General features: G+C 42.3%; 45 protein-coding genes and 1 tRNA gene (1 of these 46 only partly in view). 22 read left to right on the top strand and 24 right to left on the bottom strand.

Annotation, left to right across the window (positions count from 1 at the left end; translation table 11 throughout):
• The first annotated feature begins 122 nt into the window (after positions 1-122).
• On the top strand, positions 123-839 hold the full coding sequence (locus GPM24_RS10490) for a J domain-containing protein (RefSeq protein WP_158826708.1): 717 nt from the start codon (positions 123-125) through the stop codon (positions 837-839).
• Between the two features lie 147 nt (positions 840-986).
• Here GPM24_RS10490 and GPM24_RS10485 read toward each other — a convergent pair whose 3' ends face one another.
• From GPM24_RS10485 to pyrE, 4 genes are all read right to left on the bottom strand, one after another.
• On the bottom strand, positions 987-1940 hold the full coding sequence (locus GPM24_RS10485) for a phage/plasmid replication domain-containing protein (protein WP_158826707.1): 954 nt from the start codon (positions 1938-1940) through the stop codon (positions 987-989).
• Between the two features lie 304 nt (positions 1941-2244).
• Positions 2245-2317, bottom strand: a tRNA-Lys gene (locus GPM24_RS10480).
• Positions 2318-2372: 55 nt separating this feature from the next.
• Positions 2373-4001: an ABC-F family ATP-binding cassette domain-containing protein gene (locus tag GPM24_RS10475; RefSeq protein ID WP_158826706.1), complete on the bottom strand. Its 1629-nt coding sequence runs from the start codon at positions 3999-4001 to the stop codon at positions 2373-2375.
• Positions 4002-4485: 484 nt separating this feature from the next.
• Positions 4486-5127, bottom strand: a complete 642-nt coding sequence (gene pyrE, locus GPM24_RS10470) for an orotate phosphoribosyltransferase (protein WP_158826705.1) — start codon at positions 5125-5127, stop codon at positions 4486-4488.
• Here pyrE and GPM24_RS10465 point away from each other — a divergent pair.
• Positions 5126-5770 carry an NUDIX hydrolase gene (locus GPM24_RS10465; RefSeq protein ID WP_158826704.1) on the top strand — a complete coding sequence of 215 codons (645 nt, stop codon included), beginning with the start codon at positions 5126-5128 and terminating at the stop codon, positions 5768-5770. The genes pyrE and GPM24_RS10465 overlap by 2 nt on opposite strands.
• On the opposite strand, the gene coaD is transcribed toward GPM24_RS10465, so the two are convergent.
• The 4 genes from coaD to GPM24_RS10445 all read right to left on the bottom strand — a co-directional run bounded on the left by coaD (position 5739) and on the right by GPM24_RS10445 (position 9040).
• Positions 5739-6200, bottom strand: a complete 462-nt coding sequence (gene coaD / locus GPM24_RS10460) for a pantetheine-phosphate adenylyltransferase (protein ID WP_158826703.1) — start codon at positions 6198-6200, stop codon at positions 5739-5741. The genes GPM24_RS10465 and coaD overlap by 32 nt on opposite strands.
• 71 nt (positions 6201-6271) lie before the next feature.
• Entirely contained in the window at positions 6272-6715 is a 444-nt protein-coding gene (locus tag GPM24_RS10455) for a DUF983 domain-containing protein (RefSeq protein ID WP_158826702.1), read from the bottom strand.
• A 3-nt stretch (positions 6716-6718) separates the two neighbouring features.
• Positions 6719-7594, bottom strand: coding sequence for an AraC family transcriptional regulator (locus GPM24_RS10450; RefSeq protein WP_158826701.1), 876 nt, complete (start codon positions 7592-7594; stop codon positions 6719-6721).
• A gap of 93 nt (positions 7595-7687) precedes the next feature.
• The gene (locus GPM24_RS10445; RefSeq protein WP_158826700.1) at positions 7688-9040 is read right to left on the bottom strand and encodes a sensor histidine kinase; all 1353 of its coding nucleotides are present in this window, start codon (positions 9038-9040) and stop codon (positions 7688-7690) included.
• Between the two features lie 470 nt (positions 9041-9510).
• On the opposite strand from GPM24_RS10445, the gene clpB reads away from it, so the two are divergent.
• From clpB to GPM24_RS10415, 6 genes are all read left to right on the top strand, one after another.
• Complete coding sequence (gene clpB, locus GPM24_RS10440) at positions 9511-12102, top strand: ATP-dependent chaperone ClpB (RefSeq protein ID WP_158826699.1); 2592 nt, start codon at positions 9511-9513, stop codon at positions 12100-12102.
• Positions 12103-12224: 122 nt separating this feature from the next.
• Positions 12225-12788, top strand: coding sequence for a DUF4269 domain-containing protein (locus GPM24_RS10435; protein ID WP_158826698.1), 564 nt, complete (start codon positions 12225-12227; stop codon positions 12786-12788).
• Between the two features lie 30 nt (positions 12789-12818).
• Positions 12819-13220, top strand: a complete 402-nt coding sequence (locus GPM24_RS10430) for a DUF551 domain-containing protein (RefSeq protein ID WP_158826697.1) — start codon at positions 12819-12821, stop codon at positions 13218-13220.
• 83 nt (positions 13221-13303) lie between these two features.
• The gene (locus GPM24_RS10425; RefSeq protein WP_158826696.1) at positions 13304-13669 is read left to right on the top strand and encodes a hypothetical protein; all 366 of its coding nucleotides are present in this window, start codon (positions 13304-13306) and stop codon (positions 13667-13669) included.
• 140 nt (positions 13670-13809) lie between these two features.
• Positions 13810-14349 (top strand): ferritin, encoded by a 540-nt coding sequence (locus tag GPM24_RS10420; RefSeq protein WP_158826695.1) that lies wholly within the window; start codon positions 13810-13812, stop codon positions 14347-14349.
• 190 nt (positions 14350-14539) lie between these two features.
• Complete coding sequence (locus GPM24_RS10415; protein WP_158826694.1) at positions 14540-14893, top strand: phosphoribosylpyrophosphate synthetase; 354 nt, start codon at positions 14540-14542, stop codon at positions 14891-14893.
• Positions 14894-14895: 2 nt separating this feature from the next.
• Here GPM24_RS10415 and GPM24_RS10410 read toward each other — a convergent pair whose 3' ends face one another.
• Positions 14896-15459: a HEAT-like fold family protein gene (locus GPM24_RS10410; protein WP_158826693.1), complete on the bottom strand. Its 564-nt coding sequence runs from the start codon at positions 15457-15459 to the stop codon at positions 14896-14898.
• Between the two features lie 155 nt (positions 15460-15614).
• Here GPM24_RS10410 and GPM24_RS10405 point away from each other — a divergent pair, with 155 nt between their 5' ends.
• Together GPM24_RS10405 and GPM24_RS10400 are read left to right on the top strand one after the other, a co-directional pair.
• Positions 15615-16853, top strand: coding sequence for a M16 family metallopeptidase (locus GPM24_RS10405; protein WP_158826692.1), 1239 nt, complete (start codon positions 15615-15617; stop codon positions 16851-16853).
• A gap of 6 nt (positions 16854-16859) precedes the next feature.
• Positions 16860-18137, top strand: a complete 1278-nt coding sequence (locus GPM24_RS10400; protein ID WP_158826691.1) for a M16 family metallopeptidase — start codon at positions 16860-16862, stop codon at positions 18135-18137.
• A 48-nt stretch (positions 18138-18185) separates the two neighbouring features.
• On the opposite strand, the gene GPM24_RS10395 is transcribed toward GPM24_RS10400, so the two are convergent.
• Positions 18186-18713 carry a hypothetical protein gene (locus tag GPM24_RS10395; RefSeq protein WP_158826690.1) on the bottom strand — a complete coding sequence of 176 codons (528 nt, stop codon included), beginning with the start codon at positions 18711-18713 and terminating at the stop codon, positions 18186-18188.
• 295 nt (positions 18714-19008) lie between these two features.
• Between GPM24_RS10395 and guaB the strand changes: the two genes are divergently transcribed.
• Both guaB and GPM24_RS10385 read left to right on the top strand, forming a co-directional pair.
• Positions 19009-20478 (top strand): IMP dehydrogenase, encoded by a 1470-nt coding sequence (gene guaB / locus GPM24_RS10390; protein WP_158826689.1) that lies wholly within the window; start codon positions 19009-19011, stop codon positions 20476-20478.
• 84 nt (positions 20479-20562) lie between these two features.
• Positions 20563-21147 carry an LOG family protein gene (locus tag GPM24_RS10385; protein ID WP_158826688.1) on the top strand — a complete coding sequence of 195 codons (585 nt, stop codon included), beginning with the start codon at positions 20563-20565 and terminating at the stop codon, positions 21145-21147.
• Positions 21148-21190: 43 nt separating this feature from the next.
• Here the strand turns inward: GPM24_RS10385 and GPM24_RS10380 are convergent, their stop codons facing one another.
• Positions 21191-21427: a hypothetical protein gene (locus tag GPM24_RS10380; protein ID WP_158826687.1), complete on the bottom strand. Its 237-nt coding sequence runs from the start codon at positions 21425-21427 to the stop codon at positions 21191-21193.
• Between the two features lie 418 nt (positions 21428-21845).
• On the opposite strand from GPM24_RS10380, the gene GPM24_RS10375 reads away from it, so the two are divergent.
• The 4 genes from GPM24_RS10375 (at position 21846) to GPM24_RS10360 (ending at position 27009) form a co-directional block, all read left to right on the top strand.
• On the top strand, positions 21846-22238 hold the full coding sequence (locus GPM24_RS10375; protein WP_158826686.1) for a helix-turn-helix domain-containing protein: 393 nt from the start codon (positions 21846-21848) through the stop codon (positions 22236-22238).
• Positions 22239-22556: 318 nt separating this feature from the next.
• Positions 22557-23522 (top strand): thioredoxin-disulfide reductase, encoded by a 966-nt coding sequence (gene trxB / locus GPM24_RS10370; protein ID WP_158826685.1) that lies wholly within the window; start codon positions 22557-22559, stop codon positions 23520-23522.
• A gap of 221 nt (positions 23523-23743) precedes the next feature.
• Positions 23744-26050, top strand: coding sequence for a family 20 glycosylhydrolase (locus tag GPM24_RS10365; protein WP_158826684.1), 2307 nt, complete (start codon positions 23744-23746; stop codon positions 26048-26050).
• Positions 26051-26178: 128 nt separating this feature from the next.
• Positions 26179-27009: a hypothetical protein gene (locus GPM24_RS10360; RefSeq protein ID WP_158826683.1), complete on the top strand. Its 831-nt coding sequence runs from the start codon at positions 26179-26181 to the stop codon at positions 27007-27009.
• Positions 27010-27204: 195 nt separating this feature from the next.
• Here GPM24_RS10360 and GPM24_RS10355 read toward each other — a convergent pair whose 3' ends face one another.
• Complete coding sequence (locus GPM24_RS10355) at positions 27205-28197, bottom strand: aldo/keto reductase (protein ID WP_158826682.1); 993 nt, start codon at positions 28195-28197, stop codon at positions 27205-27207.
• A gap of 166 nt (positions 28198-28363) precedes the next feature.
• Here GPM24_RS10355 and GPM24_RS10350 point away from each other — a divergent pair, with 166 nt between their 5' ends.
• The 4 genes from GPM24_RS10350 to GPM24_RS10335 are packed head-to-tail and all read left to right on the top strand — an operon-like array spanning position 28364 to position 32984.
• Complete coding sequence (locus GPM24_RS10350) at positions 28364-30418, top strand: BatA domain-containing protein (RefSeq protein WP_158826681.1); 2055 nt, start codon at positions 28364-28366, stop codon at positions 30416-30418.
• Between the two features lie 34 nt (positions 30419-30452).
• Complete coding sequence (locus tag GPM24_RS10345; RefSeq protein WP_158826680.1) at positions 30453-31709, top strand: dihydroorotase; 1257 nt, start codon at positions 30453-30455, stop codon at positions 31707-31709.
• A gap of 10 nt (positions 31710-31719) precedes the next feature.
• Entirely contained in the window at positions 31720-32394 is a 675-nt protein-coding gene (locus tag GPM24_RS10340) for a hypothetical protein (protein WP_233268785.1), read from the top strand.
• 11 nt (positions 32395-32405) lie between these two features.
• On the top strand, positions 32406-32984 hold the full coding sequence (locus tag GPM24_RS10335) for a DUF4199 family protein (protein WP_158826679.1): 579 nt from the start codon (positions 32406-32408) through the stop codon (positions 32982-32984).
• 50 nt (positions 32985-33034) lie between these two features.
• Here the strand turns inward: GPM24_RS10335 and GPM24_RS10330 are convergent, their stop codons facing one another.
• The 10 genes from GPM24_RS10330 to GPM24_RS10285 form a co-directional block, all read right to left on the bottom strand.
• The gene (locus GPM24_RS10330; RefSeq protein ID WP_158826678.1) at positions 33035-33424 is read right to left on the bottom strand and encodes a hypothetical protein; all 390 of its coding nucleotides are present in this window, start codon (positions 33422-33424) and stop codon (positions 33035-33037) included.
• 85 nt (positions 33425-33509) lie between these two features.
• The gene (locus GPM24_RS10325; protein ID WP_158826677.1) at positions 33510-34151 is read right to left on the bottom strand and encodes a response regulator transcription factor; all 642 of its coding nucleotides are present in this window, start codon (positions 34149-34151) and stop codon (positions 33510-33512) included.
• A 4-nt stretch (positions 34152-34155) separates the two neighbouring features.
• Positions 34156-37002: a sensor histidine kinase gene (locus GPM24_RS10320; RefSeq protein WP_158826676.1), complete on the bottom strand. Its 2847-nt coding sequence runs from the start codon at positions 37000-37002 to the stop codon at positions 34156-34158.
• A 403-nt stretch (positions 37003-37405) separates the two neighbouring features.
• On the bottom strand, positions 37406-38737 hold the full coding sequence (gene rseP, locus GPM24_RS10315; protein ID WP_158826675.1) for an RIP metalloprotease RseP: 1332 nt from the start codon (positions 38735-38737) through the stop codon (positions 37406-37408).
• 14 nt (positions 38738-38751) lie between these two features.
• Positions 38752-39951 (bottom strand): 1-deoxy-D-xylulose-5-phosphate reductoisomerase, encoded by a 1200-nt coding sequence (locus GPM24_RS10310; RefSeq protein ID WP_158826674.1) that lies wholly within the window; start codon positions 39949-39951, stop codon positions 38752-38754.
• 73 nt (positions 39952-40024) lie between these two features.
• A complete protein-coding gene (locus GPM24_RS10305; protein WP_158826673.1) occupies positions 40025-41530 on the bottom strand; it encodes a GH3 auxin-responsive promoter family protein in 1506 nt (501 codons plus the stop codon).
• 2 nt (positions 41531-41532) lie between these two features.
• On the bottom strand, positions 41533-42309 hold the full coding sequence (locus tag GPM24_RS10300) for a glycerophosphoryl diester phosphodiesterase membrane domain-containing protein (RefSeq protein ID WP_158826672.1): 777 nt from the start codon (positions 42307-42309) through the stop codon (positions 41533-41535).
• 6 nt (positions 42310-42315) lie between these two features.
• Positions 42316-43284 (bottom strand): glycosyltransferase family 2 protein, encoded by a 969-nt coding sequence (locus GPM24_RS10295; RefSeq protein ID WP_158826671.1) that lies wholly within the window; start codon positions 43282-43284, stop codon positions 42316-42318.
• Positions 43285-43503: 219 nt separating this feature from the next.
• Positions 43504-44454, bottom strand: coding sequence for a glycosyltransferase family 2 protein (locus tag GPM24_RS10290; protein ID WP_158826670.1), 951 nt, complete (start codon positions 44452-44454; stop codon positions 43504-43506).
• 122 nt (positions 44455-44576) lie between these two features.
• Positions 44577-45632: an NAD-dependent epimerase gene (locus tag GPM24_RS10285; protein ID WP_158826669.1), complete on the bottom strand. Its 1056-nt coding sequence runs from the start codon at positions 45630-45632 to the stop codon at positions 44577-44579.
• 175 nt (positions 45633-45807) lie between these two features.
• Between GPM24_RS10285 and GPM24_RS10280 the strand changes: the two genes are divergently transcribed.
• Complete coding sequence (locus tag GPM24_RS10280) at positions 45808-47286, top strand: M28 family metallopeptidase (protein ID WP_158826668.1); 1479 nt, start codon at positions 45808-45810, stop codon at positions 47284-47286.
• Positions 47287-47842: 556 nt separating this feature from the next.
• Here the strand turns inward: GPM24_RS10280 and pbpC are convergent.
• Both pbpC and GPM24_RS10270 read right to left on the bottom strand, forming a co-directional pair.
• Positions 47843-50221, bottom strand: coding sequence for a penicillin-binding protein 1C (pbpC, locus tag GPM24_RS10275; protein ID WP_158826667.1), 2379 nt, complete (start codon positions 50219-50221; stop codon positions 47843-47845).
• A 26-nt stretch (positions 50222-50247) separates the two neighbouring features.
• A complete protein-coding gene (locus GPM24_RS10270; protein ID WP_158826666.1) occupies positions 50248-55836 on the bottom strand; it encodes an alpha-2-macroglobulin family protein in 5589 nt (1862 codons plus the stop codon).
• A gap of 590 nt (positions 55837-56426) precedes the next feature.
• Between GPM24_RS10270 and GPM24_RS10265 the strand changes: the two genes are divergently transcribed.
• Positions 56427-57671 carry the 5' portion of a glycoside hydrolase family 13 protein gene (locus tag GPM24_RS10265; protein ID WP_158826665.1) on the top strand. Its footprint extends 606 nt past the window's final position, so 1245 of the gene's 1851 nt are visible here — the first part of the coding sequence; it begins with the start codon at positions 56427-56429; the stop codon falls past the right edge of the window.

Genomic DNA, 57671 nt, shown 5'->3' with positions numbered 1-57671 from the left:
CGTACAGTCTGCAATAGTTGTGCTAAAGAGATGGACTTCAGCCGCAATCTCAAAGTCGTATTCTGGCAAATTTTAATAATCCTGTTTCTACTTTACGTCTACTTGCATTGATCAAACCTATCATGAAAAACCATTACGAAGTTTTGGGCATTGACACTTTAGCCAGTGCCGAAGATATCAAAAAGGCTTACCGCAAACTTTCACTCAAGTTTCACCCGGATAAGAACCCCAACGACGAATACTTTGCCGCGATGTTTCGGCAAGTTAACGAGGCTTATTCGGTGCTTTCAGATGTCGAGAAGCGAAGATCGTATGACGCAGCAAGGCAAAGGTCAGAAGAGGCGCAATCACTTGCTGAGGCACTTAAAAACAAAGAGCGCGAGTTGCACTTTCGTGAGCAGCAGCTTCGGCAGCAACAAGCTAGTTGGAAAAGTTCAGTTGAAGAGAGCTATATACCTAAACCTACGTACCCGCCGAAGCCAAGAACGAACCAAGCGAACAATATTAAAAACAAATCTGAGCCTGTGTTTACAATTCGCGAGTTTAAAATTACACTTTATTTTGTTATAGGTGCCCTAGTCTTTCTAATTGCCTTAAAGCCGAAGCCGGAGCAGGCAACTAATGATACATCTATTCGTTACGGTGAGGTTGAACCGGTGCGTCATTCTAAAAAGCACAAACGCAAAATAAGGCACTACTCAACAGCTGCCAAGCAAAAAAGTACCCCCTCAAAAGTTCAGGAAATACCAACGGATAAAGATGTGGTCGTTACCGACACCATTACAAATCCAATTCCTGCTCCAGTTATCGGCCCAAAGCCAGATAGCTTAAATGAGTAAGGATAAGTTTAATAGGCCTAATTTAACCTCGCTTCGATTTCTTAAAAGAAGCGAGGTTTTTATTTGCGTTTTAACGGCCTTTTCTTGTCCGAGGGCAACGAACTGCATAGGTGCCAATATTCTACTCGTTTAAACCCATTTATTGCTTTAAACAAAGATAAACTGCGCCATATCATTCGACCCATAAATAAGGCTGTCTAATTCTTCAACTAAGGGCGATGGCTGGGTGAATCTATCATCTAGGTAAAGGGTTTTATAGCCCCTTTTTAGTCTTGAGGCAGAATTAGCTGTCCACTTATTTGCTTTCTTATAGATATCGATTTCTTTAAAGACCTGTTGCAAACTTCCTTTGTTTTGCAGACCATCAAACTCCGTGTACGCTTTGTGCATTTTAGCTGAGGCCATATCAGGTATATAGGAAATTGGTTTTTTAATAACAGCCTCATAATAGTTATACCACAGCACCGCAAGCTTTTGTAAAAACAGTGAGGAATGCAGCCAAAGAACTCGTAAATCATCCTGACCGACTAAATTGTGTAGTTTGCTACTCAAAGTCAACTCATAACGCAAAAGGTTTCCCGTATCTTCAAATCGTCGGTAAACAGCTGGATCTTTCTTTTTTAATTCAGCTTTTTTATCGTAAAATGTTAAGCTTTCCCTGCTGCGCTTAAATGTCTTTGTCCCTTTCCAAGGCAGTATACTGGCGTTCTGCATACTTTCAAGACATTCAAGATAAATTTCTGGCAAATATTTAACAGTTAGGTTAGTTGATATGTCAATACGGGATAGAGTAGCTTGGCGAACGGGAAAACCCATTTGTTGAGTAAGTTTTTTTAGCGCAGCATCAATCTGATCTTTTGAAAGTGTCGATACATTCTCGCCCAAAAGGTATTTGCAAAGGCTGCCGTTGAATTTAAGCACATTCCCCTTAATAAAAACGTGAAAGTTTTCAAGTTTACCAGTGAGGAAAGGTTGATTGAGGTGTGAGCTTATGCCTTCATCTATTATCTCAGTTAAGCCATCACGAATAGCATTATAAATATAGTTATAAGGTTTTTTCTGAGTGTCAATATTTGCCTTTGAATAAATTGAGTCTATCATTACCGTTTTTTGTTAGTTTTTCTTCTTGTTATTTCGATGTAGCCGCCCAATAGCTTTATTGGCGGTTTATACTTTGTATAACTTCCCTGAAGATGAAAAAAATGGATTTTCCTCAAATTTTTTTGGAATCGGTGGTACCAATAACTGGATAACAAAAGATGCTATTCAAGAAGTTTAGTGGAAGTGAAAGTGATTAGGTTCAAAAGAGTTCATTTTGGGTCTTAGACATTCATTCGAATTTTACCTATAGCTTTACCCATCAAACAAAAAACGCAGCTTTCGTGTAAGAAAACTGCGTTTCGGGTGACCCCGCTGAGGCTCGAACTCAGGACCCACAGATTAAGAGTCTGTTGCTCTACCAACTGAGCTACGGAGTCGTGGTTTGTTTATTTGCCGTGTTGAAAAAGTGAACACTGGCAAATAAACAAATTTTTAAGCTAATTGATACATCTCTTCGCGTTGTTTTTGTACGGCTCCGCTGTTGATGTAATCATCGTACGACATCATTTTGTCAATCATGCCCGCTGGTGTTAATTCAATAATCCGGTTAGCAACAGTTTGGGTCAGCTCGTGGTCACGTGAGGTGAACAGAATAGTGCCTTTGAAGTCGCGCATACCGTTGTTTAACGCTGTGATGGATTCTAAGTCCAAGTGATTGGTGGGCTCGTCAAACAGCAAAACGTTTGGCTGCTGTAACATCATGCGGCTAAACATACAGCGCATTTTTTCACCGCCTGATAGTACGGTGCTTTTTTTCAACACTTCCTCACCAGAAAACAACATACGGCCTAAGAAGCTACGGATGAATTGCTCGTCTTTTTCGCCGGGCGCATATTCACGCAGCCAGTCAACCAAATTTAAGTCCTTACCTTTAAAATAATCAGCATTATCCATCGGAATATCAGCTGGGTTAATGGTAACGCCCCATTTAAAGCTGCCGGTAAAATCTGTATCACGTCCGGTCAGGATATCATAAAAAGCTGATGTAGCTAAGCTGTTTTGTGATAAAACGGCAATCTTGTCGCCTTTATTCACCATCAAATTGATGTCGTTAAATAACACATCGCCGCTTAACGTTTTACCTAACTTTTCAATCTGCAAAATCTGGTCGCCCGCCTCACGGCTTTGCTGATTAAACATAATAGCCGGATACTTACGGTTAGATGGTTTAATCTCTTCCAGGTTAATTTTATCCAACGCCTTTTTACGGCTGGTAGCCTGTTTAGATTTCGATGCGTTGGCACTAAAGCGGCTTATGAACTCTTGCAACTCCTTAACTTTGTCTTCCAACTTTTTATTCTGGTCAGCGCGTTGTTTTAATGCCAATTGGCTTGACTGATACCAGAAAGTATAATTACCGGTATAGATGGTCATCTTAGAGAAATCAATATCTACCACGTGTGTACATACTGTATCCAAAAAGTGTCTGTCGTGCGATACCACCAGTACAATGGCTTCATAGCCCGCTAAAAAATCTTCCAACCAGGCAATGGTATGAATGTCCAAATCGTTGGTAGGCTCATCCAGTAGCAAAATATCGGGTTTACCAAAAAGTGCCTGGGCTAATAACACACGTACTTTCTGCGTACCGTCCAGCTCTTTTAATAATTTATAGTGCAGGTCTTCTTTGATGCCTAAGTTGCTCAGTAGGGTAGCGGCATTGCTTTCAGCGTTCCAGCCATCCATTTCAGCAAAAAGGTTTTCCAGTTCGCCGGCGCGTTCGCCGTCAGCATCAGTAAAATCCTCTTTCAGATATATAGCATCTTTTTCTTTCATGGTGGCATACAAATCTTTATGCCCCATCAATACGGTTTCAATTACCGGATACTCGTCAAACTCATAGTGGTTCTGCTTTAGTACAGCCATGCGTTCACCGGGTGTAAAGCTTACGGAACCTGTGGTCGGGTCAATTTCACCCGAAAGTATTTTTAAGAAGGTTGATTTACCGGCACCATTGGCACCGATGATGCCATAGCAGTTACCTTGTGTAAACTTTAAGTTTACATCTTCAAACAAGGTACGCTTGCCATAGCGTAAGGATAAATTAGAAACATTAATCATGCTGTGTCTCAGAAATTTTAATGCAAAAATACGGTAAAATTGAGGCAAATTAGTTCCAGTAGTGTAAATAAATCTACATGCTTGGTTTACAAATTGATTTGATTAAAAAAAACGCCGATTCGTAACTTTTAAAATGTCAACAAATTGATTTAATTGTTGCAATTTTTATGATCGACTAAATTGTTTAATATTAATAATATAAAAGTGATTTAGAGTTAATATTACCTCGAACTTTGGAAAGGATTTTGACGTTTAAATAAGAAAAAGTATAATTACTATTATGATTTCGTTAATTGTGGGATTGGTAGTTGTTAATGTGGTTGTGGCGCTTTATAACGCCGAACGAAATAAAAATATTTACAAGCATTAGCAGTGCAAAGCAACGGGTTGCTTTGGCCTAGGTATAACTTAAAGTAGATAGATTAAACAAAAAAGCCTGTAAGTATTTCTTACAGGCTTTTTATATTTTATATAGTGCAAAATTTTATCGTCCCCACTCGGCAGGGTTAGCACGCCATTGGCGCAGTAACTCGATGCTGTCACGATTAATGTATTGCTTTTCTTCTGCAAATTGCAGCAGAGCGTTATAGTTAGACAAAGTTACAAAACGGCATTTGGCCTTTTTAAAATTTTCATCAGCCACATCAAATCCATAGCTGAATATAGCAGCCAAACCTGCAACTTCATATCCCGCTTCGCGCAACGCGTCAACGGCTTGTAAGCTGCTTTTTCCGGTAGAAATTAAATCTTCAATAACCGCTACACGTTGTCCCGGCATTATTTCGCCTTCAATCAAATTGCCGGTGCCATGATCTTTGGGTTTAGACCGAACGTATACAAATGGCAGGCCCAGTTCCTGAGCTACCAGTGCACCTTGCGGAATGCCGGCTGTTGCCACACCTGCGATGCAGCTTACGGAACCAAATTCTTCCTGAATTATCAGGCTCAATTTTTGCCGGATGTAAGTGCGAATAGCTGGGTAAGAAAGTGTTACACGATTGTCGCAATAAATGGGCGATTTCCAGCCCGATGCCCATGTAAAAGGATTGTTGGGTTGTAATTTTATTGCTTTAATTTGCAGCAGAAATTCAGCCACTTGCTGTTCAATCTCATTTTTATTAAACATGGCTCAAAAATACAGAATTTATATTAACCAAAAGGTTATTCTACTTACAGAATCGGCTCCAAAGTTAGCAGAAATGTACGAACAGCTTGAGCAGCAATCGTTTGACCTGAAAAGCTTTTATTTAAAAATAGCGGCCGCTAACAACAATCAGTTGTATTACTACATTTTGTGTGATGATGCCAAAGCTTTTTTAAAAAAAATAATTAAAAGCGTAACGCTTATTGAAGCGGCTGGTGGGTTGGTGAAAAACAGCAAAGGCGATTTCTTATTCATTTACCGAAACGACAAATGGGATATTCCTAAAGGTAAATTAGAAAAAGGCGAAAAGCCTAAAGAAGGAGCAGTGCGTGAAGTAGAAGAGGAGTGTGGTATCAAGATTGATGAATGCGGTAAAAAAATCATCAATACCTATCATGTGTATACATCAAAAGGCGAGCTGGTTGTCAAAAAAACTTACTGGTATAAAATGAAGTATAAAGGTAAAGGTAAGCTGAAGCCGCAGTTAGAAGAAGGTATTACCGATGTGCAATGGTTTGATAAAAATCATATTGCTACAGTGCTCGACAATACCTTCCCATCTATAGTTGACGTATTATGGAAGCGCGATTTGCTTAAAGATATTCCAGTGCCTCTCTTGGCATAAATTGGCTCACATCACCATGGTGCCTGATAATATCGCGTACAATAGTTGAGCTGATAGAGGAGTAACCGGGCTTGCTTACAATAAAAATACTTTCTATGTCGGGGGCCAGCGCGTGGTTCATCTGCGCAATGGCCTTCTCATATTCAAAATCTGATACGGTTCTAATGCCGCGTATCATATACATGGCATTAATGCTGCGACAAAATTCAACAGTAAGCCCCTCATAGGCAATGATGTGTATTTTAGGCTCGTCGGCAAATACTGCCCGCAGCATTTGTTCGCGTTGTCCAACAGTTAGCAGGCCCTGCTTTGAACTGTTTACACCTATACCGATATAAAACTTATCAAACAAACTAACCGAACGTTTTACAATATCAACGTGGGCTTTAGTAACCGGATCAAACGAGCCGGGAAACAGGGCAACTTTCATATATGCTGATGTGACGTATGCAGCAAAGGTAGTTTTTGATTTTAAATTATCTGTTGCCCTGTTTTAACAAATTATGCTTTATTGGCCTGGCCTGCACGTTTAGGATCAAAGTGTACGCCGGGTGTTAACCAGTATAATAATATTACTCTAGAATACCTGAAGTTTACCGGTGATAAAATAAAAGCCGAAATTAAAAGTATAGGAGTGTAAATCCAGGGGTTTTCGCTATGGGTTAAAATGTAAGTGCCTACACCTAGTGTTACCAGTAAAGCCACATTAAGGGCATAGCTTACAAACATGGCAACATAAAAATAGCCAAGTTCAACTTCGAACTGAAAGTTGCAGTGCGGACAGTTTTTGTGCATTTTTTGTCCGCTTATACTGTACAAGCCATTGGCAAACATATTACCGGTTTGGCATTTCGGGCATTTGGCATGTAGCGCTGCATTGAATTGTGAGGGGATATATTGATGGTTGGTATCCATAGCGCTTTTATCTAAAGTCAACGTTTTCATGATTTATCCGTTTTTAATTTGTCTTCTGAATTCTTCGGGACCAATGCCTTCCTGCTTTTTGAAAAACTTGCTGAAGTAAGAGTTGTCGGCGAAATTGAGCCGGTAGGCAATTTCACTGATTGTAAGGTCAAAATTTACTAACAGCCGTTTGGCTTCCAAGGTTATCCGGGTGCGGATTACCTCGCCTGCAGACATGCCCAGTACGTCGTTACACAAAGCGTTTAAATGATTAGGTGTGATGTAAAGCAACTCGGCGTACGCTTTGGGTAATTTAAGGGAAGTAAAATTCTGTTCAATCAGCTTATGAAAGTTTTTGAGCAAGGTGTAATTGTAAGTATTGATGTGCTGTGCTTGTTGCGTAAACCGAAGTCGGCCTATGGTAATGAATAACTGTAGCATCAATACTTTTACCATGTCTAAACTAAGGCGATTATTGGTTTCACTTTCGCGAATGATTTGCTCAAACAAATTTTGAATATCCGAATGAACATTATCAGGTAAGTCAACAACGGCGTCGTTTAATGAGCCGTTAAAAAATGGAAACTGCTCCAGGTAATCAGACTTTAACAAAAACGATTGGAAAAACGGCACCGAAAAGTTAATTACATAGCCATCTACCTGGCCTTCAAAACTCCAGCTATGCACCTGGCCGGGTATCATAAAATATATTTGATAAGGCTTTACCGGGAACGATTTAAAATCTATCGCATGTGTGCCGCCACCCTCAGTAAATAACACCAGGTGATAAAAAGTATGTTTGTGCGGCAGGTGCAGGTTTTTGTGTACTTCCAGATAAGGCGCAAACCGGCTAATCAATACATCTTCCTGTTTAAAGTCAGAAAGTGTACAAATATCATATACCGGAAATTCTGTTTTCATAACAACACAAAGATACGGTTGCCAGTACCGCTATGTATGGTGCTATTTATAGTATTTGTGGTGCTATTTACTTTTTAAGGTAAAAGTAAAAGTTTACCCATTGAACGTTTCGAGCACTTGTGGTAGCTGTATTCTAAATGTAGACCCTTGATTTTCCTCACTGTCTACATATAATTCCCCGGCATGATTCTGTACAATTTGGCGGGCTATACTAAGGCCTAAACCTGTAGATTGCTCACCATGTAATCCCGTACGGCCTGCTTTAGTAAAGCGCTCAAAAACGTGGGGCAACATATCTTTGGGTATACCCACGCCGTGGTCTTTTACTTCAATAAATACCTTGTTGCTCTTGTGACGCAGGTGCACTTCAACTGTGCTATCATCTTTTGAAAATTTTAGTGCATTGCTAATCAAGTTATCAATTACACGATGAAATCTTTGGGTATTGATACGGGCATACAGTGGGTAGTTAGGTGTTACTAATGTAATTTCGTTGGTATAATCAGCATTTTCACGCCATTCATCTACAAAAGCTTCCAGCAGTGCATTTACTTCAACTACTGTTGCGGTAGCTAATGTTTCACTATCCATATCGTTACGTGCTACGTCCAGCAAATCGTTTATAATGGTACGGGCTTTTATACATGATGCTTTTATCATGTTAATATTATCCTGCATGTCATCGTCTAAATCGTCCAACTCCATAATCATAGATAATGATTCAATTGCGGCTATCGGATTGCGCAAGTCATGCGCTACCATGCCTAATACCTCTGTTTTAAACAGGCTGGCCTTTTCTATCTCTGCATTTTTAATTTGAATTTCGGTAAGCTGAGAGTAATGGCTCGATTTGTAATCAAAAATAAATCGGGTAATAAAGTAATAACCTGTTAATAATATGATGCAAACCAGTATGTTGCCCACCTGTTCGGCCGGGTTAGGTATGATGTAAATAGTTGCCGCTACAAATATGATAGCAATAGTAAACGTCACAAAAAGTGCTTCTGCAAACTCGAGCACAAAAATAATACTCATGGTAAGCAACGCAATTAAAAACAAGGTAAGCGTATTGCGTAAATTATGCATTGCTATAAAGCTACCGGTTATACCACATAAAATGATGTACACTGCAAATGCTATGGTAAGCGCACTTACTATATTAGTTGGGGCTTTGCGCTTTTTGTACAAGGCGGAAAGCTGTTTGCTTACCAAAAAGAATAGGGGTGTAATAGCCAGATATATCCAATTGCTTACATCATATTCAATGATATGTTTAGATAAATTCAGGCTGTCAGGGAAAAAGCAGTAGTAAATGCGAAAACTAAAATTAAGTACAAAAAATATAATACTAGCGTTTTTAACGGCCAGCAAGTTTTGCAGGCTGTAATACTTCCTGAAATCAGTTTGAGAGGGTGTAGAGGCCTTTTTGAAAAAGAAAGTTCTCAATAGTATTAACTTGGAGAACCAAATCTAATAAATTTTAAGATATTGAAAAATGTAAAGTGTTGATAAATAGCCTTTGGGCCTAACTTTAAGAGCTCTTAGTTATTTATTAGTTAATTAAATCATAAAAACAGCCTTAAATTAATGTTTAAATTGATTAAAAGCATTAATTAAAGCTGTTTATCTGTTAACTGTGCTTTATTAATTGGCCGAATCTGTTGAAAATACATACGTCAGTATAAAAAATATAAGCACAAATAGTGATACAATAGAGGTGAATACTTTTTTCATAGTTTGGTAGATTTAGATGTACAACCAAATTACGCTTAAATGGGTGTATTGTTTTATTGAGCAGCAGGAGTTGCCAATTTGTCGGCCGAAATTATTTTTAAATGACAAATTTGCATTTTATGGGTTGTGGCAAATGATTTGAATAGTATTGAACAGATTGTTTTGAACAATAATTTATAACCATGAATTTTAACAACTTTACCATAAAAGCGCAGGAAGCCGTACAAAAAGCTTCCGAAATTGCAACCGGTAATCAGCAACAGGCTATTGAAAATGCCCACTTGCTAAAAGGTTTGTTACTGGTTGATGAAAACGTAATTAGCTATTTATTAAAAAAGCTGAACGTTAACATTGCCCGCTTAAACGATACTTTAGACCAGCAGATTGCTGCTTTTCCAAAAGTAAGCGGTAGCGAGCTATATTTATCATCAAACACCAATAGTGCTTTACAAAAAGCACAAGGTTACTTAAAAGAATTTAAAGACGAGTTTGTATCGGTAGAGCATTTGCTGCTGGGCATCTTGTCTGTAAACGATAAAGCCAGCGCCGCATTAAAAGATTACGGCGTTAACGAAAAAGATTTAAAAGCAGCTATTGTTAGTTTGCGGGGCGACAGTAAAGTAACCGGCCAAAATGCCGAAGCTACTTATAACGCGCTTAATAAATATGCCCGTAACTTAAATGACTATGCCGCGTCAGGTAAATTGGATCCGGTAATTGGCCGTGATGAAGAGATTCGTCGAGTGATTCAGATCTTATCACGCCGTACAAAAAACAATCCGGTACTGGTAGGCGAACCTGGGGTTGGTAAAACTGCTATTGCCGAAGGTATCGCTTTCCGTATCATTAAAGGCGATGCTCCCGAGAACTTAAAAACTAAAACCGTGTACTCGTTAGATATGGGCGCACTGGTGGCCGGTGCCAAGTACAAAGGTGAGTTTGAAGAGCGCCTGAAAGCCGTAATTGGCGAAGTAATTAAAAGTGATGGCGAAATTATCCTCTTCATCGACGAAATACATACGCTGGTAGGTGCCGGTGGGGGCGAGGGCGCTATGGATGCGGCCAATATATTGAAACCTGCTTTGGCTCGTGGCGAGCTGCGTGCTATAGGTGCCACTACACTGAACGAGTACCAGAAATATATAGAAAAAGATAAAGCCCTTGAACGCCGCTTTCAACGCGTAATGGTTGACGAGCCGGATGCTGCCGATGCCATCTCCATTTTGCGTGGCTTAAAGGAACGTTACGAGGCACACCATAAAGTGCGTATTAAAGACGAGGCTATAATTGCTTCTGTTGAAATGTCGCAACGGTACATTGCCGACCGCTTTTTACCCGATAAGGCTATCGATTTGATGGACGAGGCGGCGTCTAAACTGCGCCTGGAAATGAACTCGGTACCTGAAGCGGTTGATGAACTGGAACGCCGCATTATGCAGCTCGAAATTGAGCGCGAGGCCATAAAACGCGAGAACGATGATCGCAAGGTAAAAGACTTGAGCGAAGAGATTGCCAACCTGTCTGCAGAGCGCGATTCATTGCGTGCCAAATGGCAGAGCGAAAAAGATTTGGTAGATGGCATCAACTTAAAAATTGAAGCTATTGAGGCTTATAAATTGGAAGCTGAACAGGCCGAACGTGCCGGTGATTACGGTAAGGTAGCTGAACTGCGCTACGGCCGTATTCGCGAAGCTGAGGCTGAAGTGGAAAAACTGAAAGCTGCTTTACTGGAAAATCAGGCCGATCACCGTATGCTGAAAGAAGAAGTTACCGCTGATGACATTGCCGGCGTAGTATCAAGGTGGACGGGCATACCTATCACCAAGATGATACAAAGCGAGCGCGAAAAGCTGCTTAACCTGGAAGAAGAGTTGCACAAACGTGTAGCCGGTCAGGAAGAAGCTATCGAAGCTATCAGTGATGCTATTCGCCGCAGTCGTGCCGGTTTGCAGGATAAACGCAGACCTATCGGTTCGTTCATCTTTTTAGGCACAACCGGTGTTGGTAAAACCGAGCTGGCTAAAGCCCTGGCCGAATTCCTGTTTGATGACGAGCAATCGATGGTTCGTATCGATATGTCGGAGTATCAGGAACGCCATGCCGTTAGCCGTTTAATTGGTGCGCCTCCGGGCTACGTGGGGTATGATGAAGGTGGTCAGTTAACTGAGGCAGTTCGTCGTAAACCATACAGCGTGATTCTGCTGGATGAGATTGAGAAAGCGCACCCAGATGTATTCAATATCTTGTTGCAGGTGTTGGATGATGGCCGCTTAACCGACAACAAAGGCCGCGTGGTGAACTTTAAAAATACCATCGTAATCATGACCTCTAACATCGGGTCGCATATTATTCAGCAGAACTTCGAAAGCTATGATGAGTTGCAAAAAGACGAGGTAATTGCCAAAACCAAAAGTCAGCTGTTTGATCTTTTGCGCCAAACCATCCGGCCAGAGTTTTTGAACCGTATTGATGAGATCATCATGTTTACACCACTGGGTCGTGATGAAATTAGTGATATTGTAAAACTACAGTTTAAAGGCTTGCAGCAAACACTGGCTGAAATGGGTATCCACATGGATGCTTCGGCAGAGGCTTTAGACTGGCTGGCGCAATTGGGTTACGATCCGCAATTCGGTGCCCGTCCGCTGAAAAGGGTTATCCAAAAGAAAATCCTGAACGAGTTATCTAAACAGATACTCGCTGGTAAGGTGGACAAAGATAGCCGCATTAAGCTGGATATGTTTGATAACCAGTTTGTGTTTTTGAACGAGTAAGCATTAGATTCGAGAATAAGGAATTATAAATCAATAAAAATAACAAAGGGAGGTGCCGTAGGGTAACTCCCTTTGTTGTTTAAAAATGTTACTATTGTAGTGTTAAAAGCTTTCAGAAAGTGATGTTTAACGCGGTTAAATACAACAGAATAGATTATTTGCACGATGGCAATGCCGACCAGCAGGAGGTATATCATCTGCTTAAAAGGCAGTGCATCATGGAAAAATTAGCTGCTTATCATCCATTGCTGGTAGGAACGGTTCCACTGGTGATAAATATATCCGGAAGCGATTTAGATATCATTTGTGATTTTGAGCGGAAAGAAGAATTTAAAGCCGACGTTTTGCGGTGCTTTTCAACTTATGATAATTTTGAACTTGCGGAGACTGTAGTGAATGGCGAGCCAACCATAATAGCCTCTATGGTAATAGATGGGTGGCCGGTTGAGCTGTTTGGTCAGTACGTGTCAGTGAAGCAGCAGGCAGCTTACCGGCACATGTTGGTAGGGGATTTTTTGTTGCGCCAGCATGGTGATGCGTTTAAAAAGCAAGTTATTTCGCTGAAGCAACAAGGTGTTAAAACTGAGCCGGCTTTTGCCTATCTGCTTAATCTGGAAGGCAATGCTTATGAGTTGTTGCTGCATATTTATGATAGCAATATTAATGAGCCCGATAAAAGATATTAGTATGTTTTACACAAAGTATTTTGATTAACAATGACTTGGATATCCATAAAAGAAAAGTTACCGGCCGAAAATCAGCCGGTGTTGTTATATAATATCAATTCCGATCCTGACACTGTATATGGACTTTTAGACAATTATCTGGTATCGGCTTTAACTACCAAAAATGGCCAGCCTGAATGGGAGGATCATCTCGCAGCGCCACAAAGTTTAACTAATTATACCCACTGGATGCCGCTGCCCGAACCGCCGCGTTCTGAAGATGAGCACGCCAGGGCCATTCAAATGGTTGCGGATAGTATTGTAAGTCATCACATTCCTAACGATAGCCGCTTAAACGAATTTTCTTTTAGAATTATAGTTGAGGGACAGGCTTACGAAGTAAGCTATAAAAAAGATGCCGATGGTTATTGGGCGTTTACTCGGTACAAGTAAACTACTGCGCTATGTATTATAGCAGGCAAAAAAACTTTTAATATTATTTGGACTATTTCTAAATAGCTTTAAATTTGCATACGATGACTACCGTTAAAGTTGAACGTGCTGTAAATTTTCAAGAGGTTTTTGCCACTAAAGCCGGGGCTGTTTACCAATGCGACCGCGAAGGTTGCTGGTACATAGATTTTGCCGATAAGCTGGTAAAATTCGATTACCGCAATTTGCTAAAGCTAAAGTCGTCTATCTATCGGGTTGATATAGAGATGTTGTTACTCGACAATAGTAAATCGCCCGAAATTGAAATGGTGTTTATTTGCGCCTGCAATACTTGTTACATTCTCAATCTATTGCAAATCATTTCCCTAAAAGAACTCCTTGAAGGAACCTTTGTCATGCTTGAATTGAATAAAATCATTCATGATCGGTTGAACAGAATTGTTATTTGATTATTGCGGGTCAATCAACGGCTTAAACTTCAGTATTTTCTAATTTAGACTTATTTCATATTGTTATAAAATTCTGCCAATAAAAAGTATAGCACTATTATTGTATTACATTCTTTACACAGTAATTAACTGTAATTGTTATGAAAGATATTATGCGTATAAAGTGCTTGTTATCTGAAGATATTGAAGCACTCTTAAATCAACAGATAAAAAAAGAAGCCCATTCATCAGCTATTTATTTAGCTATGGCCTCATGGTGTAACCGCAATGGTTTCGATTACTCAGCCGACTACTTTTTCAAACAATCAGAAGAAGAACGCCACCACCAATTAAAACTGTTTAAATATGTTTTAGACATGGGTGGCAATGCCATTACACCTGATGTAACCGGTATTAAACAAGAGTATGCAACCTTCCGAGAAGTGTTTGAAGACGCTTTAGAACAAGAGGTGGCCATTACCCAATCATTCAAAAACATTGCAGCCAACTGCATGAAAGAGCAGGATTTTGTAACCTTTGAGTTTTTGAACTGGTTTATGAAAGAACAGCGCGAAGAAGAGTACAAAGCCCGTCGTGCGCTGGAACTGTTTGAAGTGATTGGCGAAGAAGGTACCGGCCGCTGGGAAATTGACAAGCATGTCAATAAAATTAAATACGATAGCGAAACTGGCGCTGAATAAAATATAAAAGCAAATTGTAAAGCCGACACATCCGTGTCGGCTTTTTTTTATGCCAGTTACTTAATTAATAATGCTTTTTAGTTGCACTTAATTGTACAAAACTATTCACACCGCAAACAACAGCCTGCACATAACGGTTAATCTATAAACACACTGCAAATACCACAAGTAACTTAAACTAGATACTACCATGAGAAATTACGAAACTTTAGTGGATGCCACTAACGACTTAATGAAAAGAGGATATACTGCCAATTTAAGCTTTGACGACGATGCCGACAACATCCAGGACAAAGATCAAAATATACATTTAACTGCTGATGATTTTGAAGTAGATGAGTTTTATCGTTTTGAAGGCGCAAGTAACCCAGACGATATGTCTATCGTTTATGCTATTTCATCCATGAAGCACAATTTAAAAGGTGTACTGGTTGATGCTTACGGTACTTATGCCAACAATAGCTCATCAGCAATTGAGGCCAAGCTGCACCATCATCAGGTAAGTGACAACCTGCGCGGTGCAGACCGTCCAAAGGCAGACTAAGCTTAGCTGCTACTTTGCAGCATATTTAACAAACGGCGGCCTTTTGCCTGTATGGCAGGGCTGCCGTTTTTCATTAAATATTGTAATTGGCTAATCAACTCCTCCGCCACCCAATCGTACCGGCGGTGCAGGTTAAAAAGTATTTCAGCTGCAAAGGCTTTAACCGCTACTTTTACTTTAGGCGCAATCAGCCAGTCAAAGCACTGTTCAACAACCGGCTCCATGTCTGTCTCAGCAACAACTTGTTTCACATTATCTGGAGCCTCATTTGAAGTAAAATACATCAATATACGGGCATACTGCCTGTGGCAACTGTGGTTTTGTGTTTTGCAGCTATAGGCTATCAGTAAGGGCAGGTGCAATGCGTAGTTACCAATGTTTGGTGTAATCAGCGTATCTAACAACCATGCTGCCCGAAAAGCAAGTTGGTCATCGGAATGCAGGGTTAAATCAAGCAAGTCCGTTAATACAAATCCATCGCGCACCAGTTGTTCACTTATCGGTTGTACCCACTGGTTGCTTGTGCGCCTTTTCAGTAGGTTTTGTAGGGCTAAGCTGTCAATCATACAATCTTGATAATTGTAAACCGCAACGCTATAGTATGCGTTAGTGTCACTATATTATAAACTTGCGGCAGTTTAAGGTTGCTCAATATTAGGCATTAGCCGGATAATTTAAAAACCTTACATTTGCTGCCACTTAAAAATTGTTCTGAAATTACATGGTTAAATTCAACCGTTTCACATTGGACAATGGCCTGCGGGTAATTGTTCACGAAGATCATACAACACCCATGGCAGTAGTTAACATTTTATATGATGTTGGCGCACGCGATGAAAATCCCGAACAAACTGGTTTTGCTCACTTATTTGAGCACCTGATGTTTGGCGGTTCTGTGAATATTCCGGTATACGACGAGCCCCTGCAACGTGTTGGCGGCGAAAACAATGCTTTTACCAGCAACGATATTACCAACTATTATATCACCCTGCCGGCTGTAAACCTCGAAACTGCTTTCTGGCTGGAGAGCGACCGTATGTTGAGCCTAGCCTTTAGCGAAAAAAGTTTAGAAGTGCAGCGTAACGTGGTGATGGAAGAGTTTAAGCAACGTTATTTGAACCAGCCTTATGGCGATGTGTGGTTGCGTTTACGCCCTTTAGTATACAAAACACATGCTTACCAATGGGCAACCATAGGTAAAGAATTGTCGCATATCGAGCACGCTAAGATTGAAGATGTAAAAGCTTTTTTTAAAAAACACTACAATCCGCAAAATGCTATTATGGTAGTTGGCGGCGACGTGTCATTAGAACAGGTCAAAGAACTTTCAGAAAAATGGTTTGCCCCAATCCCCGCCGGCGACAAATACCACCGTAACCTGCCGCAGGAGCCAGAACAGCATGAAGAACGCAGGGAAACGGTTACCGCCAAAGTGCCTTTAAACGATGTGTATATTGCCTTTCAGGTTCCTGGACGTACGGATGAGAATTACTACGCCATTGATTTAATCTCAGATATTCTGTCGCGCGGGCAATCATCACGCCTGTACCGTTCGTTGGTAAAGGATACGCCGATGTTTAGCGAGATACACGCCTATTTAACCGGCAGCCTTGATAAAGGCATGATGGTGGTTGAAGGCAAACCGCTCGAAAATATCAGCATTGAAGAAGCCGAAGCTGCTATTTGGAAGGAATTGGAAAAGATGTGTACCGAGCCTATCCCTACCGATGAATTGACCAAGGTGCAAAATAAAACCGAGTCGACCATGGTGTTTTCTGAAATGGCTTTGCTGGATAAGGCCATGAACCTGGCTTATTTTGAACTGCTGGGTGATGCCGATGAATTTAATTACGAAACAGAAAAATATCTGGCTGTGACGGCGCAGCAAATTCAGGAACAGGCAAAAGCCATTTTCCGCAAGGATAATTCATCTACCCTTATTTACCTGGCCGAAAAATAAACCGTTATGTTGAACAGAACTTTAGCGCCCGAATCAAAGGCGATTGAAAATATTAAACTGATTGAACCCGGCCATACCGTATTGGACAATGGTTGCCAGGTATACTGGTTCAATTCCGGTGATCAGGAGCTGGTGCGTATTGAGTGGATTTTCGGTAACCTGCGTTTCAACCCGGCCAAACCGTTGTTAAATCTGGCAGTAAACGCTATGCTTACCGAGGGTACGTCTACCATGTCCGGATCACAAATTGCTGACCAGATTGATTACTATGGTGCCTTTTTACAGGCCGATTATGGTTATGACCAATCGCAATTAACGATGTATAGCTTAAATCGCCATTTGGATCATACCTTACCGGTTATCAAAAGTATTCTTACTGACAGCCAGTTTCCGGCAAAAGAGTTAGAAACCTTCACCCGCAACCAGCAGCAAAAGCTGCAGGTAAGTTTGCAAAAAAACGATATCCTGGCCCGTCGTGCTTTCAACAAAGCACTGTATGGAGATACCATTTATGGACTTACCTCTATGCCAGCCGATTTTGAAAGCTTACAGCGCGAGGATATGCTGAGCCATTTTAAACAAATGTATCAGCCATCCAACTGTACGCTGGTTATTTCCGGCAAGGTAGATGAGGCTACGCTTCAACAAATTACCGGTGCATTTAATACAGGTTGGGATAATGCAGCTCAACCGGCTGAAACTGCACAGCCGGAATTACAACCGGCAGCAGAGCGCTTTTACTTTATCGAAAAGCCGCAGGCACTGCAATCGGCCATACGCATGGGTACTGAGATGGTTAATCGTTCTCATCCCGATTTTCCAGCCTTGCAGGTGTTAAACACTGTGCTGGGCGGGTACTTTGGCTCACGCCTGATGGCTAATATTCGTGAGGATAAGGGATATACTTATGGCATAGGTTCGGGTATTTCTTCACTAAAAGATGCTGGTGCATTTTTTATCGCAACCGAAGTAGGAGCCGATGTATGCCGTAGTGCAGTTAACGAAATTGAGAAAGAAATCAACCTGCTCAAAACGGAATTAATTACCGAAGACGAGTTATCGTTAGTACGCAATTACATGCTAGGTTCTTTACTGGGTGGATTGGAAAATGTGTTTTCGCACGCTGACAAGTTCAAGAATACATATTTTTCGGGCTTGGATTTAGCGTATTACAACCGATATACCGAAATCGTGAAAACGGTTACCGCCGAGCAATTGCAACAACTGGCCAACCAGTACTTAAACTTTGAAAGCTTTTATAAAGTGATTGTGGGTAAGTACTAGTAGCTTTATAAACAAAAGAGGCGGGATCACCATTCCCGCCTCTTTTGTTTATGGTACCTTGGTTAAGTACTCTTCCTCATGCTCGTCATACAAATCCTTAGGCTGACTGGCAAAAACGGTTTTGTTTAAGTCGCGATCGGCAAAAACAACCGTGGTGCCATTATTTGTAGTGGCATTGAAGCGCAACATTACGTGGCTGCTTTTCCAATGATATCTTTTAATTTTGGGGGTAGGGCGCAAACCGCTGCCATAGTCATTTTTTAAAGCTGCCAGTAAATTGTCTCCGTTTTGCTCATCCAGGTACAAATGGATGTAGGCAATTTTCTGATTATATACACCCAATAATATCTTATTGATTTTAACTTCTTTGCCTAGTTTTAACAATGCGGTATCAGTTACCTGAAAATATTTTATTCCTTGTAAAGTTTCGTGGCCGTTTTGTGCCGGTTCAATTTTATTACTCAAAACAGTGATATCGCTGCCTACAGTAATTTCTTTAAAACCATGATTTTTCTCTAAAACTTTAATCGAGGCGTGTGCTGGTTGCCCTTTTGTAAAAAAAGGCAAAATCATCATGGAGCATCCTAAAAGCAGTTTACGGCAATTGAAGTAACTGGTATGCGGAATTGATATTGATGATTAGGTTGTTATGTGCAAAAGTAATAAACTTAGCTCCATTTTAACTAATTATAAATTAATGGGTTAAATAACGGTTATGTAACTAATATACTGTAACATAAATTGGTTAATTGTATGAATATAACTTTTCGTATTATCATTTTAAACTCACAAACCTGTTTTAAAGTTTATACCGTTTGCACATCTGTATAATTAGCTTTATCTTTGCCCGGCAAATAACAATTTATTTGCCATGCAGCTCGACCCCTCCAAATTTGTTGCCGAAGGTTTAACGTACGACGATGTTTTACTTATCCCGGCTTACTCCGAAGTTTTACCGCGCGAAGTGGATACCCGCTCTTATCTGACCAAAAAAATCAGGTTGAATATTCCGCTTGTATCAGCAGCTATGGACACTGTTACTGAATCGCAATTGGCTATTGCTATTGCACAGGCCGGTGGCTTAGGCATGTTGCACAAAAACATGAGCATACAGCGTCAGGCCGACGAAGTGCGCAAAGTAAAACGTTCAGAAAGCGGCATGATACAAGATCCGGTTACCTTAGATGAAAATGCTATTGTAGCGGATGCCTTCAAAATTATGCGCGAGTATCGCATTGGCGGTATTCCGGTAATTGATGGCGACCATAAGTTAAAGGGCATCATTACCAATCGCGATTTGCGTTTCCAAAAGGAAATGAACAGACCTATCCGCGAAGTAATGACTACTGAAAATCTTATCACCGCACCACAGGGTACTACCTTGATGCAAGCAGAAGAAATTTTGCAGGATCAAAAAATTGAAAAGCTGCCAGTGGTAGATGCCGAAGGGCGTTTGTGTGGTTTAATTACCTTTAAAGATATCCAGAAATTTAAAAATTACCCTATTGCTTGTAAAGACGAGCATGGCCGTTTACGTGTGGGTGCAGCGGTAGGCGTAACGCACGATACTATGGAAAGGGTAGATGCCTTGGTAAAAGCCGGTGTAGATGTGATTGCCATTGATACAGCGCACGGCCACTCCAGAGGGGTAATCAACCAGTTGAAAGAAGTTAAAGCTAAATATCCCGATTTGCAGGTAATTGCCGGTAATATCGCTACTGCCGATGCGGCCCGCGCACTGGCCGAGGCTGGTGCTGATGCTGTTAAAGTTGGTATTGGTCCGGGTTCTATCTGTACAACCCGTATTATTGCCGGCGTTGGGGTGCCGCAGCTATATGCGGTTTATGAATGTGCCAAAGCGTTACAAGGTACCGGCGTTCCGGTAATTGCTGATGGTGGTATAAAACACACTGGCGATATTGCCAAAGCCATAGCAGCTGGTGCAAGTTCTATCATGGCAGGTTCGCTGTTTGCCGGTGTTGAAGAGTCGCCAGGTGAAACCATTATTTATGAAGGTCGCCGCTTTAAATCATACCGCGGTATGGGTTCTATCGAAGCGATGGAATCTGGCTCAAAAGACCGTTACTTTCAAGATGTAGAAGACGATATTAAAAAGCTGGTTCCAGAAGGTATCGTTGGCCGCGTTCCATACAAAGGCACTTTAGCCGAAGTTGCTTACCAGTTTGTAGGTGGCTTAAAAGCCAGCATGGGGTATTGCGGTGCTAAGGATATTGAAACCTTGCAAAAAGCGCAGTTTGTACGTATCACTTCGGCCGGTATCCGCGAATCACATCCGCACGATATTACTATTACGAAAGAAGCGCCAAATTACACACGATAAGCGTTTAATTTTTATAGTACCGAATTAAATTCAATAATTTTACCAGCTCCGGATACATCATGTATTCGGAGCTATTTTTTTAGTATGAAATCAATCTGTGTATTCTGCGGCGCTAATTTTAACGGTGATCCGGTATTGAAAGAAGCAATAGATCAGCTGGCCCGAGTAATGGTTAGCAAAAATATAACGCTGATATTTGGCGGCGGTCGTGTAGGCGTTATGGGTCTGCTTGCCGATGCCGTACTGCAGCAAGGTGGTAAAGCCATTGGTGTAATACCTCAGTTTTTGATGGATAAAGAGGTTGGACATACCGGTTTAACCGAGTTACACATTGTAGAAAATATGCACCAGCGCAAGCAAATGATGAATGATTTGTGCGACGGTATTATTATGCTGCCCGGTGGGTTTGGTACACTTGAAGAGTTTTTTGAAGTGCTTACATGGTTACAGTTAGGCTTGCACCATAAGCCCATTGGTATATTAAATGTAAATGGCTTTTACGATTTTCTGTTAAAGCAGATGGATGTAATGGTAGAGCAGCGCTTCCTGAAACCGGTTAACCGGCAGTTGGTGCTTACTTCTGCTGATGCAGACGAACTGGTAAATACCATGGCAAGCTTTAAAGTGCAACCCGATGAAGTATGGTTTAAAGACCGAAATTTAACTTAACCTCAAACATATTATTTTTTTAAGATGCAACAATGGCCACTGACTATTCCAGTATCTGGTCTAGATTCAGTTCAACGGCATCTGCCCACATTTCCAGCAATAAGTTGATTTGGGTAAGGCGGCCGGCTAAAAATTTCATGTATTCCCGCCGCTGTTTCTTTGCAACAGCAAATTCAGATTTGTCCGAAAGTTCAAGCTGTATTTGTTCGTCAAATGCTGCTTTCTTAATGGTTTGCTCTTTTAGCAGAGCTATCAAATACTGGTCGTTCACGTTAGGCATGGTAATGTATAATAAGATTTTTCCCGGCTTTTGGTTTTAATTGATGTTTACAAGTGCATCGGTGCTCTGTGTTAAACTTTTAAGTCCGCTTAAATATAAACCAACAAAGGTTCTTAATAGGTTTGTTTTTTTATGAGAAAGATAGTTCCTATAGTGCATTTAAACGTTCTGATAGTTGGTAAACAATCTGTCGCTAATACCCAACTGTTTGGGATAGTGCGTAAAGATTTACGATATTCAGTAACAGAAAGCTTGCACATAAGTTCACTAATTGCGTATTTATATATACGATCAGACATATTTTTATTTAATTCGGCAAAGTTTTTCTAAGCTTTGTAATTCTTACTACTACTAAACTAAAATAAAGTTTAGTAAGCCGCAATTAAAAGCTCAACTATTTTGCATTAAACTTACACAAATGTCTGATAAACAAGAGAATATTTTTTTTGCGAATCTAGAGGCCAACATCAGGCAGCAGGCAAAACAGATGGGGGTAACCCTTTCGGATTTAGCCAAAAATATTGAAATGACCGAAGCTGGTTTTTACAAAATGCTTTCAACAGATAGCATCAAACTAAAAACGCTCAAAAAGATAGCAGAGGTGCTAAAAAAGCCGGTATCTTTTTTTATAGACCATACGGCAAAAAAAGGCGTAATTTATTCATCTGATGACTCAGAAATGTCCGTGGCTGCTGAACCGCATACCATTTACCAGGTAGAAAAGGACGGCTTAGTAAAACAGATAAAACTACTGGAGAGCCAGTTAAAGGATAAAGAAAAGATAATAGAATTGCTTAGCAAAAACCATTGATTAACGAACTAAACTGCTGCAGGCTTTTTCTTAAACCAAGTTACTACGTTATAGCGTTTGCACAAATAAATAATCGTCATAATCAGCATGGCTTTCGTTTTTTACATTGTTACTGTGTAACACGATTATTTGTTGCGTGTTTCGTTGAATTTATTGAAATTAATTTCAATAAAACAGTTCTGAATGTAATTTCTTTTCAATTTCAAAGACAATGTAAATTGTCAAAATGCTCTCAATAAACAATGGCGCAGCGCTGACGCGCCGGTGTTTGTGGTATGGGCATTAAAATCGTAACTTTGCTGCATAATTACTACGCTGATGTCTCAAGAGTTAGAACACGTTAAATGCCTGATCATTGGTTCGGGCCCTGCTGGTTATACTGCCGCTATATATGCCGCCCGCGCCGATCTGAAACCCGTTTTATATACCGGTATGCTGGCCGGCGGGCAGCTTACCCAAACTACTGATGTTGAAAATTTTCCGGGCTATCCCAATGGAATTATGGGCCCCGAAATGATGGAGGATTTCCGTAAGCAGGCCGAGCGTTTTGGAACCGATATTCGCTTTGGTTACATCAGTTCAGTCGATTTTTCGAGTGCGCCGCATAAAGTGGTGGTGGATGAAGCGACTACCATACTAGCCGATACGGTTATTATATCAACTGGTGCATCAGCTAAATGGTTGGGGTTGGAATCTGAGCAAAAATATAATGGCTTTGGTGTATCTGCCTGTGCGGTGTGTGATGGTTTCTTTTTCCGTGGACAGGACGTAGCTATTGTAGGCGCCGGTGATACCGCTGCCGAAGAAGCTACTTATCTGGCTAAGCTTTGCCGTAAAGTATATATGCTGGTTCGCAGAGATGAGTTCCGTGCATCAAGAGCTATGGTAAGCCGTGTGCTTAATACACCAAACATCGAAGTAATTTACAACTCCGAAGCGCAAGAAATTGTTGGCGATGGTCAGGTAGTAACCGGCGTTAGGGTATTAAACAATAAAACCCAAGAGGAAAATACACTTGATGTAACTGGCTTTTTTGTGGCTATCGGTCATCACCCTAATACAGATATTTTTAAAGGCTGGATTGATATGGACGAAACCGGTTACATTTTAACCAAGCCAGGTACTACGCAAACCAATATCGAAGGTGTATTTTGCTGCGGCGATGCTCAAGACAATGTTTACCGCCAGGCAATTACAGCCGCCGGCACCGGTTGTATGGCCGCTTTAGATGCAGAACGATATTTAGCTGCTAAGGAAGCTGCTGAGTTAGAACTACATTCATAATATTAAATTAAAAAATAAACAAAGGGCTACCCGCAAAAGGTAGCCCTTTGTTGTTTACAAACAATTTTGTTCATTTTTGTCAAGACGACAAACGTTGTTAATAATGGCTGATGTTTTTCAAGTGTTTGAACATATTTTTTACAATTCAATAAGCGCTAAGCCTTAAAAATCTGCTAACTTTCGCTTTTGTTAATTTTATAACGCCTACTATTAAATACTTTATGCCTAATAAGCTGCGTTTACTGGTTTTTCTGTTTGTAATAATATTTACCCAGGCTGCAAAAGCACAATCTACCGACCCTAATATGGGTATTATACCGGCACCTGTATCTGTTCAAAAGGCGGCTGGTGCATTTACTTTAAGCCAGGAAACGGTAATTCAGGCCGACTCTATCGATAGCAAGGCCGTTGAATTCTTGAAAATTTACCTGCGTGATAAGCTAAGGCTTAACGTTAAAGTAATTGGTGGTACTAATCCCGCGCCGGCTAATGCAATTATATTTACAAGCCGTGGTGCCGAAACATTACCCGCCGAGGGATACCGCTTAACAGTGGCTGCTAATCAAGTAACTATTACCGCCCGTGGTGCTGGAAGATTTTATGGCGTTCAAACCTTAGTTCAATTGCTACCGACCGAGCATGGTGCTACAGCAAAAATAGCTTGTGCCACAATTGACGATTATCCGCGTTTTAACTACCGGGGTATGCACCTGGACGTGTGCCGCCATTTTTTTACGGTTGAATTTATTAAGAAGTACATCGACCTGATGGCCGCCTATAAGCTAAATACATTTCATTGGCACTTAACTGACGATCAGGGATGGCGGATTGAAATAAAAAAATATCCGCGCCTAACGCAAGTGGGTAGTCAGCGTGCGCAAACGCTTATCGGTAATTACCATGACCGGATGCCGCAGCAGTTTGACAACACACCATACGGTGGCTATTATACACAAGATCAGATTAGGGAAGTGATACAATATGCAGCCTCGCGCTACATAACTGTTGTACCCGAAATTGAAATGCCGGGCCATGCTATGGCCGCACTGGCGGCCTATCCGGAGTTAAGCTGCGATGTTAATCAGGAATATAAAGTGGCCGAAACCTGGGGCGTGTTCAACAACGTGTTTTGCCCTACCGAAAAAACATTTGCTTTTTTGCAAGATGTGCTTACTGAGGTCGTAGACTTGTTTCCAAGCAAATACATTCACATAGGTGGTGATGAGGTGCCTAAGGTGATCTGGAAGTCATCACCATACTGCCAGCAATTAATTAAAAAGCTAAAATTGAAAGACGAGCACGGCTTACAAAGCTATTTTATACAACGTATGGAAAAGTTTGTGAACAGCAAGGGCCGGAGTATTATTGGTTGGGATGAGATACTGGAAGGCGGATTGGCACCCAATGCAACCGTAATGAGCTGGCGGGGCGAGGCTGGTGGTATTGCCGCTGCCAAGCAACATCACAACGTAATTATGACACCAGGCTCAAGCGGTTTGTATTTTGACCATGCTCAAGGACGGTCAGATTTAGAGCCGCTAAGCATAGGCAGTTTTGGGCCGCTTCAAAAAACTTATAGTTATAATCCAGCCTCTCCGTCTTTAACGGCTGAGCAGCATAAATACATTTTGGGTGTGCAAGCCAATATGTGGACAGAATATATTGCCACCGAGGCTAAAGCAGAATATATGTTGCTGCCGCGCTTGTTTGCGTTATCTGAAGTGGCATGGACACCACTGGCCAATAAAAATTATGCCGACTTTGCCGAAACCCGTTTGCCAAGGCATCTGGCATGGCTAGATAAAAATAACATAAATTACAGGGTACCAACCGCAATAGGTGCTAAAGACACGTCTTATACCGCTGCGCAGTTAACCGTGAACTTACAAACACCGGTAGAAGGCGCTAAAATTTATTATACCATTGACGGGTACACTCCTCGTGAAACTGATTTGGTATATACCAAGCCCTTTACGCTCAATATTCCGCCCGATCAGTACCGTGAGCTGCAAACCATCGTTATTACACCATCGGGTAAGCGCAGCCAGGTAACCCGCATGGTAGTAACTAACCGTAGCCCATTGCCACCGGTACCTTACAACGGTACAGCTACCGGCGTGAAATACGAACTGATGCTGGGCGATTTCACTGAGGTTGGCCAGTTGGATGCCGCACGGGTGGTAGATACGGGCACCGTAAGAACGTTCAATACATCAGCTTTCAAAAAAGCCAATCGTACATTTGGGCTAAATTTTGAGGGGTATATTAAAATTGATGAAGATGGTAAATACCTGTTTCATACCAAATCAGACGACGGCTCTGTTCTATACATCGACGATCAGCCTATCGTGAATAACGATGGTAAGCACAGTTTATATGAGCAGGTAGGTGAAGTGCCTTTACAAAAAGGATTTCATACTTTTACGCTTAAGTATTTCGATGCCGGCGCTTCCAGTTCGCTTCGGGTGTTTATGACGCCTCCGGGCAAACCTAAAGGTGAATTGTCAGCCGATTCCCTGTATAAATAAAACTGACTAAGATTCAATATATTTGAATCACAAAATGGCAACGCAGAACTGCTTCAAAATATTTGAAGCAGTTCTGCGTTGCTTTATAAAACTATTGTATTAAACTATTGATATAAACCCAATTATAAATGATGGTAAAACATTATCTATATTTTTTGCTGGGCGGTATGGCTGTTATAGCTAGTTGTAGTAATGATAAAAAAGATGCATCACTACAAGCAGTAACCGCCGGAGCCGGCTCTTCTGCTGCAAAAAAAGGCGCTTTGATGGCCCCTTTCCGCTATCATAAAAGCGTTGAGGTAGCACCCGGATTAACGTATGACGTGTTAAGCTGGGGCCGTGGTACAGATAGCGTAGGTGCGTTCCAAATATTACGTTCAGATTCTGCCGAACGGAAATATACCACTACCACCGGCGATTTGGAAGGACGTATTGTGGATGTTATTAATTCGGATATGGATACCGACGGCAACCCCGAGATTTTCATCCATACGCAAGCTGCCGATAGTACAAACAAAGCAGTAGTGTACGGCTTTGAGTATAATGATGATAATGCCCGGAAGTTAGAGTTCCCTAAACTCACCCGTTCGCAACGCAAAGGCTACCGTGGCAACGATAATTTCTTTGTAAAAGACGGCAAGCTGATGCGGGAGTTTGATGTATACAATGAAGACGATTCTACAGCCACCAAGCCTATTCAAAAGCGTTTGCTGGCTTATGATTTGCGCGGCAACAGCATCAGCGTAGAGCAAATCAGTAAAGACACAACGTTGGCTGATAATAAGGCATCCGCTCAACCCATTGCTTCACCGGCTGAAAAGCCGAAAGCTGAAGAACCTAAACATCGTTCAAGCAGTCGGCACCGCGAACGCACATCCAGCAGAAGATCATCATCGCGCAAACGCCAAACATCTCATAAGAAAGAAACTCACAGCAAAAAACGCAGAAGGCATAGGTAAGCCCAACCAAAGTTCTCCCCCCGGGAGGGAAGGCTTTTGAAGGGAAAGGTCAATAAAACAAAAATGTCATTTCGAGTGCTAACGAGAAATCTTTTGAAAGCAATTAGCTTGTGCGCTTGCAAAAGATTTCTCACTATCGTTCGAGATGACATTCTTGTTTAAAATCTTCCTCCCAAGTGGGAGATTTACAGAAGCCTACACTAACACCAGTTTGTCTAACTCGCTATTGATGAATTGAATTTCCTCCGCACTTAATTTTACCTCAATAGCTTTAGCATTTTGCGCAGCCTGTTCGGCATTTCGGGCACCTACTAATGCAATGGTAATACCGGGATGCTCAATAGTCCAGCGAATAACTAACTGGCCTAAAGTTGCATTCTTCTCATCAGCCAGGGGCTTAATCTTTTCCAGGAATGCATTGGTGCGTTGTATATTCTCGTCGGTAAAGTATTTTAAACCTGCACGATGGTCGCCCTCACCAAATTGCTGACCTGGTTTCATTTTACCGGTTAACAGACCACGTTCCATAGGGCTATAAGCTAAAATGGCTTTATTGTTTTCAACACAGTAAGGTATTACATCTTTTTCAATGTCGCGTTTTACCATACTAAACGGTACCTGGTTGCTGGCCAGCTTAATTGTTTTTTCGGCTTCCTGCATCTGGGCAACATTGTAATTGCTCACCCCGGCTTCGCGTATTTTGCCTTGCTGTTGCAATTGCAAAATGGCTTCCATGGTTTCATCAATAGGTGTCGTTTCATCGGGCCAATGAATTTGGTACAGGTCTATATAATCGGTACCCAGGCGTTTCAAACTGTTTTCACATTCTTGTATAATGCTGTCTTTGGCTGCATATTTATAAACGTCAATATCCTTACCGTCGTTATCCTTGCTTTTGAAACCAAAAGTGCCTTGGGCAATATCCCAGCGCATGCCATATTTGGTTAATATCTGTACCTTGTCGCGCTGTATGCCTTTAATGGCTTGGCCTACCAGTTCTTCACTTTTACCCTGACCGTAAACTGGTGCGGTATCGATAGAAGTAATACCTAAATCGTAGGCCGCTTTCATGGCATCTATAGCTTCTTTGTCATCATTGCCGCCCCACATCCAGCCACCGGCTGCCCATGCGCCAAATGTAATGGCCGATACTTGTAAATCGGTGTCGCCTAATTTTCTGTATTCCATAATTTTGTTTCCCTAAGTATTTGTTTGAACATTGCATTGGGTGTATTGTTCACGCACAGCTAGGTAAATTACTGCAGGCAGCTCAAGGCCGGGTTGCAGTTTTAAGTTCCTAAACGGTATATTTGTTAATAACCGTTAAAGCTTACAGCGGTATTCAGCTTAATTCATGCAGTTTGTATATCCGGCGTTTTTATTTGCCTTAGCTTCACTAGCCATTCCGGTACTGGTGCACTTGTTCAACTTTCGCAAGTATCAAAAGGTATATTTCAGCAATGTTCAGTTTCTAAAAGAAATCAACGAGCAGCAGTCATCACGCCGAAATTTAAAAGAACGACTGATTTTGGCTGCCCGTTTACTGGCTTTGTTTTTTTTGGTGCTGGCTTTTGCCCGCCCGTTTATTCCCGGTAAAAATACCATAGCTACCGGACAGCGGCAGACGGTAAGTGTTTTTATTGATAATTCTTATTCCATGCAAACCCTTACCCGCGAGGGTAGCCTCTTGGACGAAGCTAAACGACGTGCCAAAGAAATTGCATCGGCATATAACATCAATTATCGTTTTCAACTGCTTACCCAGAATTTTGAAGGCAAGCACCAGCGTTTGCTGAGCCGCGATGAGTTTGATGATGCGGTAGATGCCGTAAAAATAAGTTCACAAAGCCGTACACTTAATCAAATTTTGAACCGGCAGCAAAGCTTATTGCAAACACAGGGTGGTACAGTGCAATCGTCTTATCTCATATCCGATTTTCAGAAAAGTGGTTACGCCCAAAGCAATGCAAAGCCAACTGCTGGCCTGGTTGTTAACCTGGTGCAGTTAAAAGCTAATACCTTACCTAACGTAGCAGTCGATTCCGTTTGGTTGCTTAGCGCCCTGCATCGCCCCAATGAAACTGAACGTCTTGTAATTAAACTACACAATTATGCAGTTGAGGATGCCAAAGGAATTCCTCTAAAGCTGATGATAAATGGTACACAAAAAGCCTTAGGCAGCTTTACGGTGAAAGCTCGTGCTATAAGTTTAGATACGCTTACCTTTTCGGGTTTGGAAGCCGGTTGGCAGCAGGCCGAAATTCAATTGCAGGATAATCCGGTTACATTTGATAATCAATTCTATTTTGCTTTCAATGTAAGGCAGCATATGCCTGTTTTGCTGATTGATGGCGGAACGCCAAACGTATACCTGAATGCCGCATTTAAATCTGATGCTTTTTTTGCAGTGAGCCGGGTAAACGACGGTAACGTGAATTATTCTGCATTAAACACTTATCCGCTGATAGCGTTAAGCGATGTTAAATCGATATCGTCAGGTTTGGCACAACAACTGAAAGGCTATGTAGCCAAAGGCGGTACACTGGCTGTTTTTCCTGCGGCAGATGCTGATGTGAGTACCTATAGGTCCTTATTGCAATCGGTAGGTTCGGCATGGCTAGAAAAGATGGTTACGGAAGATACCCGTGTTGCTAACCTCAATCTTCAAAACCCGCTGTTTAAAACTGTTTTTGAAGAAGCACCGCAAACGCCTGACTTGCCTAAGGTGCAAAAATATTATCCTTTAAGTTCAGCCAGCCGTAGCAACGGCCAAAACTTGATGGAGCTGCCCGGACACCAACAATTTTGGGCCGGCTATAATAGCGGCAATGGTAGGGTGTATGTATCAGCCGTGCCTTTGGATGAAACATACAGCAATCTGCCACGGCACGCCTTATTGTTGCCCATATTATTTCGTATGGCATTGCTGAGCGGTCACGATCAGCCGCTGTTTTATACTATCGGCAAAGATGAAACTATTGAAACTGAGCCGGTGCAAGTAGCCGAAAAGCAAATTATCAAACTAAATAGAGGCAGCCAAACGCTTATACCCGATACCCGCCAGCAGGAGGGTAGCACGCTGCTTTATGTGGCCGACCAAATACAGCAGCCCGGCAGTTATCAGGTAAAAAAGCAGGATAGCGTGTTGGCCGTAGTGGCTTTTAATAACAGCCGGCTGGAGTCGGATTTAACTTACCTGGACAAAGCTGGTCTGAATAAAATACTGCCCAAAGGCAGCTCTGTAATACAAGCCGGCAATGGTTCGTTAAAGAGTGCAGTAACCGAAACAAATTTTGGACTGCAATTATGGAAACTTTGTATAATTTTGGCACTGATTTTTATAGCAGCTGAAATTTTGCTGGTCCGGTTCTTCCGGGTTAACAAACCGCAGGTTTCAGGTCTGGTCTGATTATCGATTCATCTAAGCTTAAAAGCCACTTTACATGAATTTGCTCATCCAATCCGCCACCATCCTACAACCCGGCTCGCCGTTTCATCAGCAACAGCTTGACATTTTAATTCAGGATGGCCGCATTGTTAACGTAGCTGCCGGCATTAGCGCCGACGGTACCGAAGTGTTTGATGCCAAAGGCAAGTACGTGTCGCCTGGCTTTTTCGATTTAAACTGCAATATTGGCGAGCCCGGCCTGGAAACCAAAGAAGATTTGACCAGCGGTTTGCAGGCAGCAGCTGCCGGTGGCTTTACGGCCGTAGCACTAATGCCCGGTACACAGCCGCCTGTACATTCCAAAACCGAAGTAGAGTACGTGATTAACAAAGCCAAAGGCAACCTGGTAGATGTATATCCGCTAGGCGCTATTTCTTACAAACGCGAAGGAAAAGATTTGGCTGAAATGTATGATATGTACCTAAGCGGAGCAAAGGCATTTACCGACGGCGACCGTCCGGTAAAAGATGCTGGTGTAATGGAACGTGCATTGTTGTATGCTAAAGGTTTTAATGCACTTGTATTCTCATATCCGGAAGATACTGCCATTGCCGGTAGTGCCAAGGTGCATGAGGGGGTGGTAAGCACGCTGTTGGGCATGAAAGGCATCCCTGCTTTGGCCGAAGAGCTGATGATTGCTCGTGATTTGTATTTGGCTGAGTATACCAGTTCACCTATTCACTTCAGTACTATTTCTGTAGCACGTTCGGTTGAGTTGATCCGGGAAGCCAAGCGTAAAGGCTTGCCTGTTACCTGCGACGTAGCCGCGCATCATTTAGTACTTACAGACGAAGGCTTGCTGGGTTTTGACAGTCAATTTAAAGTAAAGCCGCCTTTACGCACACAGATTGATGTAGATGCCTTAATAGAAGGGTTAAAAGACGGCACAATTGATGCTATTGTATCACAACATACTCCGCACGAAAAGGAATTTAAAGAGGTAGAATTCGAAATAGCGGCATACGGCATTATTGGTTTACAAACTGCTTTTTCGTTAGCCATTCAGGCTGGCCTGTCGGCAGAGCTGATTGTGGAAAAGCTGGCTGTTAACCCTCGTAATATTCTGAATGTGGCTATTCCAGTTATTGAAAATGACCAACCGGCCAGCTTGGTCGTGTTTGATACCGAAGCTGAGTGGACATTTGATACAAAAAGTAATCGGTCAAAATCTTCCAATTCGCCTTTTATTGGACAGAACTTAAAAGGTAAAGTAGTGTTAACTTGTAATAACCAACAGGTATACAGATTTTAATTAACAACCTATGATTGACTCAAAAGTACAGAAAGCTATTGATGCTGCATTGCAGTCTTTTACTGCTTATACCCCAATTGATGTTAGCGAACTAAAAGCAAAACTAACTGACGTATTTGCTGCCGAGGAAGACTTTTTGGATAAAGTAGATGCCTTAGACGATGTGTTTGACGATTATCCGCAGGTTGAGGCTTTACGCGAAGTGTTTTTTGATTTGCTGATGGTAAATTTCTTTAGCGCCGATATTAATCGCCTGGAGGAAGATTACCTTGACTCGCCCGAGTGGGAAGAGATAGAAGAAGAAACGCTTGACCGCGGTACCGAACTTTTAAATGTCCTGCTATACCTTAATGAGTGTAACGACGAAAGTATAGAGCCTTCATTAGAAGACTACTTAGAAGAGTTTTTACTGGTTGGGGATGACGAGTTTCAAGACGAGCACCAGATTTATGAGCCGGTTATTGCCAACCAGATACTGGTAGAAAGCACACCTGCTGAGGTAAGCAGAGTAGCAGCTGGCTTACCAGATGATGACGAACTGAAAGATCTGTTTTATCCGGTAATGACATTCTTTCAAAATGTCCAGGCATCTGAAGCCGACGGGCAAGAAGTAGCTGCACATGCTATTGAAAAAGATTTTGATATGGCCGTATATAGCATATTGCTAGTATTTGGCCACGATTGAGTAATATATTAATGGAGAATTTAAATTTAGCTATCAGGAAAGAGGGTGCTTTAAGGGGCTTGCTGTTAGGGGGGATTTTGTTACTGGTTGACATATTAACCCTTTACTATTTAGCTAACTGGGCACAATCTTTCCTGGTTACTTTTATTGTTTTATACCCGCTGCATTACATTATCATTTTCGGTTTGTCGCTTCTTTTTATTAAGGGGCTGCGCGATAAGATTGGTAAATACTGGACCTTACGCCAAGCCATTACCGGCATTTTTATTATGCTGTTTATTACGTCCATTATTTGGAATAACGGCGTGATGGTTTTTTCTAATGCGATTAATCCAACTTTGGCTGAAAAGGCGCATATCGCTACTGTAAACGCCCGTGAAGGTGCCATGAAATCTACCCACCGCCCACCAGCCGAAATTAAGGCGGAGATGCATAAAATGAATAAAACTTTTGCCCTGAACAGAACCATCACGGTGCAGAACTTCATCAGATCTTTATTTGTGACGGTAATTCTACTTTTTGCAGTTTCCTTTGTGTTGGGCGCATTGTTTAAACGCGAGCGACCAGTGGCAGCCAACAACAATAGCTAAAGTTTATTTAAATGGTTAAGCTACGATACGGAGCTTAAATGCCATATAATTTATGGTTGTGCCGGATTAAGTGGCTCTGCTGATACTACACTATCAACCACATAGCGGCTTACACCACGCCAGGGAAGGGTATGAAAATATTCTTTATAATGTAATTTAAGATAACCGCCGGCGTTGTTATTTAATTGTTGCGCTACCCGCTCATCTGTTACCGAAAACATAAATTCGTTAGATTGTACAGATCCTTGAGGTTGTGTACGAATACCGCTTTGAATAATGCGTCCTTCGTAGGTTTTAAACATATAACCTTTGTGTACAAAGTAATTCATAGTCCCAGCTTTTACACCATCGCCAAAAACATAGTAGTATCGGTAATAAACAATGCCAGCTAGTGCAATTAAAACAACCAGTGTAACAATAGTAACAATGCGTCTTCTCATGAATTTACAATTTTGCCTGTTTGCTTAACAACAAAGCGGTCAAATTGTAAGCTAAATGTGCGAATAAAGTTATGCCGTAAGTATGTTATAGTTCAATCAGCTTATTTTTGATAGCATACAAAACCAGCCCAACCCGGCTTTTAATATTAAGCTTTTCAAAAAGCTGATCACGATAGCCATCTACAGTACGGGCACTGATGCACATACGGTCAGCAATTTCTTTATAGGTCATTTCGGTACTTGCCAGTTTCAAGAATTCAATTTCACGGCTGTTTAGCTTAATTTTTTCCGGCTCTTGATTGTAATTGTGTACCAAATGCTTGGTAACAAATTGCGGAAAGTAAACCTCGTTGTTAGTCACCTTTTGCAATGCCTGTTCAAACTCATGCGGCTCAGCGTCTTTTAGCAAGTATCCTTTAATACCTAAACGCAGCATAGCTAGTACCTTTTCGGCATCCTCAAACATCGACAACACAATTACTTTAACATCCGGGTAATTAACACGAAGCCATTTAGCCGTATCAATGCCGTCCATCAACGGCATGTTTATATCAAGCAGCACAATATGCGGCTTGGTTTTAGGCGTTAATTTGCGGCCTAAGTCAACGCCGTTTGAAGCTTCGTAAATAATGTTATAACCATTCAAGCTGTTAATCAATGAAGCAAGCCCGCTCCGGAACAGGCGGTGGTCATCAACTAAAGCAATCTCTATGGTATCTGCAGGCATAGTGTTAAGGTGTAAAGGTATCTAAAGTTAAGCTTATTTGGGTGCCCTTACCAGGTGCACTGTTAATATCAATATCGGCACCAATTAATGATGCCCTGTTTTCCATATTTTTTAAACCCGAGCCGCCATCGTTCAGTTTTTCGTGTTTGGCAAAGCCTTTGCCATCATCTGCAATCATTAAATTAAGCTTTTCGGTAGCAAATTCTAATTTAACATCCAAGTGCTCGGCGTCAGCATGTTTAAGCGTGTTATTCAATGCTTCCTGAAAAATGCGGAACAACACCAGCTCGTTTTGTTCGCCTAAGCTGTAAGGGTTGCCAATTACATTAACGGTCATTTTAAGCAGCCCACTACGGTCTATACGCTCAGCTTCTTTCTTTATAGCTTGTGTTAAGCCTACATGTGAAATGTTATGAAAGCTTAAGTTTTTTGAAATGTTGCGCAAGTCGGTAATAGCCTGGCCTACCAGTTCACGGCTTTCATCAATCTTTTTTTGTTTGTGCTGTTCAGGTTGTCCGGCAGTGGTGCCCAGTGTTAACTTAACCAGCGACAGTAGTTGTCCGATATTGTCGTGCAACTCGCGGCTTATGGTTTGCCGTTCGTACTCAATGGCCAGAATTTTTTCGTAACGCAGCTTTTGCTTGTCTAATATAATTTTGTAGTATATTTTAAAAATCAATATCGTTAGTAAGACAACCGTGATAATACATAAACCTAAAAACCACCATTGTTGCCACCAAGGTTTTTGAATAATTAGGTTGAATGTAACAGGCGGCCCTACCAGTGTGCCTAAGGCATGCTGAGCCATGGCTTTAAATTGATACTTACCAGGCATAAGCGAGGCAAATTGAACTGTTTTTACGCCGGATGGTAAAGACTGCCATTTATTATTGTCGCCGCTGCCATCAAGCTTATATTTAAAATACACTTCCTCTGCGCCGTCATAAGTAACAGCACCTAAGTTAAAACTGATGTTATTTTTATGATAAGGAAGCGTAGCGTTGTTTGTAAATACGGTATCATGGTTGTTGATGATAGAGTAAAGTAGGTAATTTTTTATTGATATATTGCTTGTAATGCCATTGTAGTTGATGTATTGTAACCCGTTTGCAGTGGCTATATATAACTTGCTACCCTCCTCCCATACAGCATAGATGGCTGTTCCGGCTGCTGCCGGAAAATTTATTTTCTTAATAAATTTCTCCTGGTCCATATCAAATAGCTGTAAGCAGTTGTTACCGGCAATCCATGCATGGTTATTAAATAGTGCAACTTTTGATATGCTGGTAGATAACAAACCGTTACCAATTTTATAAGATTTGATACCGGAAGGCTTTATGAGCAGTAATCCTTGCGCAAAAGTACCTGCCAAAACTTTTTGCTTGCGGCTAACCAAACTTGAAACATATATAGAGTTTCCGTTATACAATATTCTGGTTAAGCGACCGCCTTGCACTTTGATTAAATCATTTTTAAATGCACAGTATACAGTTTTCGATATAGTATCATAAGTTAATGCCCGGCTGCGCTGGCGTTTGGGTAGAATGCCTGTGCCGGGTAACGAAAGTTTTAGATCTGTGGAATTCGATACAGGGAACGAAAAAACGTTGTTTGATTGAGCCGTATAAAGCAGTTTGTCGGTAGTTAAAACGGCATCTTTCAATACAAGATTGGAAGACAGTTGCTTTAATTTATTTGTTTTGATTTGATAAAGAAATATGCCAACGGAAGCGCCTATAAGAAACGAATCATCATCATATGGCTTAATAGCTTCAATTGCTCCGTAAATGCTTGGCAGTGATAATGTATGAATTGTTTTAGAGCCGATTTGCTCTTTGAGCAACAAGCGTCCGCTTTGTGTGCCTAGTAATACATAATTGTTGATTTTGCTGATACAGCGCACGTAGTCACCTCCATTTAACTGCAGTGGTTCAGCTTGCCACTTTGGGGATTTGGTATCAACCAATAACCCGAATTTAAGGCTGCTGTACCATACATTACCCAAACTGTCATTTATGATATCGCTTATATCGTAATTTTTTATTTTTTGGCCACTTAACGGATTGACGCTTTCCATTTTAGTGTTGATCCACAGCGAGTGATTTAACTGACTTAGTGTGTTAATGAAACTTGGCATTTTAATTTTGCCAACTATCTTTACGGTATCATGTTCAATTTTTAATTTCTGAACCAAGCCGGCTATGTTTGATATGGCATATATTGTATCGCGGTAGGTAGTGGGTTGCAGCAAATAAGCGTTATCATCCATTATATTTAAGCTGCCATGTCTGATAAGTGTTTTTACCCGTCCATTCGTATCGCATCTAAACCATTCGGCAATACCAGTGTCAACACCATATCCAATTATCTGGTCTCCTAAGCGGGCTAATGATGATGTAGGATACGGTTTACCTTTACTGCTAATACAGCGTACATACTTGGATTTACGCTTTTTTATATCGTAAATAAATAAGCCTTTGTCGCTTGTTGCAAAAAGCTGATTTCGGATTAGTGTTAAACGAGGGAAATTTTGTTCTAAACGTGGATCGTAGCTCCTTAAAACATGTAATTTCTCGTGTTCCGTATAGAAAATCTGACCACTAAAGTTATGACACCAAATGCGGCCTTCTGAGTCTTCGTTCAGGTCAGTCATACTTAATGATAGCAACTCGGGCGATGTGAAATTGGTAAAGCTATGCCCGTCATACCGAGATAATCCTAAATCATGCCCAACCCATATGAAACCCTTCCTATCCGCAAGAACATCGTAAGCTTCGGATGATGGAAGCCCGGAAATTCTGGTAAGGTTTTGTGATTGAGCAGACAGTGGCAGATGCTCTATAACTAACATACAAGCAAATAAAACTAAAAATCGTAACCAGGCTTGCACGTGCATAAACGGTAAATATAAAGGAAATAACATACTGAGATTACCCCGTGTTTTCACGGTATAAAGACCGTGAAATTGCGTTTTTTTAACCGTGTAGCCAACCTGTTTTTAACAAAATTATCCTTGCATATTTGTAATAGAAAGAAATTAAACAACCTAATCCTGCTTAATTCAATCTAAACCTTATCACATTTAGATTAACTTTTAAACGTGCTACTTAGAATAGTTAGAATAGTTTAGTTAATTAAAAAGCCTAATACAAAGTATTAGGCTTTTTTTGATTTCATAACGTTGAAACAAAGCAGCCCGGCGATTGCCGGGCTGCTTTGTTTAGAGAGAGGAGTAGATCACTACACCAACTGCCTTATTTTTTGATAACGTGTTTTACTATATCGTTACCAAATACAAATACCATTAAAGTTACCAGTATAACAAAGCCTACAATTTGTGCGCGCTCCAAAAACTTATCACTTAATGGTTTGCCTTTAATCATTTCAATAATCAGGAATAAGGCATGGCCACCATCTAGTGCCGGTATAGGCAACAGGTTCATGAGTGCAAGCGCCATAGACAATAAACCAACCAAGCTCCAGAAACGCAGCCAATCGAAATGGCTGCCAAATAATACGGCAATACCAATTGGACTGGATAAAGCCTTATTTGCTTTAACCTGACCGGTAACTACCTTTCCTAAACCTTTGGCATTATCAGTAAAAGTACCCCAGGCACGAGAAGCGCCAACAGGCAACGAACCAAAAAAACCAAAGTTCAAAGTTTTTTCCTGCGGTAACACTACATCCGGTTTAAAGCCTAGCTGGCCTTGTGGAGTTACCTGCGCAGTAAGCTGCTGCGGCTGGTTATCGCGTTTAATGCCTACCTGAATGGTTTTATTTTTATTGTTTAAAACTTGAGCATGAAACTCATCAAAAAATGCTGTTGGCTTACCGTTAATAGCTACAATGCTATCACCGGTTTTAAGACCTGCTTTTTGCGCGTTGCTGTTTTTTGCAATTTCGCCCACTGCAAATTTGATACGTGGTGTACGGTTAATAAATTCCTCAATACCTAAGTCAGATACATCGTTTAAAATATTGCTGGGTACGGTTACATTTAATGTTTGGTTTCCGCGCAGTACGGTTAAGGTACTGTTTCCCATCAGTACTTTTGAACTGATCAAGTCCTCAAAGCGTTCTACTTTTTGATTATTGACAGCGGTTATTTTATCGCCGGGATTTAATCCAATTTTTTGGCCAATAACCCCCGGTACAATACCGTACTTCACGTTCTCGTTAGGGATATAGCTTTCGCCGTATTTAATAGTTAATATCCAGAAAATGAAGATGCCCAAGATAATGTTAACCACAATACCACCCAGCATCACAATTAAACGTTGCCAAGCCGGTTTTGAGCGAAACTCCCAAGGTTGCGGCGGACCAGCCATCTGGTCGGTGTCCATTGATTCATCAATCATGCCGGCAATTTTAACATAGCCACCCAACGGCAGCCAGCCAATGCCGTATTCTACCCCTTTATAATTGAATTTGAAAAGGCTTACATTCCAGGCATCAAAAAACAGGTAGAATTTTTCGACCTTAATGCCAAACGCACGAGCGGCAATAAAATGACCAAACTCGTGTAAAATTACTAATATTGATAGGCCCAGTATTAACTGGCCTGCCATAACCACTATATCCATTCTGTGTGTATCGTCTATGAAACGGTTAATGCCTTTAACGGCATTTTTGTAATTAAATTTTGTGCTAAGATGCGTGTTTCTTTGTCAGTATTCAAATAGTCGGCTAAAGTAGGGTGTTTTACATAAGTAATTTGCTGCATACACTGCTCAATCACCTCGCTCATGCCCAAAAAGCTAATACCGTCGTTCAAAAAGCCATCTACGGCAATCTCATTAGCTGCATTGATAATGCATGGCATGTTGCCACCTTGCCTTAACGCCTCGTAGGCTAAAGCCAGATTATGAAAAGTTTTTAAATCAGGTTGTTCAAAGCTTAGGGTAGGGTAGGCTGTAAAATCAAATCTTTTAAATTGATTAGCTATCCTTTCTGGATATCCCAAAGCATATTGTATAGGCAACTTCATATCAGGCAATCCCATTTGCGCCTTTATTGATCCATCCTGAAACTGTACCATGGAATGGATGATAGATTGCGGGTGTACAATCACTTCAATTTGCTCAAGTTCTAGGTCAAACAGCCATTTGGCTTCTATCACTTCCAACCCCTTGTTCATCAAAGAAGCGGAATCGATAGTGATTTTTGCACCCATTACCCAGTTGGGGTGTTTCAACGCGTCTTGCCGAGTAACGTTTGCTAAAAAGTTGGTATCCTTACCTCTGAAAGGGCCGCCTGAAGCTGTTAAAATAATTTTCTCGATTGGATTCTGTTCTTCTCCGGCCAGGCACTGAAATATAGCCGAATGTTCCGAATCTACAGGTAATAGCTTTACTTCATGCTCGCGGGCTAAAACGGTAACCAGTTCACCAGCTACTACCAGCGTTTCTTTATTGGCTAAAGCAATGGGCTTACCCGCTTTTATGGCATTGATGGTTGGTTCAAGCCCGGCAAAGCCTACCATGGCGGTTAACACAATATCAATTTCAGGAAGGGTAACGATATTCTTTACTTCTTCATAACCGGCAAGCACTTGAATATTGGTTCCAGCTAACGCTTGCTTAACCTGTTCGTACTGGCTTTCGTCGCAAATTACAGCATAGGCAGGGTTAAATTTAAGCGCCTGCTCGATCAACAAAGCTGAATTGCGGTGGGCGGTAAGTACGTAAGCTTTAAAGCGGTCGGGGTTCTCGGCAATCACTTCTAATGTTTGCGTGCCGATGCTTCCGGTAGAACCCAGTATAGCTATGTTTTTTATAGAATCAGATAAAATACGCATTTATATTGGGTTGTTATAATGTATACGTAGACCGATGGGCTACCAGATTATACATTTACAACTTATGTTAAATTTATAATAAATTAATGTAAGCTGCAAGTTGTTCGGCAATCTTACGGTCATTTGATAACCGGGGAACTTTGTTTTGGCCGCCCAGTTTACCTTGCGAGCGCATAAAGTTAATAAAACTATCCGGTTGTAAACTTCTGACGATTAAAGGCTGCAAAATGTTACCGCTGATAAGGTCAAAATAGTAAATATTTTTTTTCTGCAACGCTTCGTCAACCTTGCGGCTAAAGCTTTGCATATCTTTTGGTGCTTTACCAAACTCAATAAACCACTCATGAAAAGGTAACTGGCCCGCTGGTGGGTTTACTTGTGGCGCTACAGTAAATTCTACAATGTCAACACCTTCATCACGGGCTACGCCCATCAACGCCTGCTCCACCTCTTCGCCAATTACATGTTCGCCAAAGGCTGAGATGTAATGTTTAATGCGACCGGTAACTACAATTTTGTAGGGGTTAAGCGAAGTGAATTTTACGGTATCACCAATATTGTATCCCCACAAACCGGCATTGGTATTCATAATGAGCGCATAGTTTTTATTCAATTCTACATCCTGTAAACTCAGGCGGGTAGGTTGCTCGTTATAAAACTCATCAGCAGGTATAAACTCGTAAAATATGCCCGAGTCTACTAATAGCAGCAGGCCTTTATCTTGTTGCGAATCCTGAAAAGCAATAAAGCCCTCGGATGCAGGGTAGGTTTCAATTGTATCTATACCAAAACCTATGCTTTCTTCGATACGGGTACGGTATGGTTCATAATTTACGCCACCGTATACAAACAGTTTAAAGTTGGGAAAAATGTCCTTAATTTTTTTGCCACCTGCTTTAGCCGAAAGTCGGTCAAAATACATCTGGCACCAAGGCGGTATGCCCGATATCAGGCGCATGTCGGCCTTATATGTTTCTTCAACAATGGCGTCTACCTTTTGCTCCCAATCTTCAATACAGTTTACTTCATAGCTGGGTAAGCGGTTTTTTTGCAGATAAGCTGGTACATGATGTGCCACAATACCGGATAGCCGGCCGGTTTGTACACCTGCCTTTTCACTAAGCACTGGGCTGCCCTGCAAAAAAATCATCTGGCCATCCACAAAGTCTGATTTGCCAGTTTCATGGATATAACTCAGCAAAGCGTTACGTGCAGCTTTAATGTGTTCAGGCATACTTTGCTTGCTGATAGGAATGTATTTAACGCCCGAAGTAGTGCCCGATGTTTTGGCCAAATAAGCTGGTTTGCCGGGCCATAATACATCCGCTTCGCCGTGGGTTACGCGATCAATATATGGGCGGAGGTCTTCATAGTCGCGTATGGGAACCTGCCTTTTAAAATCATCGTAGGTTCTGATACTAGCAAAGCCGTGATCCTGTCCAAACGAGGTGTTTGCGGCTTGCTGCACCAGTTGTAAAAGAGTTTTTTGTTGCAAGGCCACTGCATTGGTACGAATGCGGTTTAAATCGCGATTGATCCAGGCAGCAAAGGCCTTACTTAAAATGGCTTTAATACCCATAGTTACAAGGCTTCGGAAACGTCATCTTCTACATCTTTAGCGCTATAAACTAATTTACGATATGTAGTGATAATCGTTACTTGTACAGTAGGAAATGTTATTGCAAACCAGCATATAGCTCCAAACTCAATTAAATATGCTTCTAAGCCATTAATTTGATCAACGAAAAGCGTAATAAACCCATTAATCAATAATAAAATTAACGCAACAAATACAAACACAATTAACACCATTCCTAATAATTTGAAGAAGTTATTCTTCGTAATCGCAAAACTTTGTTTCAACGATTCTATAGGTCCCGAATCATCATCGACTATAAAGCATAAACAAAAAATTAATCTGATCAAAAAGTATACTATAGTAATACCCTGTAAAAACATTAATAGGTATAGTAAGTATACATTATTAATCAGGCGAAAATCAATAAATAACAAAGTTTGGTAAAGTATGCGGAATACTATGACAATTAGTACAGCATAACAAACCATTTTAAATGAAGGAAGAATGTCTTTAAATTCGAATTCATAGTATTCTCTATCAATTAAGGTTAAAAGAAGCTTATAATAAGAAAGAGTAAGGTATGTTGCTATTATAGAAATTATTTGAGCACCTAAAATTTGAATTGTAACAGAATATTGTTCAAAATAAGTGGACAAAGCATCTTTTGCAATTTCGCCCAAGAAAGTTACCATCGTGAAAACGATTAATATAATGTAATTTTTCTTTATAACTTTCCATGCTGTCTTAATAGTTTCGGCAATGGAGAATGGGTGATACATAGGTGATTACGATTTTTTGAGTACAACGCGTTTCCAATAATCCTGCATAAATCCTAAACCGTAAGCGGTTAGTTGAATAAAGGCTGCGCCTATGCTCAAAAATGCAACTTTTAACGATTTGTTTTTATACCACGAATGAAAAAATATCAACACGGTAAATATGATTAATATCAGGTTGCCTAGCACAGCTATACGCCATCTGAGCAGATTGGCTATGACAGTAAAAAGTAATCCCAACGTAAACACCGCCGGAAAAAAGTGCACGGCTTTTAACTCGGACGGAAAAAACTTGTAAATGTTAATACGCGATCGGCCAAAAAAGTGTAGCTGCTTGTAAAACTGTTGGTAACTGGTGCGGCGCTTATGATAAACCTTGGCTTCGGGTATCAAACCAATCTTGAAATCGGCCGTGTGGATGCGGATGCTGTACTCAATATCTTCGCCCAAGCGGGTAATGATAAACCCGCCCACCTTTTGCCATACTTGGCGCGATACTCCCATATTAAAACTGCGTGGGTGAAACTGCCCGATGCCTTTTTTATTACCTCTGATGCCCCCGGTAGTAAAAGGCGACGTCATGGAATAACTGATAGCCTTTTGCATGGGAGTGAAGGAAGGGTGCGCATCATCCGGACCGCCATAGGCGTCCAAATAATCGGTAGTAAGGCGGTGATTGACAACTTCCAGGTAATTCTCGGGTACTAAAATGTCCGAATCGAAAATGATAAAGTAATCGCCTTTGGCACGCTCAAAACCAAAATTACGGGTAAAGCCCTGACCTTCGTTGGTTTTTACATAATAGTGCAAATCCAGCTGATGCATAAAGCCGGTTACAATATCTTTCGCATCATTTACCGAACCGTCTTCTATTACCAGCACTTCAAACTGCTTGTAAGTTTGATGCGTAAGGCTTTCCAGCAGTTCTTTAATCTCCTGCGGGCGGTTGTATAAGGGTATGATGATAGAAAAAAACATGTATCAGTACGCCGTTGTTCGAACGTGCAAATATGCAGATGATTAATTGATGTGCAACACTGAAATTGGTAATTGTTGAAAACGTGTTGCTTACCGTGTACAGATTTTTAGGTAACTGGCAATAAAAACGCCGGTTAAGCTAATTGCTCGGCGTTTTTTGTTTATTTAATGATTGAACAATACATATTTACTCGGCTGGCGAGATATTACAAGATGAAACTACACCGTCTCTTCCACCTGATACTTGTTGCGGTCGCTTGAGCTGCGGGCCACCAGTTCGGCTACAAAGCCGGTCAGGAAAAGCTGCGAGCCAAGTATGATAGCTACCAGCGCGATATAAAATAGCGGATTGTCGGTCGCATCCCGGTAAGGCTCATTACGGGCAATATGGTTCAACTTTTCAATAATAATCCAGGCGGCCATCACCAAGCCTACAAAAAAGCTCAGCACTCCCATCGAGCCAAAGAAGTGCATCGGGCGTTTGCCAAACTTACCTACAAAAAAGATAGATAGTAGGTCCAGAAAGCCGTTGATGAAGCGGCTCATGCCAAACTTGGTTTTGCCGTATTTACGGGCACGGTGTTCAACCACCTGTTCGCCTATTTTGGTAAAGCCAGCCCACTTAGCCAGTACAGGTATGTAACGGTGCATTTCGCCGTAAACCTCTATGTTTTTCACCACCGCTTTACGATAAGCTTTCAATCCACAGTTAAAATCATGCAGATTATCAATGCCCGACATTTTGCGTGTGGCGGCATTAAATAACTTGGTAGGAATAGTTTTGCTGAGCGGATCGTACCGTTTGGCTTTCCATCCCGATATTAAATCAAACTTTTCTTCAATAATGCGGCGATATAGCTCAGGTATTTCATCAGGGCTATCCTGTAAATCAGCATCCATGGTAATTACCACATTGCCTTGTGCGGCCTCAAAACCGGTATTCAGCGCGGCTGATTTGCCGTAATTACGTCTGAATTTAATACCACGAATGGCTTTGTTTTGCTGGTGCAGCTGGCACACTACTTCCCACGAACCATCATAACTGCCATCATCCACCAGGATAATTTCATAACTGAAGCGGTGCTCGTCCATTACCCGGCCAATCCAGGAGGTAAGCTCGGGCAGTGATTCCACTTCATTAAATAAAGGTATTACAACTGAAATATCCATCTACTAAGCATCAAGCCAAAAAGGCTTTAATTGAAGTGGACAAAAATATAAAAAATGTTGGTTTGAATTCAGCGACGAACGTCAAGAATCAAGAACCGGGATAAAATAAAGATATGGGGACCCTAAACACTATAAAATTCTCTGAACCATTCTACAAAACGATTAATACCGGATTGCACATCGGTTTGAGGTTGGTAATGAAAATTCTGTTCCAGGTCGGTCATGTCGGCATCGGTTGATAATACGTCGCCAGCCTGCATAGGCAGCATATTTTTAACCGCTTTTTTACCAATAGCATTTTCTAATGCTTCAATAAAATCCATCAGTTTTACCGGCGATGAGTTGCCGATGTTATAAATGCGATAAGGTGCACTGGAAGTAGCCGGATCGGGGTTGGCGCTGTCCCAGTTAGGGTTTGCTGTAGCCGGTTTATCCAACACACGGATAATGCCTTCTACTATATCGTCCACATAAGTAAAATCGCGCTTCATTTCACCATTGTTATACACATCAATGGGTTTGCCTTGTATAATGGCATCCGCAAACTTAAAATAAGCCATATCGGGCCGGCCCCAAGGGCCATAAACTGTAAAAAAGCGCAAGCCTGTAGTGGGGATATTGTATAAATGGCTGTAGCTGTGCGCCATCATCTCGTTGCTTTTTTTGCTGGCGGCATATAGGCTTACCGGATGCGCCGCGCTGTCGTGTACCGAAAAGGGCGTATTACTGTTCAGTCCGTATACACTGCTGCTGCTGGCATATACAAGATGCTTGATGGTACCAGTATTACGGCAGCCTTCCAAAATATTTAAAAAGCCCGACAGATTGCTTAGTGCATAATCATATGGGTTGGTGATAGAATACCGTACACCTGCCTGCGCAGCCAAATGGCAAACCACATCAAACTGGTAAGCTTTAAACAGGTTTTCCATCTGCGCACGATCAGATATATCAAGCTTGATAAAGCAGTAGTTAGGATATTGGGTGCTGCGTATGGGTTGGTTGTCTTGCAGTTGCTCAACGTCAATACCCGAAGCCTTTAAACGGCCGTGCTTTAGGGCAGTGTCATAGTAGCTGTTAATGTTATCTACACCTACAATATCATACTGCATTTCGGCCAGTCGCTGAGCCACGTAAAAACCAATAAAACCGGCGGTTCCGGTAACTAATATCTTCATATATCCGGTGTGCTGCTTACCTCAAAACAGTGTGCCGCAAAGGTAAACTAATTTCATGAAATCAAATGCTTAACGGGCCACCAGCCAATTTTGTATAACAATGTTGTTAGAAACTGTGAAAGAATGGCATATAACTGTGAAAATGCTATTTTAGAGATATCAATAAGTTTACCGCATGAAAAGGATTTTTACTATTTTAAGTTTTGCACTAGCGCTGCAACAATCATATGGACAGGCAAAAACGTCGTCAACGTTGCCGCCTGCGTTGTCGGCTATTAAGGAAGCCGATTTAAAGAAAGATATTTTTGAACTGGCTGGTGATGCCTTTCGTGGACGCCGTGCCGGTACGCCCGATGAACTGCGCGCCGCAGTATGGACCTCTCAAAAAGCACAAGAAGCTGGTTTAAAACCCGCGGGGGATGATGGTACTTACTTTCAGTTCTTCAACATTCGCCGTACCCAAACAACTAATCGCAGTACCTTGCAGCTCAACGGGCAGAACTTAACCCTCTGGAAAGATTTCTGGGTAGCCCAGCCGGTGAACAGTCGCGTAGATGCTCCGGTGGTTTGGCTTCATTCTATGGCCGATACTACTAAAGATTTACAGGGTAAAGTAGTAGCAATGAAAATTGTAGCACCTAACCCGCTGCCTGCTCCGGGTATGAGTTTGTGGGGTTATCGTTATACGGCATTAGCCATCCGTCAGCAGGGCATGGTTCTGCGTCGGCATGGCGCAGCTGCCATTATTTTAGTGGCCGATGATGAAGTGGAAAAGGCTATTGCTTTTGTAGGTAATAACTTTAAGGATGGGTTATATCAAAATGAGGGTTTAAATACTGCTTCAGCAGCTACGCGCGTGCCACAACAAACAGTGCCGGTTTTGATGGTGAAATCAAATTTGGCGAGCGCCTTGCAGCAAGCTGGTGTTACTGCTAAAGCCGACCTGCAATCGCAGGTATATCTATATCCATCGGTAAATGTTGTTGCTAAAGCCGATGGTACGGATGCCAAACTAAGAAGCGAATATGTACTATTCAGCGGCCATCACGACCATGACGGTGAGGGTAATCCGGTAGGGCAGGATTCTATCTGGAACGGTGCTGATGATAACGCTTCGGTAACAGTAGGCATGCTGGCCATAGCCCGAGCCTGGACGGCCAAACCCGGCAAACGCTCGGCCTTATTTGTATGGCATGGTGCCGAAGAGCGGGGCTTACTGGGATCGCGCTGGTATGCCGTGCATCCAACCGTGCCTAGAGAATCAATAGTAGCCGTACTGAATGGCGACATGATAGGCCGCAATGCGCCAGATTCGGCCGCCTTACTGGGCACTACGTCTAACAAGAACTCAACCGACCTGGTAAACATGGCCATGAAGGCCAATGATCAGTTGACACATTTTAAGGTGGATTTTTCGTGGGATGATGCCCGTCATCCCGAAGGCTGGTACCGCCGCAGTGATCACCTGCCATATGCGCAAGTAGGTATTCCAGCCATTTTTTTTACCACGTTGCTACATGCTGATTATCATACACCTAAAGATGAACCCAGTCGTATAGATATTACGAAGCTGGCTAAAATGTCTAAATGGATGTATGCTACGGGATGGTCAGTGTCACAAACGGCGAGTAGGCCTGCTTTAGATAAAAAGTAATTGTTTAAGCCTTCTTTTAAGAGGGCTTTTTTATTGGCGTTTATTTTTATTTGGGGTAGTACTTTTTGTTATTGTTGTGCCTTGTTAGGATAAGGATGTGTTTCAACCACAGCCTGTGGAAGTTACTTTCTTTTTTACCGCAAAAAAGAAAGTAACCAAAGAAAAAGCTCTCGGCCGCACCTTCTTTCTACCTTAGGTAGTACATAAACTTAAGTCAGTAGTTACCGAAAGAAGCTGAATGCCGATTCTTTTTTGTTTAGCTAGTTCTGACAGTGCTTTATGTTGAATGAAAAAGCAAAGAGCAGCGCAGAGGCCCGCTATCGCGCCCGGGCCAGCGGCTGCCTGCGGTGTTGGGTAGGGATCGCGAGAGCTAGGCCTTTTTGGATACTTTTGTGGCTATGACAAAAGTATCTAGCCCCTGCGGCAATGAGCAGACGAAGTAAGTAAATTGCTACGAAAGGAAGTTAAACTAACAGCACAAACTCTAACATAGAAACTCCAAGATTGCTTCGAGGGCCATCACGCCAACTAGTCTCGCAATTACGTGAGTATTGTTCTACTTATTCTCTTTATTCAAAACCCTAAACCTCACCCTAACCGTATTCCCTTCACTATCAACCAGCGTCAACACATGCTCACCAGCAGGCGGGCTGATAGCTAACTGATGAAAATCATGTGTTTCGCCAACATACTGATCGTCAAGATGCCAGAAAATTTTGGCGCCCGGCTGTGAATGGGCCGCGTTGCAAATCATTTTGCCACGGGTACCGTCGGCTTCGATCGGTATGTATACCTTAGCTTCACTTTTGGGATAAATAAGTTCCATAGGCTGGGCCTTGTCGGCAACGGCACAGTCACTGCGAAAAGGGGGGAGGGTATGGTATTGGTAATTTTTAGTTTTATAATAGTACTCTATAGACGGCGGCAGCACAAACCATTTTTGATTCACAATACGGTCGGCCGATTCGCAATCGGCACTTACCTGCCAGCGGCGACTTGCATCCAGGTGAACCAGCTGGTGATAGGGGCAAACCGGTGATTTGAGTCCGGGTGCCGGTACCCAGGTATCGTCAGGATGTTCACAATACTCGCCGGCGCGATAGCCGCTTTCGCGGCATACTTTAATTTTTACCAGTGCCTTGGCAGGTTCCGCAAACCATTCGCGGGTAACAGGCAGCAGCCGGAAAATTTCGAACATGGCAGGGGCAGCTGTATTAATGCCCGTTAAATCCGGTCGCCCCTCGCCGGTAGTGTTGCCTACCCAAACGCCTACTACATATTTGGGGGTAATGCCAATGGCCCAACCATCCCTAAAGCCAAAACTGGTACCGGTTTTCCAAGCCACGCGTTGGGTTGACCCAAATTGCTGCCAAAGCATCTCTTCGCCGGGGCGCATTACTTCTTGCATGGCTTGCAGAGTATAGTAAATGGAGCCGGCATCCAGCAAGCCAAACTTTTCTGATTGATATTTTTGATTTGCTACTGGTTGGTAAACTGGTGCGTGATAATCTGAAGCAGTATAAAACCCGTTACGTTGGTTGTAATGATTAAGCACTCTTGCCATACTGGCGTAAGCACCTGTAAGTTCCCAGAGCGTGTTTTCGCTCCCACCCAAAATAAGCGACAAGCCGTAATGATCGGCTGGTTGATTTAATGTGGTGATGCCTGCTTTTTTAAGTACATCATAAAAACGTTCGTACTTATACTTTTGCAGCATCTTAACCGCAGGTACATTAAGGGAACGGGCCAACGCCCGCGAGGCGGGTACAGCACCGTCATAACCTAAATCATAATTTTCAGGGTGATAGCCTGCAATTTGGGTCGGAATATCAGCTATAAGGCTGTTAGGCAAAATGAATCCATCATGCAGCATAGAAGCATACAATAATGGCTTTAATGTACTACCCGGACTGCGTGGCGCATTTACCACATCTACATGACTTTCCAACTGGGCTTGCTCCGGATGATATATGTTTCCGGCGTAAGCCAATGCAGCCCCGGTTTCTACATCCAGTACTACAGCGGCGATGTTGTTAACTTGATTAGCTCTCAGGATGCGATGATGCCTTTCCAGAATATCACTTACTTGCTGCTGTAGCTCAGCTTTTAAAGTGGTTTTAAGACGTAAGCCTGTCTGGCCCTTGCCTTGATGCTCGGCCTTGAACCGTTCCAGAAGGTGAGGTGCCAGTTGGGGAAGGGGTAAGGGCTTATCGGGCATTGGTTCCAATTTGGCCAAGTTAGCCGTACTTTGGTCAATCACTTTTTGCAGGCAGAGTTTATCCAGCAACTGGTTGCGCTTCCTTAATAGAGTGGTTCGATTCTTACCAGGATGCACCAAAGCTGGCGAGTTAGGCAATACGGCCATGGCCGCCATTTCGCCCCAGGACAGTTGGGCTGGACTGCGCCCGTAGTACCGCCATGATGCCGCATTTAAACCAATCACATTGCCGCCAAACGGTGCGTTGCTGGTATATAAAGCCAATATTTCGGACTTGCTGTAAGTTAGTTCAAGCCGCAAGGCCATGATCATTTCCAGCAGTTTGTTCCAAATATTGCGGTTGTGACGAGTAGCCATCCGTATTACCTGCATGGTAAGGGTACTGCCACCACTGGTAACGTGCCCCTTTTTTAGGTTTTGCCGAACAGCCCTGCCAAACGCTAGCGGGTCGATACCCCAGTGGTATTCAAAACGCTTGTCTTCAAAGGCAATAATACACTGTTTGAACTTTTCGGGCACTGTTTCATCATATGGAAAACGCCACTGACCATCAGCAGCAATGGCTGCGCCCAGCAGTTGGCCTTGATCATCGTCAATTACGTATGATGTCGGCCTGTTAAACAACGGTTTAGGCAGGCAAAACCAAAAAGCCAGCAGGCCCGCTAGTAGCAGGCCTGCCGAGATTAATATTTTAGGTTTTCGGAATAAATGTCTCAAATTACGAACTACTTACACTTTCCAAATCACTTCACTACTTCAACCCACTGGCCTTTTTGCAGCGCATTGATAGATGCATCATACATCGCCTCACAATAAGTTGCCGGTAAGTAGTAGCGCCCAGTATAGGCTGCATTTAACATCACATAATACGTGGCTTGCTGGTGTTCCGTAATACTAAAATAAGTATTCACCCTGTCGTCACGAATGTCGCGGTAATCAGACGGTGAAGATTTAAACACTTCGTCATTATTCAGCATACGGGTGTTCAATATCTCCCATCCCGACGGGAATATTTGTGTAAGCGCCATGTTATCATACCTGCCGCGCTGACCGGGGTTTTTAAGTGTTACCTGTGCCACAAAATCCGTTCCCTGTTTCAGTGTAGACGGGTCAATTGGCTTGCCGCCTAAAGTGTAATACTTAACTTCCATCTGCAATACATCAGGATTAATTCTTGATGCCGTATCCTGTCCGGCTGCAGGCTGCCCTTGCTGAATTAAGCGGATATATAATACGTTTTTACCCTGGTTACGCAATATAGCTTTGCCGCCGTTGCCCGCCATGGCCGATTGCCACAGGTATGAGCCCGAATTAATAGCGGTTTTGCCATTCAAATTAAATTGCAATTTGCTGCCCGCCTTGTTCTCGCCGCAATACTGAGCGATGGCAAGCAGCGAGTAGGCGGTAGTCTGTGTACTGTACCAGCTATCCTGCGATAACCGCGCTGCTACTAACCGGACCATGTTCGCCGCTTTTTGCCGTTGGCCTAAAAGGGTGAGCGTTTCCAGTATCATGGCTTCATCCCGCAGGTCTGATCCATAAGTATACATCAACTGCTTGTATGGTTTGATGGTGGTAGGTAAACCTGCTACCATTCGGTTACCCACTTCGGGCTGGCCAGCCAGCTTGTAGGCTGCAGCCAAGCGCCAGCGGGCTTCTACACTCAGGTATTTAAATTCTTTCAGGCGGTTCATCGCACCTAATTCGGGTGTCCGTGCTAAGGCCAGGAGGTAAAGCCGATAGGCCTGTATCAGGTCGGCACCATAAAAGCTATGCGAATCGGGTGCCCAGGTGAGTGCCTTTTGTTTCTGATATTTCTTCCATTGCTCTACAAAACCTACCGGTAAATTATAGCCTTTTGCCTGTGCAGCCAGCATAAAGTGGCCGGCATAATTGGTTCCCCACTCATCGGCCTCACCGTCGCCAGGCCAGTAGCTCAGACCGCCGTTAGGCACCTGAAAGCCATTCAAACGGTTTATGGTTGACTTAATATTCCGGTCAACTTCGGATTTTTGCTGAGGCGATAAATCCATTAATTGGCTTAGATACAACTGCGGGAAAGCCGATGATGTGGTTTGCTCCACACAACCATGCGGGTATTGTACCAGGTAGCTTAACCGCTTTGACAGATTGAGCGCCGGTATGGCCGATACTTCGAGCGTAGCCTTGTTTGTGCCATTCATGCCGATAGCGGTATAGGCAGCGCTCCATGTTTCGCCGGGTTTCAATTCTTTTTCAATGATGCGGGTAACTGGCGGGTTAGGGTTGCGTACATTCAGGGTAACATCATAAGCTGCTGTTTCACTACCGCTTTGCGCAATTACCCTTACTTTGCCTATGCCGACGAATTCTTTAACATCCAGATCAAACGTCACCAGTTGGTCGCCCGGTTTGGCAAATGCTACCGTTTTTTGGTAACTGCTGCCCGGATTGCTGAAGGCGTTGGATTGTACGCGCACGGTTACGTTTTTAATGTTATTCTCCATAGCAAATACCGTAACCGGCAACTGCACCTTTTCGGACGGGCCCAGTACGCGCGGCAGGGTTGCCAGTATCATTAAAGGTTTTTTAACGGCTACTGCCTTTTCGGCAAAGCCATAACCGCCGGCATGGCCGGCAATCACCATAGCCCGCACCGAGCCAATGTATTGCGGCAATTTAAACTGGTGGGTTTGCTTGTCGCCTTTACCTAAATGGAAAGGACCTAAAAACTTCACTACCGGTTTAAAGCGGTTTACCGATACGTTTTTGTTATTACTGGCCGTACCATCGCCGCCAATGCTTAGGATGCGTTCCAAGCCGCCACCGTAGGCGCCGATTACATAGTCGAACAAATCCCATGTTTTTACACCCAAGGCTTCTTTGGCATAAAAGGCAGCATGTGGGTTGGGCGTTTTGAAGTTGGTCAGATCAAGCAGGCCTTCGTCAACCAAAGCAACGGTATAAGTCATTTCCTTGCCCGATGCTTCAGAAACGGTAATGGCTGACTGGCTTTCGGGTCTGATTTTGTCCGGCATAGTGATAACCGGTTTTAGTATAGTGGCCGGGTCTTCTACATCAATAGGTATGGCACCGTACATACGTATGGGCAAGTCATTAACAGTTTGCGAATGGCGTTGTAATAAGGTGACATTTGCAAAAATATTAGGCGCCATGCCTTCTTCTATTTTAAAACGATAACGGGTTTGGCCTTTTTCGGTATTGATCCAGTCGGTTTTAATAACACGGCTACCGTTTTCAATACTGATAAGCGCCCGACCGTTGGCGCCTGTAGGGATAGTAAGGGTCGCTTCTTCACCTACGTTGTACTTGCTTTTATCGGATGTGAACGACAGCATGGCGGCCTCGGTTGGGTTGCTTTGCTGCAAGCGTTCCGACCAGTTGGGCCAGTCTAAATAAACGGTTTTACCGGTTGAGTGCCCTGTTTGTGCGTCTTTAACGCGGATAAGGTAGCGGCCCCATGCGTCCGAATCTACATTCAGGTTCCATTTGCCGCGGCCGTTGGTTAGCCTTACGCTTTCTGTTTTAACCAGTTTATTATACTGGTCTTGGGTGAAATTACTAAGCTCATCACCGGTTTCGTCCCACCACCAGCGCCATTGCAGTTTGTATAATTCAACTTGCACATCACGCACGCCACCTAATAATTGGCCTTGAGCGTTTACATCGGCAATGTCAATTACGTGGTTGGTACCCGTTGTCAGCATATCATTTACAGCACTGCCTTTTGGCGTTTTGATGCCTACATACCCGTTGTATAAGTTGTAAGGCAGCGTAACCTGCTGTATGCTAAAGTTACCGCCGGGTTCAAATACTTTTACCACAAAATTGGCCCGCAGCTGGCCGGGAGCCTGTTTTTCAATGTTAATGTCGGCGTTAACCGGCGCGTTGCCATTTTCATCCAACTTGCCGTCAAAAACCGTTTGCGTTTCGGTACTGAAGGCAAGTGTCGGATCGTCAAACTCGTAATCCTCAAAATGTTTAAAGGCAGTTTTTTGTGCCGATACAAATGCATCTACTTTAGCTTTCAGGTTTTGGGCAATGCCGCCGAATAGCCAGCGGGCATTTAAGTTACCCTGCGTACTGCTGCCTTTAACCAACTGCTGCTGCCCACCGAAAGACAGATCGAGCTTGAGGCGGTTAGGCATGATGGTTTCTACCTTGATGTTCTTTTCGAACAAGGCGCCACCCACTTTGACCTTGGCGGTCCAGTTGCCGGTAGGGGAGGAAGTTGCCGTAGCGGTATGGAAACTGTAAAAGCCATCAACAGAGCTTGTTCTGGTTATGCGTTTGTACAACTGCCCTAGCGGGTTGTACAGCTCAAATTCCACCGGATGATCTGGCGGTAAGGTTTTCTGTTTATCTTCCAGAATAAAGGATACAAATATGGAATCGCCGGGGCGCCATACGCCGCGTTCGCCGTATAAGAAGCCTTTTAAACCCTGCTGCACTTGTTCTCCGCCTACATTAAAACGCGAAAGAGGCAAGCTGCTGCCATCGTCCAACTTCAGGTAGCCGCGTTCATCGCCATTTTTGGCCACCAATAAATAAGGCTTGCGTTTCAGGTCAAACTTAGCCAAGCCATCGCCGTCGGATGTGGTTTTAAAAATCACTTGTTTTTGATAATCCAAAAACTCCAGCGTTACATTAGGCATCGGCTGAGCATCCAAAATATTGGTAACAGCTATCAGCATGCTGTTATCGGTACCACGCTTTGCTATAAGCCCAATGTTTGAGGCAATGATATTCCGTGTGGCCCAACGCTGCTTGTTGTAGTACGATTGGCTGCAAGGGTCATTACGCTCATCCCAATTATAACCTTCGGGGTAATAGTTATCATAACGCTGCCAAAAATCGTCGTCTTCATCATGCACATCGCCGCCGCCGCTGCTCGAGTAATCGCCGTCTCCTTCATCATCTTCATTTGCCTGGCTGGCTGCTTTGCCTGCATTACAATTGTATACCGAGTATTCTTTACGGAAACCTATAATTACCCGGTATATAGCACCTGGTTCGGTACGCATCAGGTGGTCAATATCCAACATGAAGCGGTTTTTCTTGTTCAGATTTAAACCTTGGTCAGCATCCAAGCGGATGGTTTTTTCGATAACCGGTTTGCCTACCTGCCGTAGTTCCTGTGCACCTTCAAAACCGTTACTTTGAAAGTATTGCGGTACATTGTTTTCGTAAATTTTTATAATGCTTACGTCAACTGCTTTCAAGTTCACGGCCTCAAACGGCATCATGAGTCTGCCGGAGTCTGGCAGAATAACACCTTTGCCCGGAATTTCAACCGATGGTTGCCTGTTTTCAAAAAATACGTTGCCAGTAAAAGCCTTGGTAATCTTTTTATGCGTAATATCTTCTATACCTTCATTTACAAAGGCCGTGTAGTTACCTTCCAAACGCTCGGGCGCATAAACTTTAATGGTGCTACCGTCGATAGTATAGGCAGGATCAGCCTGGTTGCTGATACCGGTTAATCCGTTTAACTCCTGACCCACCATAATGGGGTTGGATAACTGCACCAACACGTACTGTTCCTGGTCTTGCACGGCGCGTATACCCAGCACCTTAAAATCGCCAACGGCTGGGATTTCTATATCGGTGCTGTTAATTTTATCTGAAATATTCAGCGGCTTGCCATCATATGCAACTTGCAGAGTAGCGCCTGCACCATTGGGGCGTTTTATATTGTTGATGGTGAACTCGTGTGTGCGTGTCAGATCATTGTGCTGCCAGGTGATAGGGGTGGCTGACGGGTATTTCACCGAAATCAGCTTTTCAATTTTTGCTTCATCTTCGCCGTCTGCCGTTTGAATGACGCCTGTAAACTTCATCTTGTCTAAAGATGTATTCGTGGCAGATTGTAAACCGTTATAGGTTACTATAAAATCGGGACGTAGGGTTTCAAAGCTGAATTTGAAATGTTCAAAATCGCTTGGTACGTCGGTAATCTCGTCCAAATCAAAATCTACGTCATATGCTTTTTCGGGCTCTAGTTCCTGGTCGGGCTTAAACTCGATGGTTTGGGCATCTACCCAATAAGCTTTGCCTTTTATCGACGGCGAGAAATCGAACAACCCATCTTTCACCGGTTCGTTTTTAGCATGACTGGTTTGTACCTGATTGGCCAGTTTTATACGAATGCTACTATGCCGTGAAATAATACCGGCTGTGTAAGATTCGATGTACTTACTGAATTCTGGATTTACCGTGTTTTTGTGTTTGTTCCTAAAAATTAAAAAAAGGCTAAATGCTATAGCAAGGATAGCCAAAGCAATAACCGCTGCACGTTTGGCAAGCGGCGACAAGGAAAAGGTAGGGCTCATATTGATGAGTAATAAATATGGCGAAAGTTAAATAGTGGTTATTGAGATTACAATAGGTGAATTAGAAAATAAATGAAAGCAATAACATTTCCTTGTCAGTAAGCGTAAAATAAATCCAACGTATTATACTTTTTTAGCATACCATATCGTATAAATGATGTGTTAAAAAAAAACGGGTTAATTCGGGATGATTATGCTGTGTAACGAGACCTGATATGTACTGCAAATAGACTTTAATCTATTAAATGAACACTAAAAAGGCCTTAAATTTTTAGGATGCTATTTAAAACTAAAATACTGTAGGTCAGTTTTTTAATTTTAAATAATGTGATTATTTTTTAAATTTTTACTAAAGAAGAAGCAGTTCGTGTTTTTGTGAATTTACTTTGTATCATCCTTTAAAGGCTAAACATTATTTATTGGTTCCAAAATTATTTGAACCGATTGTAAAGCCAGACAGGATACCAATTAAACCAATTATAATAAAAGGATATTTAAACGGATCAAACGCCAATCCTATAAAGCTGGATTGAGTGAGATTTTATCGTTGACTATTAATTACCACATAAGGTAAAGACTATACTGACCAGATGAGAAGATTTGTACTTTGTTTAATTTGTTCATTTACAATTGCCCAGGTATGGGCTGCCGAAATTACCCGCGTTGAGCCGGCTAACTGGTGGGTGGGTATGAAAAATACCACCTTGCAAATAATGGTATACGGCAAAAATATTGGCCAAACCCAACCTTCATTTAGCTATCCGGGCGTTACCGTTAAAGAGATTGCGCATACCGATAATCCGAACTATCTTTTTATTTATTTAAATATTGCACCTGCCGCTAAACCAGGCACAATTAAGTTTTTGTTTAAGCAAGGTCAGCAAAAGCTTTCTTATAACTATCCGTTACTGGCCCGTACCAGTAAAGACGGTGCTGCCGGTTTTAGCCAGGCTGATGTAATGTATCTGATTACGCCCGACCGTTTTGCTAACGGCGATGCCAGCAATGATGCTTTAGAGGACGTACAAGTAAACCGTCAGGATCCAAACGCCCGTCATGGTGGTGATTTGGCTGGTATCGAGAAGCATCTCGATTATATTAAAAATATGGGTTTTACAACCGTTTGGTTAAACCCCGTTCAGGAAAACCGCATGCCGGGTGGCTCTTACCACGGTTACGCTATTACCGATTTTTATAATATCGACCCTCGTTTTGGCACCAATCAGCAGTTCAAAAGTTTAACTGCCAATATGCACCGTAAGGGCATGAAGGTAGTAATGGATATGATATTTAATCATTGCGGCAGTTCGCACTTTTGGATGAACGATTTGCCGGCAAAAGACTGGATTAATAACAATACCGGTAACTACGTGCAAACCAACCATGCCAAGTACACCTTAATGGACCCGCATGCGGCGCCTATTGATAAAGATATTTTAATTAACGGCTGGTTTGTAAAATCAATGCCCGATTTGAACCAGCGTAACCGTCATCTGGCTACATATTTAATTCAAAATAGTATCTGGTGGATCGAGTATTCCCGTATTGATGGTATCCGTCAGGATACTTATCCATATCCTGATTATGATTTTATGGCCCGCTGGTGTAAAGAGGTACAGGCCGAGTATCCGCAATTTAATATTGTTGGCGAATCGTGGTATGGCCGTTCATCTGCATCAGCATGGTGGCAAAAAGGTTCGGCTTTAAATAAAACCGGCAATACATACCTGAAAACGGTGATGGATTTTCCATTAACTTTTATTGCTTCTACTGCTTTTGATTATACCAAAAATGATGAAACAGGCGAGGGTAGCCCGCTATTTCGCATATACGAA

Origin of the sequence: Mucilaginibacter lacusdianchii, from assembly GCF_009770985.1 — a bacterium.
Classification (GTDB): Bacteria; Bacteroidota; Bacteroidia; order Sphingobacteriales; family Sphingobacteriaceae; genus Mucilaginibacter; species Mucilaginibacter lacusdianchii.
Note: the sequence above shows the minus strand (reverse complement) of the source record. Positions and strands in the feature narration are given on the sequence as shown.

Bases quoted from the DNA above. Each gene is read 5' to 3' on its own strand.
- GPM24_RS10490 (WP_158826708.1), top strand. From the start codon at position 123: ATGAAAAACCATTACGAAGTTTTGGGCATTGACACTTTAGCCAGTGCC.
- GPM24_RS10485 (WP_158826707.1), bottom strand. From the start codon at position 1,940: ATGATAGACTCAATTTATTCAAAGGCAAATATTGACACTCAGAAAAAA.
- GPM24_RS10475 (WP_158826706.1), bottom strand. From the start codon at position 4,001: ATGATTAATGTTTCTAATTTATCCTTACGCTATGGCAAGCGTACCTTG.
- GPM24_RS10465 (WP_158826704.1), top strand. From the start codon at position 5,126: ATGGCTCAAAAATACAGAATTTATATTAACCAAAAGGTTATTCTACTT.
- pyrE (WP_158826705.1), bottom strand. From the start codon at position 5,127: ATGTTTAATAAAAATGAGATTGAACAGCAAGTGGCTGAATTTCTGCTG.
- coaD (WP_158826703.1), bottom strand. From the start codon at position 6,200: ATGAAAGTTGCCCTGTTTCCCGGCTCGTTTGATCCGGTTACTAAAGCC.
- GPM24_RS10455 (WP_158826702.1), bottom strand. From the start codon at position 6,715: ATGAAAACGTTGACTTTAGATAAAAGCGCTATGGATACCAACCATCAA.
- GPM24_RS10450 (WP_158826701.1), bottom strand. From the start codon at position 7,594: ATGAAAACAGAATTTCCGGTATATGATATTTGTACACTTTCTGACTTT.
- clpB (WP_158826699.1), top strand. From the start codon at position 9,511: ATGAATTTTAACAACTTTACCATAAAAGCGCAGGAAGCCGTACAAAAA.
- GPM24_RS10435 (WP_158826698.1), top strand. From the start codon at position 12,225: ATGTTTAACGCGGTTAAATACAACAGAATAGATTATTTGCACGATGGC.
- GPM24_RS10430 (WP_158826697.1), top strand. From the start codon at position 12,819: ATGACTTGGATATCCATAAAAGAAAAGTTACCGGCCGAAAATCAGCCG.
- GPM24_RS10425 (WP_158826696.1), top strand. From the start codon at position 13,304: ATGACTACCGTTAAAGTTGAACGTGCTGTAAATTTTCAAGAGGTTTTT.
- GPM24_RS10420 (WP_158826695.1), top strand. From the start codon at position 13,810: ATGAAAGATATTATGCGTATAAAGTGCTTGTTATCTGAAGATATTGAA.
- GPM24_RS10415 (WP_158826694.1), top strand. From the start codon at position 14,540: ATGAGAAATTACGAAACTTTAGTGGATGCCACTAACGACTTAATGAAA.
- GPM24_RS10410 (WP_158826693.1), bottom strand. From the start codon at position 15,459: ATGATTGACAGCTTAGCCCTACAAAACCTACTGAAAAGGCGCACAAGC.
- GPM24_RS10405 (WP_158826692.1), top strand. From the start codon at position 15,615: ATGGTTAAATTCAACCGTTTCACATTGGACAATGGCCTGCGGGTAATT.
- GPM24_RS10400 (WP_158826691.1), top strand. From the start codon at position 16,860: ATGTTGAACAGAACTTTAGCGCCCGAATCAAAGGCGATTGAAAATATT.
- GPM24_RS10395 (WP_158826690.1), bottom strand. From the start codon at position 18,713: ATGATGATTTTGCCTTTTTTTACAAAAGGGCAACCAGCACACGCCTCG.
- guaB (WP_158826689.1), top strand. From the start codon at position 19,009: ATGCAGCTCGACCCCTCCAAATTTGTTGCCGAAGGTTTAACGTACGAC.
- GPM24_RS10385 (WP_158826688.1), top strand. From the start codon at position 20,563: ATGAAATCAATCTGTGTATTCTGCGGCGCTAATTTTAACGGTGATCCG.
- GPM24_RS10380 (WP_158826687.1), bottom strand. From the start codon at position 21,427: ATGCCTAACGTGAACGACCAGTATTTGATAGCTCTGCTAAAAGAGCAA.
- GPM24_RS10375 (WP_158826686.1), top strand. From the start codon at position 21,846: ATGTCTGATAAACAAGAGAATATTTTTTTTGCGAATCTAGAGGCCAAC.
- trxB (WP_158826685.1), top strand. From the start codon at position 22,557: ATGTCTCAAGAGTTAGAACACGTTAAATGCCTGATCATTGGTTCGGGC.
- GPM24_RS10365 (WP_158826684.1), top strand. From the start codon at position 23,744: ATGCCTAATAAGCTGCGTTTACTGGTTTTTCTGTTTGTAATAATATTT.
- GPM24_RS10360 (WP_158826683.1), top strand. From the start codon at position 26,179: ATGATGGTAAAACATTATCTATATTTTTTGCTGGGCGGTATGGCTGTT.
- GPM24_RS10355 (WP_158826682.1), bottom strand. From the start codon at position 28,197: ATGGAATACAGAAAATTAGGCGACACCGATTTACAAGTATCGGCCATT.
- GPM24_RS10350 (WP_158826681.1), top strand. From the start codon at position 28,364: ATGCAGTTTGTATATCCGGCGTTTTTATTTGCCTTAGCTTCACTAGCC.
- GPM24_RS10345 (WP_158826680.1), top strand. From the start codon at position 30,453: ATGAATTTGCTCATCCAATCCGCCACCATCCTACAACCCGGCTCGCCG.
- GPM24_RS10340 (WP_233268785.1), top strand. From the start codon at position 31,720: ATGATTGACTCAAAAGTACAGAAAGCTATTGATGCTGCATTGCAGTCT.
- GPM24_RS10335 (WP_158826679.1), top strand. From the start codon at position 32,406: ATGGAGAATTTAAATTTAGCTATCAGGAAAGAGGGTGCTTTAAGGGGC.
- GPM24_RS10330 (WP_158826678.1), bottom strand. From the start codon at position 33,424: ATGAGAAGACGCATTGTTACTATTGTTACACTGGTTGTTTTAATTGCA.
- GPM24_RS10325 (WP_158826677.1), bottom strand. From the start codon at position 34,151: ATGCCTGCAGATACCATAGAGATTGCTTTAGTTGATGACCACCGCCTG.
- GPM24_RS10320 (WP_158826676.1), bottom strand. From the start codon at position 37,002: ATGTTAGTTATAGAGCATCTGCCACTGTCTGCTCAATCACAAAACCTT.
- rseP (WP_158826675.1), bottom strand. From the start codon at position 38,737: ATGGATATAGTGGTTATGGCAGGCCAGTTAATACTGGGCCTATCAATA.
- GPM24_RS10310 (WP_158826674.1), bottom strand. From the start codon at position 39,951: ATGCGTATTTTATCTGATTCTATAAAAAACATAGCTATACTGGGTTCT.
- GPM24_RS10305 (WP_158826673.1), bottom strand. From the start codon at position 41,530: ATGGGTATTAAAGCCATTTTAAGTAAGGCCTTTGCTGCCTGGATCAAT.
- GPM24_RS10300 (WP_158826672.1), bottom strand. From the start codon at position 42,309: ATGTATCACCCATTCTCCATTGCCGAAACTATTAAGACAGCATGGAAA.
- GPM24_RS10295 (WP_158826671.1), bottom strand. From the start codon at position 43,284: ATGTTTTTTTCTATCATCATACCCTTATACAACCGCCCGCAGGAGATT.
- GPM24_RS10290 (WP_158826670.1), bottom strand. From the start codon at position 44,454: ATGGATATTTCAGTTGTAATACCTTTATTTAATGAAGTGGAATCACTG.
- GPM24_RS10285 (WP_158826669.1), bottom strand. From the start codon at position 45,632: ATGAAGATATTAGTTACCGGAACCGCCGGTTTTATTGGTTTTTACGTG.
- GPM24_RS10280 (WP_158826668.1), top strand. From the start codon at position 45,808: ATGAAAAGGATTTTTACTATTTTAAGTTTTGCACTAGCGCTGCAACAA.
- GPM24_RS10270 (WP_158826666.1), bottom strand. From the start codon at position 55,836: ATGAGCCCTACCTTTTCCTTGTCGCCGCTTGCCAAACGTGCAGCGGTT.